Annotated in this window: 62 protein-coding genes, 1 tRNA gene and 1 pseudogene (1 of these 64 running past the window's edge); 24 read left to right on the forward strand and 40 right to left on the reverse strand. The window is 72.8% G+C overall.

Going from position 1 to position 55454, the window contains the following annotated elements:
* Positions 1–90: pseudogene (locus IF06_RS33660) on the forward strand (IS5/IS1182 family transposase); the annotation flags it as partial.
* A 954-nt stretch (positions 91–1044) separates the two neighbouring features.
* On the opposite strand, the gene IF06_RS0123570 reads toward IF06_RS33660, so the two are convergent.
* The 6 genes from IF06_RS0123570 to IF06_RS0123595 form a co-directional block, all read right to left on the reverse strand.
* Positions 1045–1118: transfer RNA gene (locus IF06_RS0123570), tRNA-Ala, on the reverse strand.
* A 180-nt stretch (positions 1119–1298) separates the two neighbouring features.
* Complete coding sequence (locus IF06_RS0123575) at positions 1299–2081, reverse strand: hypothetical protein (RefSeq protein ID WP_198039681.1); 783 nt, start codon at positions 2079–2081, stop codon at positions 1299–1301.
* Positions 2082–2249: 168 nt separating this feature from the next.
* The gene (locus IF06_RS0123580; RefSeq protein ID WP_030273608.1) at positions 2250–2891 is read right to left on the reverse strand and encodes a GNAT family N-acetyltransferase; all 642 of its coding nucleotides are present in this window, start codon (positions 2889–2891) and stop codon (positions 2250–2252) included.
* Between the two features lie 52 nt (positions 2892–2943).
* The gene (gene glp, locus IF06_RS0123585; RefSeq protein ID WP_013473918.1) at positions 2944–4257 is read right to left on the reverse strand and encodes a gephyrin-like molybdotransferase Glp; all 1314 of its coding nucleotides are present in this window, start codon (positions 4255–4257) and stop codon (positions 2944–2946) included.
* Positions 4254–5243 carry a UTP--glucose-1-phosphate uridylyltransferase gene (locus IF06_RS0123590; RefSeq protein ID WP_013283914.1) on the reverse strand — a complete coding sequence of 330 codons (990 nt, stop codon included), beginning with the start codon at positions 5241–5243 and terminating at the stop codon, positions 4254–4256. The genes glp and IF06_RS0123590 overlap by 4 nt, the downstream gene beginning before the upstream one ends.
* A gap of 9 nt (positions 5244–5252) precedes the next feature.
* The gene (locus IF06_RS0123595; protein WP_030273610.1) at positions 5253–7442 is read right to left on the reverse strand and encodes a sensor domain-containing diguanylate cyclase; all 2190 of its coding nucleotides are present in this window, start codon (positions 7440–7442) and stop codon (positions 5253–5255) included.
* An 82-nt stretch (positions 7443–7524) separates the two neighbouring features.
* On the opposite strand from IF06_RS0123595, the gene IF06_RS0123600 reads away from it, so the two are divergent.
* Positions 7525–8172, forward strand: coding sequence for a 5-formyltetrahydrofolate cyclo-ligase (locus tag IF06_RS0123600; RefSeq protein ID WP_030273613.1), 648 nt, complete (start codon positions 7525–7527; stop codon positions 8170–8172).
* 218 nt (positions 8173–8390) lie between these two features.
* Here IF06_RS0123600 and IF06_RS34450 read toward each other — a convergent pair whose 3' ends face one another.
* Positions 8391–8615, reverse strand: coding sequence for a hypothetical protein (locus IF06_RS34450; RefSeq protein ID WP_030273614.1), 225 nt, complete (start codon positions 8613–8615; stop codon positions 8391–8393).
* A 365-nt stretch (positions 8616–8980) separates the two neighbouring features.
* Between IF06_RS34450 and IF06_RS0123610 the strand changes: the two genes are divergently transcribed.
* A complete protein-coding gene (locus IF06_RS0123610) occupies positions 8981–9457 on the forward strand; it encodes a hypothetical protein (RefSeq protein WP_013283910.1) in 477 nt (158 codons plus the stop codon).
* A 5-nt stretch (positions 9458–9462) separates the two neighbouring features.
* Here the strand turns inward: IF06_RS0123610 and IF06_RS34000 are convergent, their stop codons facing one another.
* Positions 9463–9639 (reverse strand): hypothetical protein, encoded by a 177-nt coding sequence (locus IF06_RS34000; RefSeq protein WP_174361685.1) that lies wholly within the window; start codon positions 9637–9639, stop codon positions 9463–9465.
* A 186-nt stretch (positions 9640–9825) separates the two neighbouring features.
* Here IF06_RS34000 and IF06_RS32875 point away from each other — a divergent pair, with 186 nt between their 5' ends.
* Positions 9826–10380 (forward strand): hypothetical protein, encoded by a 555-nt coding sequence (locus tag IF06_RS32875; protein ID WP_030273616.1) that lies wholly within the window; start codon positions 9826–9828, stop codon positions 10378–10380.
* A 10-nt stretch (positions 10381–10390) separates the two neighbouring features.
* Here IF06_RS32875 and IF06_RS0123625 read toward each other — a convergent pair whose 3' ends face one another.
* Complete coding sequence (locus tag IF06_RS0123625) at positions 10391–10873, reverse strand: DUF2231 domain-containing protein (protein ID WP_030273618.1); 483 nt, start codon at positions 10871–10873, stop codon at positions 10391–10393.
* A 161-nt stretch (positions 10874–11034) separates the two neighbouring features.
* Here IF06_RS0123625 and IF06_RS0123630 point away from each other — a divergent pair, with 161 nt between their 5' ends.
* Positions 11035–11463, forward strand: a complete 429-nt coding sequence (locus IF06_RS0123630) for a Fur family transcriptional regulator (RefSeq protein WP_013473912.1) — start codon at positions 11035–11037, stop codon at positions 11461–11463.
* An 80-nt stretch (positions 11464–11543) separates the two neighbouring features.
* Positions 11544–12395: an oxygenase MpaB family protein gene (locus IF06_RS0123635; protein ID WP_030273620.1), complete on the forward strand. Its 852-nt coding sequence runs from the start codon at positions 11544–11546 to the stop codon at positions 12393–12395.
* Positions 12396–12408: 13 nt separating this feature from the next.
* On the opposite strand, the gene IF06_RS0123640 is transcribed toward IF06_RS0123635, so the two are convergent.
* From IF06_RS0123640 to IF06_RS0123690, 11 genes are all read right to left on the reverse strand, one after another.
* The gene (locus tag IF06_RS0123640) at positions 12409–13242 is read right to left on the reverse strand and encodes a RecB family exonuclease (protein ID WP_232236761.1); all 834 of its coding nucleotides are present in this window, start codon (positions 13240–13242) and stop codon (positions 12409–12411) included.
* Positions 13243–13366: 124 nt separating this feature from the next.
* A complete protein-coding gene (locus tag IF06_RS0123645; RefSeq protein ID WP_013283903.1) occupies positions 13367–13981 on the reverse strand; it encodes a MarC family protein in 615 nt (204 codons plus the stop codon).
* Positions 13982–14012: 31 nt separating this feature from the next.
* Complete coding sequence (locus IF06_RS0123650) at positions 14013–14879, reverse strand: PHP domain-containing protein (protein ID WP_030273624.1); 867 nt, start codon at positions 14877–14879, stop codon at positions 14013–14015.
* Positions 14880–14889: 10 nt separating this feature from the next.
* Positions 14890–16107: a hypothetical protein gene (locus IF06_RS0123655; protein WP_232236754.1), complete on the reverse strand. Its 1218-nt coding sequence runs from the start codon at positions 16105–16107 to the stop codon at positions 14890–14892.
* A 56-nt stretch (positions 16108–16163) separates the two neighbouring features.
* Positions 16164–16859 carry a SigE family RNA polymerase sigma factor gene (locus IF06_RS0123660; protein ID WP_232236755.1) on the reverse strand — a complete coding sequence of 232 codons (696 nt, stop codon included), beginning with the start codon at positions 16857–16859 and terminating at the stop codon, positions 16164–16166.
* Positions 16860–16964: 105 nt separating this feature from the next.
* Positions 16965–17816, reverse strand: a complete 852-nt coding sequence (locus IF06_RS0123665) for a PH domain-containing protein (RefSeq protein WP_030273630.1) — start codon at positions 17814–17816, stop codon at positions 16965–16967.
* A 6-nt stretch (positions 17817–17822) separates the two neighbouring features.
* The gene (locus IF06_RS34005; RefSeq protein ID WP_013283898.1) at positions 17823–17981 is read right to left on the reverse strand and encodes a hypothetical protein; all 159 of its coding nucleotides are present in this window, start codon (positions 17979–17981) and stop codon (positions 17823–17825) included.
* A 118-nt stretch (positions 17982–18099) separates the two neighbouring features.
* Positions 18100–18798, reverse strand: coding sequence for a DUF6758 family protein (locus tag IF06_RS0123675; RefSeq protein ID WP_316250298.1), 699 nt, complete (start codon positions 18796–18798; stop codon positions 18100–18102).
* A gap of 90 nt (positions 18799–18888) precedes the next feature.
* Complete coding sequence (locus tag IF06_RS0123680; protein ID WP_030273632.1) at positions 18889–19512, reverse strand: TrmH family RNA methyltransferase; 624 nt, start codon at positions 19510–19512, stop codon at positions 18889–18891.
* Positions 19513–19546: 34 nt separating this feature from the next.
* Positions 19547–20038 (reverse strand): hypothetical protein, encoded by a 492-nt coding sequence (locus IF06_RS0123685; protein ID WP_030273634.1) that lies wholly within the window; start codon positions 20036–20038, stop codon positions 19547–19549.
* 95 nt (positions 20039–20133) lie between these two features.
* Positions 20134–20649, reverse strand: coding sequence for a MaoC family dehydratase (locus IF06_RS0123690; protein WP_013283894.1), 516 nt, complete (start codon positions 20647–20649; stop codon positions 20134–20136).
* A gap of 547 nt (positions 20650–21196) precedes the next feature.
* Here IF06_RS0123690 and trxA point away from each other — a divergent pair.
* The gene (trxA, locus tag IF06_RS0123695; RefSeq protein ID WP_013283893.1) at positions 21197–21559 is read left to right on the forward strand and encodes a thioredoxin; all 363 of its coding nucleotides are present in this window, start codon (positions 21197–21199) and stop codon (positions 21557–21559) included.
* Positions 21560–21645: 86 nt separating this feature from the next.
* Here trxA and IF06_RS33665 read toward each other — a convergent pair whose 3' ends face one another.
* Positions 21646–22182, reverse strand: coding sequence for a hypothetical protein (locus IF06_RS33665; RefSeq protein WP_157547396.1), 537 nt, complete (start codon positions 22180–22182; stop codon positions 21646–21648).
* A 796-nt stretch (positions 22183–22978) separates the two neighbouring features.
* Between IF06_RS33665 and IF06_RS0123710 the strand changes: the two genes are divergently transcribed.
* Positions 22979–25024 (forward strand): intein-containing Rv2578c family radical SAM protein, encoded by a 2046-nt coding sequence (locus IF06_RS0123710; RefSeq protein ID WP_030273635.1) that lies wholly within the window; start codon positions 22979–22981, stop codon positions 25022–25024.
* 166 nt (positions 25025–25190) lie between these two features.
* Here IF06_RS0123710 and IF06_RS33670 read toward each other — a convergent pair whose 3' ends face one another.
* Complete coding sequence (locus IF06_RS33670; protein WP_151012777.1) at positions 25191–25805, reverse strand: hypothetical protein; 615 nt, start codon at positions 25803–25805, stop codon at positions 25191–25193.
* Positions 25806–25808: 3 nt separating this feature from the next.
* The gene (locus IF06_RS0123720; protein ID WP_157551525.1) at positions 25809–26174 is read right to left on the reverse strand and encodes a hypothetical protein; all 366 of its coding nucleotides are present in this window, start codon (positions 26172–26174) and stop codon (positions 25809–25811) included.
* A 320-nt stretch (positions 26175–26494) separates the two neighbouring features.
* Between IF06_RS0123720 and IF06_RS0123725 the strand changes: the two genes are divergently transcribed.
* Positions 26495–26902 carry a CoA-binding protein gene (locus IF06_RS0123725; RefSeq protein ID WP_013283888.1) on the forward strand — a complete coding sequence of 136 codons (408 nt, stop codon included), beginning with the start codon at positions 26495–26497 and terminating at the stop codon, positions 26900–26902.
* Here IF06_RS0123725 and IF06_RS0123730 read toward each other — a convergent pair.
* Positions 26859–27515: a TetR/AcrR family transcriptional regulator gene (locus tag IF06_RS0123730; protein ID WP_030273638.1), complete on the reverse strand. Its 657-nt coding sequence runs from the start codon at positions 27513–27515 to the stop codon at positions 26859–26861. The two genes, IF06_RS0123725 and IF06_RS0123730, sit on opposite strands and share 44 nt — an antisense overlap.
* 89 nt (positions 27516–27604) lie before the next feature.
* On the opposite strand from IF06_RS0123730, the gene IF06_RS0123735 reads away from it, so the two are divergent.
* The gene (locus IF06_RS0123735) at positions 27605–28258 is read left to right on the forward strand and encodes a PH domain-containing protein (RefSeq protein ID WP_030273640.1); all 654 of its coding nucleotides are present in this window, start codon (positions 27605–27607) and stop codon (positions 28256–28258) included.
* A gap of 9 nt (positions 28259–28267) precedes the next feature.
* Here IF06_RS0123735 and IF06_RS0123740 read toward each other — a convergent pair whose 3' ends face one another.
* Positions 28268–29464, reverse strand: a complete 1197-nt coding sequence (locus tag IF06_RS0123740) for an acyl-CoA dehydrogenase family protein (protein WP_013283885.1) — start codon at positions 29462–29464, stop codon at positions 28268–28270.
* Between the two features lie 172 nt (positions 29465–29636).
* On the opposite strand from IF06_RS0123740, the gene IF06_RS0123745 reads away from it, so the two are divergent.
* Entirely contained in the window at positions 29637–30044 is a 408-nt protein-coding gene (locus IF06_RS0123745) for a DUF4190 domain-containing protein (RefSeq protein WP_013283884.1), read from the forward strand.
* Positions 30045–30047: 3 nt separating this feature from the next.
* Here the strand turns inward: IF06_RS0123745 and IF06_RS0123750 are convergent, their stop codons facing one another.
* On the reverse strand, positions 30048–30938 hold the full coding sequence (locus tag IF06_RS0123750) for an SDR family NAD(P)-dependent oxidoreductase (RefSeq protein WP_036311415.1): 891 nt from the start codon (positions 30936–30938) through the stop codon (positions 30048–30050).
* Positions 30939–31054: 116 nt separating this feature from the next.
* Here IF06_RS0123750 and IF06_RS0123755 point away from each other — a divergent pair, with 116 nt between their 5' ends.
* Positions 31055–31609, forward strand: coding sequence for a DUF4190 domain-containing protein (locus IF06_RS0123755; protein ID WP_013283882.1), 555 nt, complete (start codon positions 31055–31057; stop codon positions 31607–31609).
* A gap of 42 nt (positions 31610–31651) precedes the next feature.
* Here the strand turns inward: IF06_RS0123755 and IF06_RS0123760 are convergent, their stop codons facing one another.
* A complete protein-coding gene (locus IF06_RS0123760) occupies positions 31652–32608 on the reverse strand; it encodes an HpcH/HpaI aldolase/citrate lyase family protein (RefSeq protein ID WP_013283881.1) in 957 nt (318 codons plus the stop codon).
* A gap of 124 nt (positions 32609–32732) precedes the next feature.
* Here IF06_RS0123760 and IF06_RS0123765 point away from each other — a divergent pair, with 124 nt between their 5' ends.
* Both IF06_RS0123765 and IF06_RS0123770 read left to right on the forward strand, forming a co-directional pair.
* A complete protein-coding gene (locus tag IF06_RS0123765) occupies positions 32733–33557 on the forward strand; it encodes an SDR family NAD(P)-dependent oxidoreductase (protein WP_030273644.1) in 825 nt (274 codons plus the stop codon).
* Positions 33558–33575: 18 nt separating this feature from the next.
* Positions 33576–33863: a hypothetical protein gene (locus IF06_RS0123770; protein ID WP_030273645.1), complete on the forward strand. Its 288-nt coding sequence runs from the start codon at positions 33576–33578 to the stop codon at positions 33861–33863.
* A gap of 2 nt (positions 33864–33865) precedes the next feature.
* On the opposite strand, the gene IF06_RS0123775 is transcribed toward IF06_RS0123770, so the two are convergent.
* Together IF06_RS0123775 and IF06_RS0123780 are read right to left on the reverse strand one after the other, a co-directional pair.
* A complete protein-coding gene (locus tag IF06_RS0123775) occupies positions 33866–35998 on the reverse strand; it encodes an APC family permease (RefSeq protein WP_232236756.1) in 2133 nt (710 codons plus the stop codon).
* A gap of 66 nt (positions 35999–36064) precedes the next feature.
* A complete protein-coding gene (locus IF06_RS0123780; protein ID WP_030273649.1) occupies positions 36065–37021 on the reverse strand; it encodes a DMT family transporter in 957 nt (318 codons plus the stop codon).
* Between the two features lie 106 nt (positions 37022–37127).
* Between IF06_RS0123780 and IF06_RS0123785 the strand changes: the two genes are divergently transcribed.
* Positions 37128–37823, forward strand: a complete 696-nt coding sequence (locus IF06_RS0123785; RefSeq protein WP_030273651.1) for an HAD family hydrolase — start codon at positions 37128–37130, stop codon at positions 37821–37823.
* Between the two features lie 25 nt (positions 37824–37848).
* Here IF06_RS0123785 and IF06_RS0123790 read toward each other — a convergent pair whose 3' ends face one another.
* Both IF06_RS0123790 and IF06_RS0123795 read right to left on the reverse strand, forming a co-directional pair.
* Positions 37849–38382 (reverse strand): hypothetical protein, encoded by a 534-nt coding sequence (locus tag IF06_RS0123790; RefSeq protein ID WP_174361691.1) that lies wholly within the window; start codon positions 38380–38382, stop codon positions 37849–37851.
* Between the two features lie 41 nt (positions 38383–38423).
* Positions 38424–39293 (reverse strand): PhzF family phenazine biosynthesis protein, encoded by an 870-nt coding sequence (locus IF06_RS0123795; RefSeq protein WP_013283874.1) that lies wholly within the window; start codon positions 39291–39293, stop codon positions 38424–38426.
* A 33-nt stretch (positions 39294–39326) separates the two neighbouring features.
* On the opposite strand from IF06_RS0123795, the gene IF06_RS0123800 reads away from it, so the two are divergent.
* From IF06_RS0123800 to IF06_RS0123810, 3 genes are all read left to right on the forward strand, one after another.
* Positions 39327–40613, forward strand: coding sequence for a magnesium transporter MgtE N-terminal domain-containing protein (locus IF06_RS0123800; RefSeq protein WP_013283873.1), 1287 nt, complete (start codon positions 39327–39329; stop codon positions 40611–40613).
* Positions 40606–41214, forward strand: a complete 609-nt coding sequence (locus tag IF06_RS0123805; protein WP_013283872.1) for a DUF1003 domain-containing protein — start codon at positions 40606–40608, stop codon at positions 41212–41214. The genes IF06_RS0123800 and IF06_RS0123805 overlap by 8 nt, the downstream gene beginning before the upstream one ends.
* Before the next feature lie 72 nt (positions 41215–41286).
* A complete protein-coding gene (locus IF06_RS0123810; RefSeq protein WP_030273653.1) occupies positions 41287–42435 on the forward strand; it encodes an Mrp/NBP35 family ATP-binding protein in 1149 nt (382 codons plus the stop codon).
* A 59-nt stretch (positions 42436–42494) separates the two neighbouring features.
* On the opposite strand, the gene IF06_RS0123815 is transcribed toward IF06_RS0123810, so the two are convergent.
* Both IF06_RS0123815 and IF06_RS0123820 read right to left on the reverse strand, forming a co-directional pair.
* A complete protein-coding gene (locus tag IF06_RS0123815) occupies positions 42495–42911 on the reverse strand; it encodes a Sec-independent protein translocase TatB (RefSeq protein ID WP_013283870.1) in 417 nt (138 codons plus the stop codon).
* Between the two features lie 72 nt (positions 42912–42983).
* Complete coding sequence (locus IF06_RS0123820) at positions 42984–44288, reverse strand: S1C family serine protease (RefSeq protein WP_030273655.1); 1305 nt, start codon at positions 44286–44288, stop codon at positions 42984–42986.
* Positions 44289–44500: 212 nt separating this feature from the next.
* Between IF06_RS0123820 and IF06_RS0123825 the strand changes: the two genes are divergently transcribed.
* The gene (locus tag IF06_RS0123825; protein WP_082171245.1) at positions 44501–45151 is read left to right on the forward strand and encodes an O-methyltransferase; all 651 of its coding nucleotides are present in this window, start codon (positions 44501–44503) and stop codon (positions 45149–45151) included.
* Positions 45152–45183: 32 nt separating this feature from the next.
* Here the strand turns inward: IF06_RS0123825 and IF06_RS0123830 are convergent, their stop codons facing one another.
* Both IF06_RS0123830 and IF06_RS33205 read right to left on the reverse strand, forming a co-directional pair.
* Positions 45184–46689: a leucyl aminopeptidase family protein gene (locus IF06_RS0123830; protein ID WP_030273657.1), complete on the reverse strand. Its 1506-nt coding sequence runs from the start codon at positions 46687–46689 to the stop codon at positions 45184–45186.
* A gap of 145 nt (positions 46690–46834) precedes the next feature.
* Complete coding sequence (locus IF06_RS33205; RefSeq protein WP_013283866.1) at positions 46835–47002, reverse strand: DUF3117 domain-containing protein; 168 nt, start codon at positions 47000–47002, stop codon at positions 46835–46837.
* A 190-nt stretch (positions 47003–47192) separates the two neighbouring features.
* Here IF06_RS33205 and IF06_RS0123840 point away from each other — a divergent pair, with 190 nt between their 5' ends.
* Both IF06_RS0123840 and IF06_RS0123845 read left to right on the forward strand, forming a co-directional pair.
* Positions 47193–48011 carry a PaaX family transcriptional regulator C-terminal domain-containing protein gene (locus IF06_RS0123840; protein ID WP_013283865.1) on the forward strand — a complete coding sequence of 273 codons (819 nt, stop codon included), beginning with the start codon at positions 47193–47195 and terminating at the stop codon, positions 48009–48011.
* A gap of 3 nt (positions 48012–48014) precedes the next feature.
* Complete coding sequence (locus tag IF06_RS0123845; RefSeq protein ID WP_013283864.1) at positions 48015–48806, forward strand: enoyl-CoA hydratase/isomerase family protein; 792 nt, start codon at positions 48015–48017, stop codon at positions 48804–48806.
* A 22-nt stretch (positions 48807–48828) separates the two neighbouring features.
* Here IF06_RS0123845 and IF06_RS0123850 read toward each other — a convergent pair whose 3' ends face one another.
* The 4 genes from IF06_RS0123850 to IF06_RS0123865 are packed head-to-tail and all read right to left on the reverse strand — an operon-like array spanning position 48829 to position 51266.
* Entirely contained in the window at positions 48829–49452 is a 624-nt protein-coding gene (locus IF06_RS0123850; protein WP_013283863.1) for a hypothetical protein, read from the reverse strand.
* 36 nt (positions 49453–49488) lie between these two features.
* Positions 49489–50073: a DNA-3-methyladenine glycosylase I gene (locus IF06_RS0123855; protein WP_030273659.1), complete on the reverse strand. Its 585-nt coding sequence runs from the start codon at positions 50071–50073 to the stop codon at positions 49489–49491.
* 54 nt (positions 50074–50127) lie between these two features.
* Entirely contained in the window at positions 50128–50628 is a 501-nt protein-coding gene (locus IF06_RS0123860) for an SRPBCC family protein (protein ID WP_030273661.1), read from the reverse strand.
* Entirely contained in the window at positions 50625–51266 is a 642-nt protein-coding gene (locus IF06_RS0123865; protein ID WP_013283860.1) for a DivIVA domain-containing protein, read from the reverse strand. The genes IF06_RS0123860 and IF06_RS0123865 overlap by 4 nt, the downstream gene beginning before the upstream one ends.
* Positions 51267–51418: 152 nt before the next feature.
* Here IF06_RS0123865 and folP point away from each other — a divergent pair, with 152 nt between their 5' ends.
* Positions 51419–52288 (forward strand): dihydropteroate synthase, encoded by an 870-nt coding sequence (gene folP / locus IF06_RS0123870; RefSeq protein ID WP_030273663.1) that lies wholly within the window; start codon positions 51419–51421, stop codon positions 52286–52288.
* A gap of 17 nt (positions 52289–52305) precedes the next feature.
* Here the strand turns inward: folP and IF06_RS0123875 are convergent, their stop codons facing one another.
* Positions 52306–52683 (reverse strand): NADH-quinone oxidoreductase subunit A, encoded by a 378-nt coding sequence (locus IF06_RS0123875; RefSeq protein ID WP_030273665.1) that lies wholly within the window; start codon positions 52681–52683, stop codon positions 52306–52308.
* Between the two features lie 125 nt (positions 52684–52808).
* Here IF06_RS0123875 and IF06_RS0123880 point away from each other — a divergent pair, with 125 nt between their 5' ends.
* Both IF06_RS0123880 and IF06_RS0123885 read left to right on the forward strand, forming a co-directional pair.
* Positions 52809–54242 (forward strand): hypothetical protein, encoded by a 1434-nt coding sequence (locus IF06_RS0123880; protein WP_030273667.1) that lies wholly within the window; start codon positions 52809–52811, stop codon positions 54240–54242.
* Between the two features lie 196 nt (positions 54243–54438).
* On the forward strand, positions 54439–55454 hold the 5' portion of the coding sequence (locus tag IF06_RS0123885; RefSeq protein ID WP_013283856.1) for a 2-oxoacid:acceptor oxidoreductase subunit alpha. The gene runs 832 nt beyond the window's last position; 1016 of the gene's 1848 nt are visible here — the first part of the coding sequence; it begins with the start codon at positions 54439–54441; the stop codon falls past the right edge of the window.

The following is a 55454-nucleotide window of genomic DNA, read 5'->3' on the forward strand; positions in this document are numbered from 1 at the left end:
AAGCTGCGCTGCTGCCCACGCCGAGCGACCGCGATCGTGCAGGCCATCCTCGTCCTGCACCGCGTCGAAGCCGACCGCTACGCAGGATGAAAATGGCTCCATCAAAGACGATTTTCGATACAATCAGCACGCCTGCAATTGCCGCAATTCATCTGGCCAATCACACGGAACGCTGGTGCCGCAACGGTACGGGCGCTCCTGGCAGCCACAACAGGTCGAGCGGGTGGCAAAATCGCGCCTGTTCGGGGCGGCCCGACTGGTTTGTCGGCTCATTGTGGGGCGCTGGCCGACGACGCCCGGATCCCCCGGTCGGCCGGAACTCTAAACGCGATTAACAATAAGGAAGTCAGGAGTGCCGATCGAATCCCGGGGGCCATTGCCGACAAACTGGATATCCCAAGCATCGGCAACAAGTCACAACATTTTCTTGAATAGCGAAGACTTCCGGTTGTCGCCGTCTCGGACGCTAATGCTCGGCAACAAACGCCCTCATAAACACCGCAAAGGGCGAGCGGCGACGCCGCCGAGCAGGTGGCCCAACCGGCCTGGAAGACGGCTCGAGACGGCGCCAGGCACCCGACTTTCGGCGCGCTGTTCGCCTGCTGGTCGGTGGCGCGACACAGCAGATTTCGGATCCTTCACCCTCGCGGTCGCCCTTGACCCGCCCGACTACTGTCGCAGCGGCTGTTCCTGTCGTGTCGGCGTTGACCACTCGGACGTCTATCTCAACAGCTTCATGAGTGTGTCAGGGACTCGTGACGGGTCTTCTCGTAGGCGTCGGGGCTGACGTTACCCAGACGGCCGTGCCGGCGCCGTGGGCCGCAGAAGCCTTCGATGGAAGAGAAGACGACCGTTTCCAGTTCGTGCCGTCACGGCCAGGCGCGGGTGTAGACCAGTTCGGTCGTGAGGGTGGCGAAGACCGTCTCGGCCATGGCGTGTCGCACCGCCGCGGGTGAGCGCCCACCTCACGATGCGCCCAAGCCACTTGCTGCAGAAGATCAGAAAAGGCCGTCCCCCACCACGGGAGACGGCCTTTGAACTGGGTGGAGCTGAGGGGATTTGAACCCCTGACCCCCTCGATGCGAACGAGGTGCGCTACCGGTCTGCGCCACAGCCCCTCCGCCGGCGAACCAGCGTCGGTCCCACCCGGCTTTCACCGGGCGGGCCGACGACAAGGCTAACAGGTCGCGCCCCCACGACGCGAACCGCCCCGCCGCCCCGTAGATCTTGGAAGGAAAAGGCCCCCGGAGGGGCCCAAACCTTCCAAGATCGCCACCAGCAAGGCGCCGGCACGGCGGTCAGGCGCCTCGGCCGGACTGGTAGGGGCGTCCGCGCAGGCCGCCCGCCCGCCGGTAGGACACCGAGCCGCCACTCGCCGCCGGTGGCAGGTCCGCGGGACGGTCCAGCCCCATCGCCGTACGCCGGACCGCCTCGCGCTGGGCGGCCAGCCGGCGCTGCGCCTCCCGTCGGGCCGCCGCGCGCCGGGCCTGCTCGCGGCGCACCTCGGCCTGGCGGGCGGCCAGCCAGGCCGCCTCCCGGGCGTCCGCGCGCCGCCGTCGGCGTTCGGCCAGGGCGCGCTGCCGCAGGTGTACGACGTACGCGACGAGCAGCGCGCCGGTGACCGAGACGCTGATCCAGAACCCGGGTCCGACGAGCACCACGCCGCCCAATTCGACCAGGTTGAGCAGCAGCAGCGCGGCCAGCACCCGGCGCCGGCGGTAGATCGCCGGGGTGTGCCGTCGCCGGGGCGGGTGCCGTCGGCGGGACTGGGCCGGCACCGCGGAGACGGGCCGGAGTCGCCCGGAGCGTCGGCGCAGTGGCGGTGCGGAGACCGGACGGGCAAGACGGCCCGTGTCGGAGTCTTCACTGAGGGTCACGACGAGGGAGCGCGGCGGGTGCAGCGGTCGCCGCCCGGGCACGGTGCGCCGTCGACGCCGGCGCTGGAGCACCCGCGCCGTCGACTGCGCCCGCTCCGCCACCAGCCGCTCGGTGGCGTCGTACCGGCGGACCAGCGCCGGAGCGAGGGCGAGCAGACCGGCGGCGGCGAGGACGGCGAGGAGCACCGACGTGGGCACCCTCACCCCTCCCGTCACCAAAGTTCTCCGGCGAGCACCGCCGCCGCAACTTCTTCCGTCTACCGTCGTTTACGGCGCACTTCGTGCGGGCGGGCAGCGCTTGCCACAGCTTGCAGTTACTTGAGGTTACGGGCCGCCGACCCGGTTCACAGTGCGCCGCGCCGGGCGTTCGCCTCAGCGGCGGTTGTCACGTACGCGGTGCCACCGCGCCAGCAAGCCGCCCTCGGCTACTACTTCCTCGCCCGTCATCGCGTATCCGATGTGGTCCCGCCACGCGCCGTCGATGTGCATGTAGCGCACGTGATAGGCCTCCTCGCGGAAGCCGAGTTTCTCCACCACCCGCCGGGAGGGCATGTTCTCCGGCCGGATGTTCACCTCGATCCGGTGCAGACCGCCCGGTCCGAACGCGTGGTCCACGGCGAGCGCCACAGCGGTCGGGATCACGCCGCGACCGGCCACCCTGGAGTCCACCCAGTAGCCCACGTACCCGGAGCAGAACGCCCGCCGCACGATGCTGCCCACGTTCACGTGGCCGACCAGCCGCTCCTGCCCGTTCTCGCGGAGGCAGACGGCGAACGGCATGCCCTCACCGGTACGCGAGGACTTGCGCTGGTCGGCGTGCACCAGGCGGAACGCGGCGGGCGAGTTCGTCTCGTACCAGCCGCCGGGCACATGGGACTCCCACGGCGCCAGCCACTCGCGGTTCGCGCGCCGGATCTCCGACCAGGCGGCGGCGTCCGAACGCCGGTACGGCCGCAGCACCACCGGGCCGTCCACCAGCACCGCCGGCCACCCCGGCGCCCGCCGGAACCTCACCGAGCTTGCCTTTCGCTCGCGACTGCGGGGCTCGCAAGCTCACTCCTCGCGCTCACCGGCGCCGGTCCAGCAGGAGCACGTCCACCGTAGACCCGGCAGCCGCAGTGGTGACCCGCTCGCCGAGAACCAGCAGGCCGTTGGCCTCGGCCAGGCCGGAGAGCGTGTACGGGCCACCGGCGAGCGGCTGCACGGTGTACCCGCCGCCGCGCCGCTCGGCCACGTGCGCGGGCCGGAACTCGCGCAGCCCCACCGGGGACGAGACCGTCTCCAGCAGGTGCGCGCGGACGCTCGGCCGGAACACCGGCTCGGCCCCGGCCAGCAGCTGGATGGCCGGGCGGGCCAGCACCTCGAAGCCGATCAGCGCCGCGCCGGGCTCACCGGGAAGACACACCACCGGCACCTCCTCGGCGCCGACCGTACCGAACCCGAGAGCCGTTCCGGGATAGAGGGCCACCTCTGTGAAGGCGACCGGCCCGGCGCGCCCGCCGTCGCGGCGGGACAGGATGCGGCGGACCATGTCGCCGGGACCGGTGCCGGTGCCGCCGGTGGTGATGATCAGGTCGGCGCGCAGCGTCTGGTCCTCCAGCAGGCCGCGCAGCGCCTCCGGGTCGTCGTCGCAGATCCCCACCCGGTACGCGAGCGCGCCCGCCTCCGCCGCTGCCGCGGTCAGCGCGTGCGAGTTGGTGTCCACCACCTGGCCGGGCTGGCTGCCCCGGCCCACGTCCACCAGCTCGTCGCCGGTGGCCACGATGACCACGCGCGGGCTCGGCCGCACCACCACGTGCCCGATGCCGGTGGCGGCGAACACCGCGACGAGGGCCGGTGAGACGTACGCCCCGGCGCGGGCGAGCAGCGTGCCGGCGACGAGTTCATCCCCGGCGCGGCGCAGGCCGTACCCCCGTTTGGGGGCGCGGAAGATCTCGACGGCGGCCATGCCCTGGTCGGTCCACTCCACCGGGACGACCACGTCCGCGCCGATCGGCAGCGGCGCGCCCGCCGCGACCGAGAAGCAGGCGCCGGGGGTGAGCCGCACCGGTCGCCAGCTCGCCGCGCCCAGGTCACCCACCACGTTGAGGCGGATGCTGCGGCCGCCGGGCATACCGGAGGGGGCCGGGACGTAGCCCGGCCCCCGACTCCCACCGGAGATGTCCTCCCAGCGCGCGGCGTACCCGTCCACCGCCGCCTGGTCGAAGGCGGGGTACGAGTGCGGGGCGACCACGTCCTCGGCGAGCACGTTGCCGTACGCCTGGGTCAGGTCGAGGTCGAGTGGAGGCAGCGCGCGTAACCTGCGCAGCACACTGCCCAGGTAGTCGGCGAGCGGCGTCAACTCGTTCGCGGCCGCCTCGGCGTCGGCCGTCGCTGTCATGTATCGGCACCGCCGGACGCGTCGCGGATGCCGTTGAGGACCGCGGCGGTGACCGTCTCGTCACCGTTGTTGACGAACTCGGTCAGCCACTTGCGGAACTCGGCGCCCAGGTCCTCCCGCTCGGCGGCGATCTGCACCACGGTCTGGAGGTAGCCGAGCGGCATGCCGGTGTCGTAGCGGGTGCCCCGGTAGACGATGGCGTGCACCGGCACCCCCTCGGTACGCAGCAGCTCCATCGCGTCGGTCAGCTGGATCTCGCCGCCGCTGCCCGGTCGGGTACGCCGGATCGCGTCGAAGATCTTCCCGGGGAGCACGTACCGGCCGAGGACGGCGAGGTTGCTGGGGGCGTCCTCCGGGCTGGGCTTCTCCACCATGCCGGTGACCTTGACGACCTCGGCGATGTCGGAGTATTCCGACTCGGCCGGCTCGACCGACGCGATGCCGTAGCGGCTGGTCTCGGCCGGGTCGACCTCGAAGAACGCGAGCACCACGCCGCCGGTGCGGGCCTGGAGTTCCAGCATGGCCGGCAGCAGCGGCTCGGAGGGCTTGACGAACTCGTCGCCGAGCAGCACCGCGAAGGGCGCGTCGCCGACGTGCGACTCGGCGTACCCGACGGCGTGACCGAGGCCGAGCTGTTCCGGCTGGCGGACCGTGTAGATCGCGGCGAGTTCCTCGGTGCGCTTGACCTCGGCCAGCAGCTCGGGCTTCTTGGCGAGCCGTTCCTCCAGGTCCGGCCGGCGGTCGAAGTGGTCCACCATCGAGGTCTTGCCGCGACCGGTGATCAGCAGGATGTCGTCGATGCCGGCCTGGGCGGCCTCCTCGACGATGTACTGCAGCACCGGCCGGTCGACGACCGGCAGCAGTTCCTTGGGAACCGCCTTGGTGGCCGGCAGGAACCGGGTGGCCAGGCCGGCGGCCGGGATCACGGCCTTGACCGCGCGGGAGCGACCGGGGGCCGCTGAGGGGTTCGCTGAGTGCTCCGACATGTCGCGAGACTATCGGCCACGGCTCTGCCGCGGCGGGTGAGGACCGGAAGACGCGCCGCCCTGGACGGTGCCCGCCGGGTCCGCCGTGCCGGCCCGGGGCAGCCCGTCCGGCGGGCTGACGCCGGCGGCCACCACCGGGATCTCCTGGGTGGGGACCGGATCGGGCACCGGGGCGAGCCGGTAGCCGTCGCGTCCGGCGGCCTTCGCCGCGTACAACGCGTCGTCGGCGGCGTCGAGCACCTGCTGGCCGCCGGCCGCGTGGTCCGGGTAGACGGCGATGCCGATGGAGACGGTCACCGGCACCCGCACCGGCTCGTCACCGCTCCCCTCGACCGCCACCGGCTGGTCGCGTACCACCGCGCCGAGCCGCTCGGCGACGATCGTGGCGCCCCGGGCGTCGGTCTCCGGCAGCAGCACCACGAACTCCTCGCCGCCCTGCCGGAACGCCAGGTCCACCTCGCGGATCACGCCGCGTACCCGGCGGGCGAACTCGACCAGCACGGCGTCCCCGGCGGCGTGCCCCCAGGTGTCGTTGACGTTCTTGAAGCGGTCCAGGTCGAGCGCGAGGACGCTGAGCATCCGGCCGAACCGGTTCGCCCGCTCCACCTCGCGGCGGATCGACTCGCGCAGGTAGCGGTAGTTCCACAGCCCGGTCAGCGGGTCGGTGAGGGAGAGCCGTTGCGCCTCCTCGTGCACCCGGACGTTCTCCACGGCGACCGCGGCGTGCCCGGCGAACGTCCGCAGCGTCACCACGTCGTCGTCGTGGAACTCGTGCCCGCCGAGCCGGTCGTAGAGCACGAGCACGCCGAGCGCCGCGCAGGCCGAGCCGGGCGGGTCGCCGTCGGCGGGCGGATGGCCGGGCCGGTCCGGGCCGCGCGGTTCGGCGCCGCCGGGGGTGGCGAACGGCACCGCCACGTACGTCTCGCAGGACGGCTCCCCGGTCGGCGTGTCCGGCGGCGCCCACCGTCCGCGCAGCGGTTCGCCGGTGGCAGCCACCGCGCCGAGCACCCCGGCGCCGACCGGCACCCGCAGCGTCGCCGGGTCGGCCGGGTCGCCCGTCGGCCGGCGTCCGGTCAGACCTTCCACGCACCGGCCGACGAGTACGCCGTCGCCGTCGACCAGCAGCACCGCGCCGGCCCGGGCACCGGTGGCGGCGATCGCGCTGTCCAGGATCACCCGCAGGATGCGTTGCAGGTCGTGCGTGCTGGCGAGCGTGTCGCCGAGCACTGCGAGGTGGTTGCGGAGCTGGTCGCGGCTGCTGGTCAGCGCCGTCACGTAGGTGCCGGTCTCCCGGGTCATCCGGTTGAACGCGCTGGCCAGCCGTCCGATCTCGTCGCGGCTGCGCACCGGCACCCGGGCGCTCAGGTCGCCGCGCGCCACCCGGTCCACCGCGCCGGCCAGCTCACCGAGCGGCCGGGTGGTCACCCGGGCCAGTCGCCAGGCCGCGAGCACTGCGAGCAGGGCGGCGAGCGCGACCGCGGCGATCAGCGCCCCGTACAGGCCGGGCGCACGTTCCCCCGGCACCGACAGCACCAGCGGCAGCGGCTGACCGGGAGACGGGCCGACCCGGCGCACGTACCGGCCGTCGCCGGTCCCGGTCACCCGGTTCCCGTCCGCCTTGCCGGCGGCGGCCAGCACCGCTGCGCGTACCCCCTGGTCCTCGGTCGTGTGGGTGATGCCACCGGGATCGTCGAGGAGGGTGACCCCGACGCCGGTCACGGCGGCGAGCCGCGCCACGAAGGCCCGGTCGACGGGCTGGGCGGCGGCGACCGCGCCCAGGTCGGTGCCGGCCGGGTCGCGGAGCCGGACCTGGGCGGCCAGCGCGGCGACACCGGTGGCGGGCGCGCCGGCGCAGTCCTGCCAGCGCCCGGCCGGCCCGCCGGGCGTGGTGTAGGTGGTGCGGCCGGCGGCGTCGGCGATCAGCACGGCGGCGGCCAGGCCCCGGGCGACCACCTGGTCGGCCGCGCGCGACCGGACGACCGGGTCGCCGACCAGCGCGACCGCGTCGGCCGCCGCGCGGAGTTGCTGGCAGAGTGCGTCGATCGAGGTACGGACACCGGCCGCGGCCAGGCCCAGCCGCTCGGTGGCGCGGCTGTGGTCGACGGCGCTGAGCGTGGCCCCGACGAAGAACGCGCCGAGCAGGACGGGGCCGAGGACCACCGCGAGGAAAGCCGCCGTCAACCGCCCGCGTAGCGTCAATCTTCCCCCCGGAAGTTCCGCTCCCTTGGTGCGATGCTGACACAGAGCGACCATTAGGCAAGCGTTGCGTCAGGAGTGTTGCGTGCCGGAATTTTCGGATGAAGCGCACGATGCGAAGCGGGAGATGCGCATCGCGCTACTCGCCGCGCGCCGGTCGCTGTCCGCGGCCGACCGCGCGGTGGCGGCGACCGCCGTCCAGGCCGAGCTGGTGACGTTGGTACGCCGGCTGCGCCCGGCCAGGATGAGCGCGTACGTGCCGGTCGCCTCGGAGCCCGGCGGGGACGACCTGCCGGACGTGCTGCGCGCCGCGCTGCCGCCCGACGCCGAGTTGCTGCTGCCGGTGCTGCGCGAGGACCTGGACCTGGACTGGGCCCCGTACACCGGCCCGGAGTCGTTGCGCGCCGCCGGCCGGGGCCTGCGCGAGCCGACCGCACCGCCCCGGGGGCGTGCCGCGGTGGCCGGAGCCTCCCTGGTCGTGGTGCCGGCGGTCGCGGTGGACCGCCGCGGCATCCGGCTGGGCCGGGGCGGCGGCTCGTACGACCGCGCGCTGGCCCGGGTGCCCGCCACCGTGCCGACAGTGGCGCTGCTGCACGACGGCGAGCTGGTCCCGGCGGTGCCCGCCCTGCCGCACGACCGCCCGGTGCACTGTGTGATCACTCCGGCGGACGGGCTGGTGGCGGTCCCGGGTGTGGGCCCGGGCGCTTCCGCTGGACGAACCCGGGGGTCATGACGCACCATTGGCACTCGAAGTCCACGAGTGCCAGAAGGCCGTGCCGAAGATCCGGAGGAGAACGTGCCCACGTACCAGTACGCCTGCACCGCGTGCGGCCACCAGCTCGAGGCGGTGCAGTCCTTCTCGGACGAGCCGCTGACCGAGTGCCCGGCGTGTGAGGGGCGGCTGCGAAAGCTCTTCAACTCGGTAGGCATCGTGTTCAAGGGCTCCGGCTTTTACCGCACGGACTCCCGTCCGTCCGGCTCCGACAACGGCGCCTCGACGAGCAAGCCGGCCAAGTCCGAGTCGTCCTCGTCCTCGTCGTCGTCGGACTCCTCGTCCTCGTCGTCCTCCTCGTCCGGGTCGTCTTCCTCATCCGGTTCGTCTTCTTCGTCCGGATCCGGGTCGACGGCGAGCAAGGCGCCGGCGGCGTCCAGCTCGTCCTGACCCGCCGCTCGCACGCGACACGTGGCCGTTCCCGCTCGGGGGCGGCCACGTTCCGTTTGCGGCGGATGCTCGCCGGCTCGGGCAGGCTGCTGCTCGGCCGGTGGCGGATGCTCGCCACCTCGGGGAAGTTGCTGCTCGGCCGGTGGCGGATGCTCGCCACCTCGGCGAGGTTGCTGCATCCGCCAGCCCGGAAGCAGCAACCTCCCCGAGCTGGCGGTCCCAGCCGTACCGGACGTCCGCTGGTGACGGCGGGCCTCCCCGGGGAACGGTTTTCCACTAGCCGGCGGGTTATCCACAGGGGCGGGCGATGGGGCGGCGCGCGTCGGGAGGCCGGGCCTAGCCTGCGGGTCGGACGGTTGACCGGCGGCGGGAGGCAGCGGTGGCGGATGGCGAGGCGACGTTGCGTCCGGTCCGCTGGCGCGGGCTGCCCCGGCGCCGGACGCTGCTGCGGGTGACGCTCGTCGCGGTGCTGCTCGGCCTGGCCGCTGCGGTGCTCCGGACGCCGCCGTCCTGCCCACCACCCCGCGTCCTGCCGGCCGCCTCGGCGACGGCGTCGCCGTCCGGCGGCACCCCCGCCCTGCCGGCCGGTGCGGTCGGCGTGCCGATCCGGCTGGCCGAGCCGGCCGCGCTCGCGGTGCTGCGCCCGGGTGCCCGCGTCGACCTGCTCGTCGTGCCGGCCGGCGGTTCGCCCGACCCGACGCTGCTAGCTCCGCGCGCGCTGGTGCTCGACGTGGTCGGCGCCACCGGCGCGGTCGACGGCTCCTCTGCGCTCTACCTGGCGCTGCCGCCGGAGCAGGCCAGGCGGGCGGTCGGGTTGCCGGAGGGCAGTCGATTCGCCGTGGTGGTACGCGGCTGACGCGATCAGCCCCAGTGCGGGGGGCGTTCGGCGAGCAGCCAGTCGTCGTTGCCGCCGGGGCGCTCGCCCCAGCCGCGGTCGGTGTCGTCGCTGGTCTGCTCGGGCAGCACCACGAAGTCGTCGCTGAGGTCGACCACGCGGTCGTCGTCGTCGCGCGGTGTCCGGATGGCGGGGTCGGTCACGAGCAGCAACGATACCGCCGAACGGGGCGCCGGCTCGATCCCCGGGACCGGCCGGATCGTCCCGAGCCCGGCCGTACCGGGCCGGGAGCCGTCGGAACGCCACACACCGGGCGCGACGGGCCGGGGTGGCGGTGATCGACGCGTCGGGCGGCCGACCGGCCCGGGGCGTTGGTAGCGTCGGACGGCGTGACGACGCCGAGCGGTGGCAGCCCCGACGACGAGACCTGGCGACGCCCGGACCAACCGGCACCCGCCGGGGAGAACGCCCCCGGGGCGGTCCCCCGGGACAGCGCGGACAGCGCGGACGCCCACCCGGCCGGTCCCGGATCTCGGCCGGGTGACGCCAATAACGCCGGCGGAGACCGTGAACCGGACCGCACCGCCGAACCGGCCGGGACCGCCAGCCCGTGGTCACGCGAGGCGGCCACCGACAGCCCGTGGGCCCGGCCGGAGGCGGCGGGCGGCTGGACGGTGGCCGGCGGCGCGTGGCCGGGGTCGCCCGGTGGTGGCCCACCGCCCTCGGGGTACGCGGGACCGCCGCCGAGCACGCCTCCGCCGCCCGGCTGGCGGCCACCGGTACACGTGCAGCCGTCACCGCCCCGACGGCTCCCGCCGCAGGACATGGCCGCGATGGACCAGGCGGAGCAGCGCGCGCAGCGGCTCACCTACGGCATCGGGGCCGCCGTCGCAGTGGTGCTGGTGCTGCTCACCTGCCTGCTCTGCTCGCGGGTGCTGTTCTGAGCCGTACCGGTCAGACGACGCCGTCCCAGACCATCTTGGCGCCGCTGTCCCCGGTCAGGTAGACGTACACGATCGCGAAGACCGCGAGCACCGCCACCACGACGGTGAGCACGATCGGGAGCCAGCGGGGCAGGTTCCGGCCCGCGACGAGGCGGCTCGTCGACAGCACGAGCAGCAGCGCCACGACGCCGAGCCCGAGCGCGAACCAGAACAGCGTGTCGCCGTACTCGGCGTGCTCGTGGATCTGCTGGAGCCGGTCCGGCGGGTAGCCCTTCGCGCGCAGGGCCTCCTCCAGCTCCTCGCCGGACTCGGTCGCCACCCAGGCGACGATCGGGGTGACCACGGCGAGCGCCGCGACCGCCCAGCCGAGGCGGGGCCGCCAGCGGGGCAGCACCCCGTACGCGACGGCGAGCAGTGCCAGCAGCGGCACCAGCACCACCGCCGCGTGGATGACGAGCACGTGGACGGGCAGACCGTTGATTTCCCTGAACACCGACACCTCCGGCGAGTGGGTGGTTTGGCGCGCTCAGCGTACGGCGTCACGCCGTCTTCTTCGATACACGCGGGCACGGCGGTGCCGGTTCACCTGTGGCCCCGGCCACGGGTGAACAACGCTCGCTTGTCGGCCCGCCTGAGCCGTGCTGTCATGGATCCATGTCCACAGGTGAGGAGCTGCTCCGGTCGAGGGGCCTACGGGTCACCCGGCCGCGTCTCGCCGTGCTGGACGTGCTCTCCGCCGGCGGTCACCTGGAGGTCGACGAGATCACCCGGCGGGTCCGCCGGCGGATCGACTCGGTCTCCACCCAGGCCGTCTACGACGTCCTCGGCGCCCTGTCCCGGGCCGGGCTGTCCCGCCGGATCGAGCCGGCCGGCAGTCCCGCGCGGTACGAGGCCCGGGTCGGCGACAACCACCATCACGTGGTGTGCCGGGGCTGCGGGGAGATCGCCGACGTGGACTGCGCGGTCGGCAGCGCCCCCTGCCTGGACCCGAACGTGGCGCACGGCTTCGAGCTGGACGAGGCGGAAGTGACCTTCTGGGGCCTCTGCCCTACCTGCCAGTCCCGCCGCTCCGCCGACGACTGACCGCCGCACCGACGACCGCCGCACGTCGACTGGCCGCCGCACCGAGGACGGCCGACGACGGCGCGTGGCACTCTTGATCGGTGGACACCGAAGACCTCGGCCTCTTCGGTCCGGGATCGGTCACGTGGAAGGTGCACGAGGAACCGATCCTGATCGTCGCCGGCCTGCGCTCGCTCTACCTCCAGGCGCTGCACCCCCGCGCGATGGCCGGCGTCGCCCAGAACAGCAGCTACCGAACCGACGCCTGGGGGCGGCTCGTCCGCACGGCGACGTACGTGGGAACGACGATCTACGGCACCACGACCGAGGCGGAGGCGGCCGGGCGACGGCTGCGCGTGCGGCACGCCCGGATGCGCGCCACCGACCCGTTCACCGGTGAGGAGTTCCGCGTCGACGATCCGGAGCTGCTGCGCTGGGTGCACGTCACCGAGGTCGAGTCGTTCGTGAGCACCGCCCGGCGGTCCGGGCTGGCGCTCACCGACGACGAGGTGGACGGCTACTACACCGAGCAGCGCCGGTCGGCGGCCCTGGTCGGGCTGGACCCGGACGACGTGCCGGGTACCGCCGCCGAGGTGGCCGACTACTACCGGGACGTACGCCCGCAGTTGCGGATGACCCGGGAGGCGGCCGAGACCGCGTTGTTCCTGACCGCGCCGCCGATCCCGTGGAAGCTCAGCCTGCCGGCGCGGGTCGGCCTGAACCTGGGTCCGCCGCGCTGGGCGTACTTCGGGATCGCCGCCACCGCGCTGGGGATGCTGCCGCCGTGGGCGTTGCGGCTCTACGGCGGGCTGGGCCTGCCCACCACCGCTTTGTCGGCGGACCTGAGCGCGCGGGCGCTGCGGCTGGCGCTGGCCGCGGTGCCCCGGCGCTACCGGGAGGGCCCGTTGCAGCAGGCCGCCAAGGAACGCGCCGCCCGCCTGACCGCGGCCTGACGGCGTCGCGCACTCACTCCGGGTCGGCGAAACGCTCGACTGCGGACCAGGGCTCCTTGCCCGGGGTCTGCACGCCGGTCGGGCACGTACGCCGGTAGTCGCACCAGCCGCACCGCGGGCCCGGCTCAGTGGGGAACGCCGCGTCGGGGTCGGCGCCGTCGGCCACCGCGCGCTCGGCGGCCATGATGTCGCGGGCGGTGTCCTCGGCGCGGGTGAGCTGCCGGTTCAGGGACTCCGGCGTGTGCTCGTGCGCGGCGACGGTGCCGGTCGGCAGGTGGTGCAGCTCGACCCGGCGGCACGGCTTGCGGAACACCCGCTCGGCCGCGTACGCGTAGAGCGCGAGCGCCTGCGAGCCGCGCGCGTCGTCGGCGTCGAGCCCGGTGCGGCCGGTCTTGTAGTCGACGATGACCAGCTCGGGCCGCCCGTCCGGGCCGGGACGCGAGTCGATCCGGTCGGTGCGGCCGTTGAACGCGAGCACCGCGGTCTTGACCGCGACCACCCGTTCCACGCCGAGCGGCTCGTCGGCCGGGTCGAGGCCCGCCACGTAGCTCTCCAGCCAGGTCAGCGCCCGCCGGAAGGCGTCGCGCTCCTGCTCGTCGTCGCGATAGCCCTCGCGGACCCAGGTGCCCTTGAGCAGCGTGCCGAGCACCTCGGGGCGGCGGCGGTCGGGGGCCAGCGCGTACCAGTTCTTCAGCGCGGTGTGGACGCTCGCGCCGAGCGAGTTGTGCGCCCACGGCGGGCCCTTGGGCGGCGCGGGCCGGTCCACGTAGGCGTAGCGGTAGCGGCGGGGACAGTCCGCGTACGCGCCGAGCTTGCTCGGTGTGCAGACGAACAGGCGTTCCGGCATGCCCTCGAAGCCGAGCTGCTCGGACTGCTCGGCGCGGGGTCGGGGAGCCTTGGAGCCGCTGGCTGCTGACTGTCGTCGCACCCGAAGAATCCTGCCATCCGGGTACGACAGCGGACGGACCCGCTCAGGCGTTGTTGAGGTACTGGGTCACGAACGCGGCGATCGCGTCGGCGATGAGCTGCACCGCGATGGCGGCCAGCAGCAGACCGGCGATCCGGGTCAGCACCTCGATGCCGCCGGGGCGCAGCACCTTGACGATCCCGCCGGAGAAGCGCAGCACCACCCAGACCGTCACCATCACCGCGACGATGGCGAGCCCGATGGCGAGGTAGTCGACGGCGCCGCCGGCCTGCTGCACGAACAGCATGGTCGCCACGATGGCGCCCGGCCCGGCCAGCAGCGGGGTGCCGAGCGGCACCAGCGCGATGTTGGAGGTGACCTGGTTGCTCGGGTCGTCCGCCTTGCCGGTCAGCAACTCCAGCGCGACCAGGATCAGCAGCAGGCCGCCCGCCGCCTGGAGGGCGGGCAGGTCGACGTGCAGGTACGCCAGGATCGTCTGCCCCGCCACCGCGAAGATCACGATGACCCCGAGCGCCAGCGCCACGGCCTGCCAGGCGGCCCGGTTCCGGTCGCGTGCGGGCAGCGGCCCGGTCAGCGCGAGGAAGATGGGCATCATTCCGGGCGGGTCGACGATCACCAGCAGGGTCACGAAGACCTCGCCGAAGAGCTTGAGATCCACGCGGACACGGTAGCCGTGCCGTCGGATCGCTTCAGCTCGAAGCGACAGGGGTCACCCCGCGGGCCTGCGCGACGATCCGCTCGTACGCCTCGGGGTCGGTGGTGTGCGCGCCGAGCCGGACCGTCTTGTGCGTGCCGTGGAAGTCGGACGAGCCGGTGACCAGCAGTCCCAGGTCGGCGGCGAGCCCGCGGACGTGCTCCCGCTCGGCCGGGTCGTGGTCCTCGTGGTCGGCCTCCAGCCCGGCCAGGCCGGCCGCCGCCAGGTCCGCGATCAGCTCGTCCGGCACGATCCGGCCGCGCCTGCTGGCCCTCGGGTGGGCGAAGACGGGCACGCCACCGGCCGCCCGCACCAGCGCCACCGCCTGGAACACCTCGATGTCGTCCTTCGGCAGCCGGTACCGCTCGCCGAGCCAGTCCGGCCCGAACGCCTCGGTGGTCGTGGTGACCAGACCGGCCCGGATCAGCGCCTGCGCGATGTGCGGGCGGCCGACGGTGCCGCCGCCCGCGCCGGCCAGGATCTCCGTCCAGCTCACCGGGATGCCGTCGGCCTGGAGCAGCCGGACGATGCGCTCGCCGCGTTCCTCGCGGGCCCGGCGGACCCGGGCCAGTTCCGCGGCCAGGTGCGGCTCGGCCGGGTCGAACAGGTACGCGAGCAGGTGCAGCGGGATCGCCGGTTCGGCGCCGAACCACCGGCAGGAGATCTCCGCGCCGCGGATCAGGGTGAGGCCGGGCGGCAGGGCGGCGACGGCGGGCGCCCAGCCCGCGGTGGTGTCGTGGTCGGTGAGTGCCACCACGTCGAGCCCGGCCTCGGCGGCGGCCCGGACCAGTTCGGCGGGCGTCAGGGTGCCGTCGCTGGCGGTGGAGTGGGTATGCAGGTCGATGCGGGCGGGGACGCTCACCCGCCCGACGCTACGCCCCGTCCGGCACCGTGGGGACGTCGGCCACCACCACCGGGCGGTCCTCCGGCGCCAGCCCTTCGACCTTCGAGGCCGTGGGCCGGTCACCGGCCAGCACCCGCTCGGGCTTGACCCGGACCAGCCCGCCGCTCGCGTCCACGTGCAGCGCCACGCCGCCCCGGGTCCAGGCCACGCCGCCGGCCAGCACCGGGCCGGCCGGGTGGGTGACCGGGCTGGCCGGGTCGGCCAGGTCCACCAGGAGGGCGGTGCGCGACGTGCCGTTGGCGAGCAGCCACCGGCCGTCGAAGGAGACGGCGCCGAGTCCGTCGGTGGCCAGCTTCAGGCCGCATCCGGTACGCACCGGGGCGAGGTCCCGGGCCGGGTCGAGCAGGGCCAGGCAGAGCTGCTGGTCCCGGCCGGCGGCGACCAGGCCGACCACCCGCCCGTCGGGCCGGGTGCCGTAGACGGTGCGGACGGCCGGGTTCACCGGGCCCGGCTGCCCGCCCAGCGCGCGGTTCCAGACGCTCATCCCGCCGTCGCCGGGCTGCCGGATCAGCACCGCGTCGCCGCTGAAGCCGACCGGCACGGCGCCCTCCGGCGCGGCGATCCGGACCGGCGCGATGAGCTGGCCGGCGACCACACCGGCGGCGATCACGTCCGTGCCGTCCCGCCAGGCGACCTGGCGGCCGTCCGGGGAGATCGCCACCGCGTCCGCGGCGGCGAGCATGACCTGCGGCGCGGCGCCACCGACCGGCACCCACCAGAGGGTACGGCCGGCGACGGTGGCCGCCGAGGTGAGCAGCCAGCCCTCCTGCTCGTGGATCCGCTGCGCCCGTTCGACGCCGCTCACCCCGGTCAGCTGCCGCCGTTCACCGCCGCTGGTGTCCAGCCGGTCACCGACGAGCAGGTCGAGTTCGGCGCGGACCGGCCCGAAGCGGGTGACCGAGGACGGCCCGGAGGGCGACGGGGACGGGAAGAGGACGGGCGGGTCGCCGAGCACCACTGTGGGCGTGCCGCCGTCGCCGCCGGGCGCGCTGAACTGGGCCACCCCGGTGGTGACGACAACGGTGGCGACCCCGGCCAGGGCCAGGCCGGTGAGCGTGCGCCGCCGGCCCGTGCGCCGCGCCCGGCGCAGGATCTCCCCGGCCGGGTCGGCGGGCAGCGGGCGGGACGTCTCGACGCGGCGGGACAGGGTCTCCCGCAGCGCCCGCTCCAGCTCGTCGTCGCTCACGGGGAATGGACGCTCCGGGCTGCCCGTTCGGTTGTCACCGTGCTGCCGGGTGCCGCTCATCGGCTCTTCGCCGCGATCGGGACGGCGGGGCGGACCGGAGCCGCGGGTGGGGCCGGTCGCGGCACCCGGGCGGCGGGCTGCCGCGCCGGGATACGGGTCGGCTCGGCGCCCCGGGCCGGCGGGACGGACCGGCCGGCTGCGGCGGGCGAGGCAGGCGGGGTCGCGGCGGGCGCGTCGGCCGGCGTGGGCAGGCTCAGGGCCGCCTCGGAGCCGAGCCGGCGGCGCAACGTGTTCAGCGCACGGGAGGTCTGGCTCTTGACCGTGCCCGGGGAGATCTCCAGCAGCGCGGCTGTCTGCGCCTCGGACATGTCCTCGTAGAAGCGCAGCACCAGCACGGCGCGCTGCCGGGCCGGCAGCGCCTGGAGGTGCCGCCAGAGCGCGTCCCGGTCGAGTTGCTGCTCGATCTCGTCGACGCCGGCGCGCTCCGGCAGCACCTCGGTGGGGCGCTCGCCGTGCCAGCGGCGCCGCCACCAGCTGGTGGACGTGTTGACCATGACCCGGCGGGCGTACGGCTCGATGGCGTCGATCCCGCCGAGCCGCTTCCAGGCGAGGTAGGTCTTGGTCAGCGCGGTCTGGAGCAGATCCTCGGCGGTGGCCCAGTCACCGGCGAGCAGGTACGCGGTGCGCAGCAGTGCGCCGGACCGGGCCGCGACGAACTCGCGGAACTCCTCCTCCAGCGGATCTCTGCTCACCACCACACTCATCTCCCCCCGTCCTGCCTGGCAGAATGCCACGGCCTGCCCGGTCGGGTCGATGGCGGAAGGTGTGCAGTTCATCCGATGTTCGGACGAAAAGTTTCAGGCTCCGTCGTCGGCCTTGGCCTCGTCGGCTTCCTTGCCCAGCCGCGCCTCGACCGCCTGCGGCTCGTACATCTCCTCGACCACGCGCAGGTAGAGCTCGTTCGGGTTGGGCAGGTTCTTGATCACTCGGAGTGCCTGTTCCTGACCGGCGGACTCCAGCACGAACGTGCCGTAGTTGAGGGCGCGGCCGGTCGGGCTCTGCTCGTACTTCATGTCGGTGACCCGGGTGAGCGGCATCATCGCGACCTGCCGGGTGATGATCCCGTTGACCACCATCACCCGCTTGTTGGTCAGGATGAACCGGTCGTACCACCAGTCGGCGACCTTCCAGGCCACCCAGCCCATCACGGCGAACCAGAGCAGCACGGCGACGGTGGTCAACGCGCCGACGTCCCGCCCGGCGAGGAAGCCGGAGAGGTAGCCGAGCACGAACGTGGCCGCCACGCCGACGATGATCGGGGTGGTGAGGTGGATCCAGTGCCGCTTCCACTCGCCCCGGTAGCGCTCGGTGGGGAAGAGGTAACGCGCCACGAGCGAGCTGGGCTCGTCCTCCAGCGGTAGCACCCGGCGGGGTGCCATGCCGGAGGCGTCGGACCGCAGCCCGGCCAGCTCGTCCTCGGAGATCGGCTGGTCCGGGAAGCCGTCCGGGTCACGCGTCCAGGCCCGGCCGGACCGCCCCTCACCGGTGTAGGCGCTGCCGTAACCGGCGTCGTCCGCGTCCGTGTACGGGCCGGGGCCGTAACCGGCCGGGTCGTCCGGGTCGATCCGGGGGATCGGCTCGGTGTCGCGCTCCCGGCGTGCCCGGTCGGGGTCGTCCGGGTCGAAGGGTGGACCGGAGGGGCTTCCCATGGGCGGCTAGGCGACGAGGTTGGTGAAGAAGTCGCCAAAGCCCTGCGCGATGTCCATGATGCCGCCGCCGAGAGACTTGAAGACGTCGGCGGCGGAGTTGGGCCGGTACGCAACAAAGAAGATCAAGAATGCGATGCCGGCCCAGGTGAGGACCTTCTTGACCATAGCGGGCCATCCTCTCGCGCGGCGCCGGGTCCGTTTACCGCAGCGGCACCCAGAGTATCAGCATGGTGTCTTACCGTGAATATCTGCGTCCGCTCTCCGACTAGCCGTGGCGGGCCGGTCAGGCCCGCCCGTGCAGGTACGGAGATGGTGCGCCGTACACGAGTTCGGGCGGTGTCCACTCGGTGAGGTCGTGCAGCACGACTTCTTCCGCGAGGAGGTGACCCGCACTCGCCGGCCAGGCTATCGCATGGAGCCACATTCCCCGAGCCTCGCCGGCGTACGCGCTTCGATCCGTTTCGGAGCGAACGAGCCACAGTGGAGTCGGATGGCCGCCCACCCGGATCTTCGCGTGCGGCAGGCGCTCGGGATGACCAGGGCCGGGATCGGTGAGCGCCTCCTCCACCTGTGGGCCGGGGTCGGGTCCGGGCAGTCCCGCGAAGCGGGAACCGAGACCGACGCCGGGTTCCTCGGCGACGAAGATCAGGTCGGCCGGGCCACCGTCCAGGGGGGCCGGACCGGCGCAGGCGACGAGCGTGGCCCGTACGCCCGCGCGGTCGTCGCCCGCCCACGCCACGCCGGTGAGCGTCCAGCCCGGCGGGAGCGGCCACGGGCACCACAGCGGCATCCGGAGCCGGCCTGCCGGGTCGGGGTCGGCGGCCATCCGCTCCACCACGCTGGCCATGATCTCGGCACTGATGTGCTCCGGCACGTGCAGCGGCGCGACCGGGCCGCAGCGCACGCACCGGTGCTCGGCGTGCATCAGATCCGGCTCGCGCACCGGGCCCGCGCACTTCGGACAACTCACCGCGACAGTCACACCCTCACCGTCACCCCGGACCCGCGAGGCGTCAAGCGGGGCGGGCCGACGAACGTGGGATTTCCGTCCGGCGGTGGACCCACGCGGCGTTCAGTCCGGCGGCGGCCCGGCGTACGACCGGATCCAGGCGTGCATGGCGATGCCGCTGGCCACACCCGCGTTGATGGACCGGGTCGAGCCGTACTGGGCGATCGAGAACAGCGCGTCGCACGCCGACCGGGCCACCGCCGACAGACCCGGCCCCTCCTGGCCGAACAGGAGCACGCAGCGGCGCGGCAGCACCGCGGTCTCCATCGGCCGGGAGCCGGGCAGGTTGTCGATCCCGACCACCGGCAACCGCTCGTCGCGCGCCCACGCGACGAACTCCTCGATCGTCGGGTGGTGCCGGACGTGCTGGTAGCGGTCGGTCACCATGGCGCCCCGCCGGTTCCACCGCCGCCGCCCGACGATGTGCACCTCGGCAGCGAGGAAGGCGTTGGCGTTGCGGACCACGGTGCCGATGTTGAAGTCGTGCTGCCAGTTCTCGATCGCCACGTGGAAGTCGTGCCGGCGCCGGTCCAGGTCGGCCACCACCGCCTCGCGCCGCCAGTAGCGGTAGCGGTCCACCACGTTGCGCCGGTCCCCGGCGGTGAGCAGCTCCGGGTCGTAGCGCGGGTCGTCCGGCGGGTCACCGGGCCACGGCCCCACACCCACGTCGAGCTGGTCGTCGGTCACGGTTGCCGAGGGTACGGCCCGGCGGCGTCCCCGGTCAGCGCAGGTCGAGCGCGCCGCCCAGCCGGTCGAGGAAGCGTGTGTCGGCGGGGCTCGGCGCGGTCTGCCCGGCCCGGCACACCCGGGCGGCGACCGACTCCACCCACTGCCGGTACGCCGCCGAGTCGGCCGGGTCGGCACGGCGGCGCAGCACCCGTACCGCGGCCCGGGCGGCGGCCAGCAGGTCGACCAGGTCGGTGAGGCGCTCGTCCCGCTCGGTGGTCCCGTCGTGGCGGGCGTAGATGGCGGCCACCACGGCGCGGACGAGATCGCTGTCGAAGGCCCGGCCGGCGGCCACCGCGTCCAGGCCGGCCAGACCGGCGGCGACGCCGCGCGGCGGGCGCCCGGGTCCGGGTGAGGCGGCGGCGACGAGGACGCGGCCCGGCAGGTCGGTCAGCAGGTCCCACTCCGCCGCCGAGTAGGCGGCGGTGGTGAGCGGTGCGGCACGGCGACCGGCGGAAGGCGGCTCTCCGGCTACGGAGTGGCTCATGGGAACCTCCAGCCCGAGCATATGCCCCCGGACGAGGTCCGGGCCCCGTCCCCGCCGAACGGAGAACGAGGCCCGGTGGCCGGACGGACGCGAGGTCAGCGCGGCTCGGGGAAGCTGGGACGCTCCGGGTCGACGCCGTCCGGGACGGCGGCGGCCGCGTACTCCTTCTTGGGGACCATGACCTTGCGGCGGAACACACAGACGAGCGTGCCGTCCTGGTTGTAGCCGCGGGTCTCGACCGCGACCACGCCGCGGTCGGGCTTCGAGGCCGACTCCCGCTTGTCCAGCACCGTCGTCTCGCCGTAGATGGTGTCGCCGTGGAACGTCGGTGCGACGTGCCGCAGCGACTCGATCTCCAGGTTGGCGATCGCCTTGCCGCTGACGTCCGGCACGGACATGCCCAGCAGCAGCGAGTAGATGTAGTTGCCGACCACCACGTTGCGCTTGAACTGCGAGGCGGACTCGGCGTAGTGCGCGTCCATGTGCAGCGGGTGGTGGTTCATGGTGAGCAGGCAGAAGAGGTGGTCGTCGTACTCGGTGACCGTCTTGCCCGGCCAGTGCCGGTAGACCGCGCCGACCTCGAACTCCTCGTAGTAGCGGCCGAACTGCATCCTTGTCCCCTTCACGGGCGGCGATGGAGTTCGGCACAGCATGCCTTATCGCTTGTTAAGGCGAGGGGCGGGGCGCTCGCCCGGCGGAAATGTCACACCGGGGGCCACCGAGGTCCGGACGCAATGAGCGGCGGGGCCCTCCCCGGCACCCGCCGCCCACGCTCTGATGCGAAGAATTCTGCCGTACGACCACCCGTCGCCGACAGAGACGGAGGTCACATTTACCTTTTCGTAACACTACTCAAAGTAACCGACACGAGGTCGATAAGCGATCTCCGCAGGCCGGATAGATGCTCGTCAAGCCCGAAGTTACCGAGACGTAGCAGAAACTGAGAGTGATCTCCTTGGAAACGCTCCCATCACGTCCCGTCACGCAAGTGCGGCGTGCATTTGCGTTCCGCACGAACGGAGCGAACAGATGGTGTTCGATGTGCTCAGGGTCACCGTCCCGGCGCTCAGCGTTTCGTCACCCCCGCGGCGGGAATTCGGACGGACTGACCCTGGTTCCACCGGACGTACGACAATCCGCGGTGATCGGAGAGAGCAAATGGCAACGGTTGAGCTGACCACGGCCAACTTTGACGAGGTGACCGGGCGCGACGGGATCGTCCTGCTCGACTTCTGGGCGGACTGGTGCGGCCCGTGCAAGCGCTTCGCCCCGGTCTACGAGCGCTCCTCGGAGAAGCACCCGGACATCGCCTTCGGCAAGGTCGACACCGAGGCGCAGCAGGAGCTGGCGGCGAAGTTCAACATCAGCTCCATCCCGACGATCATGGCGATCCGTGACGGTGTGATCGTCTTCGCCCAGCCGGGCGCGCTGCCGGAGTCGGCGCTGGAGAACCTCATCGAGCAGGTCCAGGCGCTGGACATGGACGACGTCCGCAAGAAGCTGGCCGAGCACAACCACTGACGTTCCACGACAGCACGAGAAAGGCCGGACCGATTGGGCCCGGCCTTTCTCGTGCCCCGAGCGGCACCGTCTTCCAGTCGCGCCCTTTACGGGAACTGGATGGGTACGGACGGGAAGAGCTTTGAGGCCTGACTGTGCACGCACTCCACAAGCACTGTGAACCTCTTCTGCGGCACAGACTCAATCAGGTCGTTCGGGCCCTTCTCCAACCCGGTAACAGGGACGTCCCTTTCTTTGAGGCACGTCCGCACCGCCTTCATCAGCTCTGGCGCCATATATTGGGGATTACTTTTCTGGTAGCCGATGCGCACTGCGTCAAGATGATCCGCCTGGCATTTCTGCGCAAACTCAAGGGCCTTCACAGTCGGCATTACTGGCGACTTGTACAAGAGGATCATCTCGTCGTTTCCGACCGGGTCCCAACCGTAGTTCTTTTGTTTGACGTTGGACTTCGCGACGCAGGCTTCCGTTCTACGGACCGCCGCCTCGTAATCCTGCCTTGTAACCGGCGCAGGAGTCGTTCCCGCGCTTGGCGGGGCCGATGACGCCCTGGATGCGGTCGGCGCTCTGCGCTGCTCCTCGGCCCCTGTCGTGGAGCAGCCCGTCAGCACGAACAACAGCACGCAGACGGCGACTCTGGCCAACTTTCCCAAGATTCAGGCTCCACCTTCCCGAAGAAGCAACGGCCCAGGTCAGTCCAGAGCCCCATCCCTGTCGCGCCGATCGATCCAGGCCCGAGAGGAAGCCTGGGCCTGGATCGATCGATGGAAGAGCCCTAGCCCAGGCCACCACGCAGCGAAACCAGCAACTCGACTTGGCGTCCCAGGAAGAAGATCAACAGTACGTGAGGTGACTCAGCTCCCAGGACTCATTCTCCTGCGTCTTGTGATACACCTGGTACATCTTCGTCCCGCTCAACGAAGTGTAGCCATTCGAGGAATGGACGATCTGGCCCCCGTCATCACACGAGATGACCCAAAGCCAGGGGTGGCCGCTGCACCCTCCGGAGTCCCTCTGCGTCCACGCGTAGGTGTGGTTGCTGACGACTCCTCCGGAATACTTGCAGCCATTTCGGGTCTTCGACCACTTGGCATCGTGGGCTTGCGCGGGTGCCGCGGCGAAGGTGCCGGCCAGGCCCGCGAGCGCCAAGGCAAGAATGCCACTCCGAATAATCAGCTTTGCCTTTGCCATATTTACCCCCGCCTTGTCAAGGCGTATAGCCGCATGCAATACGCCAATGGTGGTCGAAACTTCCGACGACCCCAATCGTCGCGCACATCACATAGAAGGGCAAGAGTTTAACGATGGATTGGGCGCTGACTCCGGGAGTGCGAGCGAAACCACGCGCCCCATGTCCGGTGGGCACCCGAGCCTGGGGCCCCACTTGCCATCAAGTCGTACACGTGTTCGAATACCTCCATGCGCTGGGACAACCTCTCCGCTCCCCCGGACGAGGGGACTCCCGATCGGGCGGCGCCGGCGGCTCCACCCCTGCCGCTGGCGCTGCCCGGCGCCGTCGCCCGCACGTTCGACACCCCGGGCTTCGCCGGCATGACCTTCTACGAGGTCCACGCCAAGTCGATCATCAACCGGGTGCCCGGCCAGTCACGCGTGCCATTCGAGTGGACCATCAACCCCTACCGGGGCTGCTCACACGCCTGCGTCTACTGCCTGGGCGGCGACACTCCGATCCTGATGGCCGACGGCCGCACCAGGGCGATCAGCGAGCTGGAGCCCGGCGACCGGATCTACGGCACCCGGCGCAGCGGCGCCTACCGCCACTACGTCGTCACCACGGTGCTCGACAAGTGGTCAACGGTGAAGCGGGCCCACCGGATCACACTGGCCGACGGCACCACGCTCGTCGCCAGCGGCGACCACCGGTTCCTCACCGAACGCGGCTGGAAGCACGTCACCGGGACCATGCGCGGCGGCGGACGCCGTCCGCACCTGACCACCCGTAACCGCCTGCTCGGCACCGGCGGGTTCGTGGTGGCGCCGAAGCGCTCGGCCGACTACCGCCGGGGCTACCTGCACGCCCTGGTCCGCGACGACCACCCCGCCGGCCACCGGCGCGACACCCGGTTCCGGCTGGCCACCGCCGAGGCGGAGGCGCTCGACCGGGCCGAGCGCTACCTGACCGACGCGGGCGTCACCGTCGAGCGGGCCACGACCGCCCGGGTGGGCCGCCGGGCGACGACCACAGTGGTACGCACAGCCGGCCCGGCCGACGTCGTCACCGGGCTGTTCACGCCACCCGACGAGGCGACGGACGACTGGGCGCTGGGCTACCTGGCCGGGATGTTCGACGCCGTGGGCACCTGCCACCGGGGCGTGTTCCGGATCAGCGTCGCCGACGACGAGAGCCAGGCCCGCGCGGCCGGCGCGCTGGACCGGTTCGGCTTCCGGTGGGCGCTCGACGTGCCCGGCGCACCGGGAGCGGCGCGTCAGCTCCGGCTGACCGGCGGGCTGCCGGAGCGGCTGCGCTTCTTCCACCTCACCGACCCGGCCGTCACGGCCCGGCGCTCGATCGAGGGCATGGCGCTCAAGTGCGCGGCGCGACTCCAGGTGACAGCCGTCGAGGATCTCGGCCTGGAGCTTCCCCTGTGGGACATCACCACCGGCACCGGCGACTTCATCGCCAACGGCGTGGTCAGCCACAACTGCTTCGCCCGCAACACCCACACCTACCTCGACCTGGACCCGGGCGCCGACTTCGACCGCAAGGTGATCGTCAAGGTCAACGCCGGTGAGCTGGTCCGCCGCGAACTGGCCGCGCCTCGCTGGCGCGGCGCGCACGTCGCCATGGGCACCAACGTGGACTGTTACCAGCGGGCCGAGGGCCGCTACGGCCTGATGCCGCCGATCATCGAGGCGCTGCGGGACTTCGCGAACCCGTTCTCCATCCTGACCAAGGGCACGCTGCTGCTGCGCGACCTGCCCCTGTTGCGCCAGGCGGCCGAGGTGACACGGGTCGGGCTGTCGTACTCGGTGGGGTTCGTCGACGAGGCGCTCTGGCGGGCAGCCGAGCCTGGTACGCCGAGCCCGCGCCGCCGCCTCGACGCGGTCCGCACCCTCACCGACGCCGGTTTCTCCGTCGGCGTGCTGATGGCGCCGATCCTGCCCGGTCTCAGCGACGACGAGGAGTCGATCGACGCCACTGTCGCGGCAGTCGCCGCCTCCGGGGCGGCGAGCGTGACGCCGCTGCCGCTGCACCTGCGGCCCGGTGCCCGGGAGTGGTACGCCCGCTGGCTGGCCCGGGAGTTCCCCCACCTGGTGCCCCGTTATCGGCAGCTCTACCAGGCCGGCTCGTACGCGCCGCAGGCGTACCAGCGGGAGGTGACAGCGCGGGTGCGGATGGCGGCACGCCGACACGGGCTGAACCGCGGCGAGACCGGCGACAATCGCCGGCTGCCCAAGACCCCGCCGCCCGCACCGGCCGCCGAACAGCTCTCCCTGCTCTAGCCCTGGGCGCGCTGCCCATTCGGTTCGATCGGCCGACCCGGGTACGGGTGGAACGCCTTGATCGCCCTCCGGATCGGGCCATGCCTTGCCGCCCCCCGGTGCGGGTGCGCCTCGGGGGACGGCAGGCCGGTCGACGTGCCACCGCAAGCGCGATGTGACGCCGTCGCTAGTAGATGGCCACCGGCGAGTCGGGGTAAAGCTGAGAAACCGCCTGCCTGACGCAAGCGCGAATGTCCTGGCGCCGATCTTCGCCGAGTTCAGCGTCGAGGTCCGGGATGCCCACCGCTCGATCACTGACTGCCAGATTCTTGTTCCTCAGGCACTCCTTGACGACAAGCATGAGTTCGGGCTTCATGCGGGGGGGATTACTCTTGGCGAACTGGTCCTCAACTCGCCCGAGCCAGGCCCCATGACATTCGTCACCAATGGCCCCAACCTCATCGTCAGACAGTTCTGGGTTCCGGTACCACATGGTCATCACTTGTTGATTCACCGGGTTCCAGCCCTTGTTGACGAGCTGCACATCATGCGCTTGAAGACATTTACCCAAAAACTCGGTTGCTTTTTCGTAGTCCGCTCGGCTTATCACTCCATCGCCAAGCAGAGCTTCCTGGGCAGCGGCACCGTCCGCCCGCTCCTTCTCGGTGAGGTGTTGATCGGAACTGCCGGCTGCAGTGCCTCCGCCTCGGTCAGCGGGCGGAGAAGCACTGCAGCCGAACAGCCCACCGATCAGCAACGCAGCGATTGAGACGCGCAGCTGTCCGGCATGGGACATCCGCATGAGCTAGTGGTTGATCTTCTTCGAGCCGCAGGTCTCGCAGCTCTTGTGCTCACTCCACACGATGCCGTTGTTGCCGGGGGCGTAGAACTCGACCTTGGACGCATCGTGCGACCAGCTGCTGACGTTGCCGGCCCAGTTGACACGAAGCCAGGCGTGTCCGCTGCAGCTCCCGCCGCCCTTCCAGGTCTTCGCGTAGCCATGGCTGCTCTGCCCGGCGTAGCTGCATCCCGAGCGGCTGAGGTCGACAGTGGACGTGTGCGCCTGAGCGGCCGAAGGGACCATCAGGGCACCCGCCGCCGTCGCCAGGGCGACGGCCGACAGCCCACCGAGCAGGCCGCGACGCTTACTGGTTGCGAGGTTACTACTCATCTGCACTCTCCCCGTGTTGAGAACACCTGCATAGAACCAGACAGCAATCATCGACATATCCAATGATCGAACGATTGGATATCCCGGCCAGGTGATCAATGAAAGCTGAAATCGACAATACCCTAAGCCACTCCCATCTATTTGTGATCCACATCACATCAGTCGGGGGCATGGTGACTACAGAAAGCCCTTACCATGCCGTTCGCCATTGTCAGAAAAATCGTTATCGGCCGCATCTGCACTGCGGGGAAAGCTGATTGTCAATCGCCTACCGGACAGAAATACCTGTCATCGCCGCGCCGGGCGGATAGTCTCGTGTGATGCGTTCCCCCATGCAGATCCTCGCCGACTCCGCCGTGATCGCCGTCGTGGGCGCCTCCCGTGATCCGGGCAAGGCCGCGCACCGCGTACCGCTGGAGATGCAGCGGCACGGGTGGCGGATCATCCCGGTCAACCCGACTGTGGACGAGCTGTTCGGCGAGAAGGCGTACCCGGCGCTCGCCGACATCCCGCACCCGGTCGACCTGGTCGACGTGTTCCGCCCGGCCCGCGACGCGGTCGACGTGGTGCGGCAGGCGGTGGCGATCGGCGCCCCGGCGGTGTGGTTGCAGCTCGGGATCTTCTCGGACGAGGCGCGCCGGATCGCCGAGGAGGCCGGCCTCGACTACGTCGAGGACAAGTGCCTCATCGTCGAGCGGGCCGCCGCCGGCCTGACCCGTCGCGGCTGACGGCGCCGGGCGGGGGTTCGGGCCCGAAGATCAGGTCGAGCTGGGCGTCGAGCGCGGCCAACGCGGTCTCCGGGGGGTAGTGGCCGCCGAGCACGTAGATGCCGAGACCCTCCATCACCGCGAGCAGCCCGACCGCGGCCCGTTCCGGGTCCACCCGGCCGTCCGCGACGAGCGGTGAGCCGGCGGCGATCTGCCCGGCCACGAACGCCAGCAGCGCGGCCGTCTCGTCGTGCAGCGCGGCGGCCACGGCCGGCCGGACGGCGGTGTACGCGAGGAACGCCAGGGCCACCCGTCCGTCCGCCCGCCGGTCCTCGTCCAGCGGCAGCAGCTCGGCCAGCATGGCCCGCAGCAGCGCCCGGGGCGCCGGAGTCGCGCCGAGCGGCTCGACCGCCCTCCGGACCCGGGCCTCGTTGCGCTCGCGCACCACGGCGAGCGCGAAGACCATCATCTCGTCCCGGGTGCGGAAGTAGTGCTGCACCATCCCGGGGCTGACCTCGGCGGCCGCGGCCACGTGGCGCAGGCTGACCGCCTCCAGGCCCTGTTCGGCCGCGACCCGCATCAGCGCGTCGGCGATCAGCGCGCGACGCTCCCGGTGGTCGACCCGCTTCGGCATGTCCCCATGGTTTCACAATACGACTGCATTGACACCTCGCCGACACGCGTTTTACATTGCAGTTGTATTGAAAAAGAGGGGGTGCGGTCATGGGACGGGCGATCCGGCTGGCGCGGCGTGCGGTGGCGTACGAGTGGGGCATGTGGCGCAGCCTCACCCGGTGGATCCTGCGCCGCCCGTATCCGGTCGCCCCGGGCGCGGGGACGTACGCCTACGTCGGCGGCGTGCAGCCGATCCTGCTGGCCTTCATCGCCCTGTCCACGATCGAGATCCCGATCCTCGACGTGATCCTGCGGCACACGGTCGACCAGCCGACAGTGCGGCACGCGGCGATCGCGCTCGGCGTCTGGGGTGTGCTGTGGATGATCGGGCTGCTGGCCGCCCTCCGGATCCATCCGCACGTCGTCGACGACGCCGGCCTGCGGGTGCGCAACGGCACCTCGGTCGACGTCACGATCCCGTGGAGCGCGGTCGCCCGGGTGGCGGTCCGCCGCCGGTCGCTGCCGTCCAGCCGGGCCGTCCAGTACGACGCGGACGACCCGGCGGTGCTCAACCTCGGCGTCGGCAGCCAGACGGCGGTCGACGTGGTGCTGCGCGAGTCGCTGTCGGTACGGCTGCCGAACGGGCCGAGCAAGCCGGTGCGGGAGATCCGGCTGTACGCCGACGACCCGACGGCGCTGGCCGAGCACGCGCGGCGGCACCTGCCCGCCGCCGAGCAGGCAGCGCGCCGGCTCGAGCGGTGAGCCGGGCCCCTACTGCTTGTACTGCTTGAGCAGACCGCGCGAGATGATCGTCTTCTGGATCTCCGAGGTGCCCTCGCCGATCAGCAGGAACGGTGCCTCGCGCATCAGGCGCTCGATCTCGTACTCCTTGGAGTAGCCGTAGCCGCCGTGGATCCGGAACGCCTCCTGGACCACCTCGGCGCAGTACTCGGACGCGAGCAGCTTCGCCATGCCCGCCTCGACGTCGTTGCGCTGGCCGGCGTCCTTGAGCCGGGCCGCGTTGACCATGAGCGCGTGCGCGGCCTCGATCTTCGTACCCATCTCGGCGAGCTTGAACGCGACGGCCTGGTGCCTGGCGAGCGGCTGGCCGAAGGTGTGGCGCTGCTGGGCGTACGCGACCGCCAGCTCGAACGCCCGGATCGAGATGCCGCAGGCGCGGGCCGCGACGTTGACGCGGCCGACCTCGATGCCGTCCATCATCTGGTAGAAGCCGCGGCCGACCTTCTCCTCGCCGCCGAGCACGGCGGAGGCGGGCACCGTGACGCCGTCGAGCACCATCTCGGTGGTCTCGACGCCCTTGTAGCCCATCTTGTCGATCTTGCCGGGGATGGTGAGGCCGGGCGCGGTCTCGCCGAAGCCGGGCTCCTTCTCCAGCAGGAAGGTGCTCATGTTGCCGTAGACCGAGTCGGCCCCGGTGTCGGTCTTGACCAGGGTGGCCACCACCGACGAGTACGCCCCGTTGGTCAGCCACATCTTCTGGCCGTTGAGGACGTAGTTGTCGCCGTCGCGGACGGCCTTCGACTTGATCGCCGAGACGTCCGAGCCGCACTCGGGCTCCGACATCGAGAACGCGCCCCGCACCTCGCCGGTGGCCATCCGGGGCAGCAGCCGGGCCTTCTGGTCGGCCGAGCCGTGCTGCGAGATCAGGTACGCCACGATGAAGTGGGTGTTGACGATGCCGGAGATCGACATCCAGCCCCGGGACAGCTCCTCGACCACGAGCGCGTAGGTCAGCAGGGACTCGCCCAGGCCGCCGTACTCCTCGTCGATGGTGAGGCCGAACAGCCCCATCTCGCGCATCCCGTCGAGGATGTCGCTCGGGTACTCGTCGGCGTGCTCCAGCCGCTGCGCGTGCGGGATGATCTCCTTGTCGGCGAACTCCCGGACGGTTTCCAGGATCGACCGCTGCACGTCGGTCAGTCCGGGTGTCTGGGCGAGTCGGGCCATCTCAGCCTCCGGGGTCGGCGCCTTACTCATGGGTAACTGAACGCTCGGTCAGTATCGGTCCCGCGACCGGCCGCGCCAAGGTGACCAGTCCACACAACCGCTGTGAAAAGGTTCACCGCTGCGGGTAGCGTCCGCAAGAGAAAGGGCCGTCGACCTGGGGAAAGGGGCGCCCGTGACCGACGAGCAGCCACCGTCGCCGTACGAGCCGCCGTCGCACGGCCAGCCGTACGGGCAGCCGCAGTACGGCCAGCAGCACCCGCAGTGGGGCCAGCAACCCCCGTACGCACCGCAGCCGCCCTACGGCCAGTACGGCCCGCCCGGCCAGGGGCCGGGACCAGGCCCCCGTGGCACGAACGTGCTCGCCATCCTGTCGCTCGTCTTCGCGTTCGTCTTCGCGCCCGCCGGCATCGTCTGCGGCCACCTGGCCAAGCGGCAGATCCGGCAGACCGGCGAGGACGGCGACCAGCTCGCCAACTGGGGACTGATCCTCAGCTACATCTTCACCGCGATCGGCCTGCTGGTCTGCTGCGGCTGGATCGGGCTGGCGATCTGGGCCAACTCCGACAACGGCACCTACTGACAGTCAGCGGAACTGCGCCTCCCGGACGCTGTTGCCGCCGTCGACCACGAGCATCTGCCCGGTGATGTACGACGCGGCCGGCGAGCAGAGGAACGCGATGGCCGCGGCCACCTCGTCCGGCGTGCCGGGACGCCCGACCGGCGTACCCAGGCCCTGCTTGATCTCGGCCATGGTGGACGCCGCGGTGTGGATGATTCCGGGCGCCACCGCGTTCACCGTCACCCCGTCGGCGATCATCTCCATCGCCAGCGCCCGGGTCAGCCCGACCACACCGGCCTTGGCCGCCGCGTAGGCCGCCTCGGTGGGCAGCGCGTTGACCGGCCCGGCGGTGGCGGCCAGGTTGACGATCCGGCCCCAGCCCCGCTCGGCCATGCCGCCGATGAACGCGCGGCTGCACAGGAATGCGGTGGTCAGGTTGCGGTCGATCTCGCCGCGCCACTCGTCGTACGTCAGCTGGGCCACCGGTCGCAGCACCTCCGGGCTGGCCCGGCTGGCCAGGCCCGCGTTGTTCACCAGCACCTCGACGTCGCCGAGCTGCTCGGCCACCGCGTCGGCGAGCGCGCCCACCTCCGACTCGTCGGTGAGGTCGGCGACGAAACCGGTGACGCCCAGCTCGCCCGCGCGTTCGTGGATGCGCCTCGTGGTGGACACGATCGCCACCCGGGCGCCCAGGTCGGACAGCCGGCGCGCGGTCGCGTACCCGATGCCGTCCGGGCTGCCCGCGCCGGTCACCAGCGCGACCCGGCCGTCCAGGCGCATGGTGGCCGGTTCCGGCAGCGGCGCCGGCCGTTCGGAGTCGGCGGCGCCGACCGGCTCGCCGCCGCGCGGGCGCCGCACCGACCCCGGCCGGCTCATGTCCCGTCGCGACCGACCCCCACGCGCGTCAAGTGCCATGCCGAGGATCCTGCCCCGTGCCGACCCCACGGGCAACGCGGTGGCCGGAAAGGGGACGTCCGTGTCGCGCGCAAGGTGGCTACCCTGAGCGCGACCACGTACCTGGAGATGATCAGATGACCTATCCCCCACCGTCCGGTGGCTGGCAGGACCCCTCGGCGGCCGGGCCGCAGTCGAGCCCCCCGGCCGATCCGATGGCCGGCAACCCCATCCCGGCCCAGCCCACCTCGGCGGACCCGTACGCGTCCGCCGACCCGTACGCCGGCATGAAGTCCGCCGACCCGTACGCGGCGGCCGGTTACCCGCCGGGCGCCTATCCGCAGCCGGGCGCGTACCCGCCCCCGGGTGGTTATCCCGGATACGGGTACCCCTCCGGACCGAAGCAGAACGGCCTGGCCATCGCCGCGATGGTCATTTCGATCGTCGGCGCGCTCGGCCTCTGCGGTTACGGCCTCGGCGGCTACATCGGCGTGGTGGGCGCGATCCTCGGCCACGTGTCCCGTAAGCAGATCAGGGAGCGCGGCGAGGGCGGCGAGGGCTTCGCCACCGCAGGCATCATCGTCGGCTGGATCGCCACCGTGCTGGCCGTGCTGGCCACCGCCGCCATCGTGATCTTCATTGTCTGGGCGGCCAACCAGGACTCGTCCGGCTACGACAGCACGACCTACTGAACTCGGCGGGCCGCCCCGCGAACTCGGGGCGGCCCGGGCCGGTCACTCCGAGGGCGGGGTGAACGAGGAGGTACGGGACATGCCGGCGGCGCGTCCCTTGGCGGCGATCACCAGCGCCATCTTGCGGGACGCCTCGTCGATCATCTCGTCGCCGAGCATCACCGCGCCGAGCTTCCCGCCCGCCTCCGAGGTGTAGTAGTCGTACGCGTCGAGGATCAGCTCGGCGTGGTCGTAGTCGGCCTGCGCCGGGGAGTAGACCTCGTTCGCGGCGTCGATCTGGCCGGGGTGCAGCACCCACTTGCCGTCGAAGCCCAGCGCCGCCGAGCGCTTCGCCACCTCGCGGAACGCGTCCACGTCCCGGATCTGCAGGAACGGGCCGTCGATGGCCTGCTTGTCGTGCATCCGCGCGGCCATCAGGATGCGCATGAGGATGTAGTGGTACGGGTCGCCCGGGTAGTCCGGGATCAGCGCGCCGACCACCAGCGACTTCATGTTGATCGAGGCCATGAAGTCGGCCGGGCCGAAGATGATCGTCTCGACCCGGGGCGAGGCGCCGGCGATGGCGTCCACGTTCACCAGCCCGGCCGCGTTCTCGATCTGCGCCTCGATGCCGATCCGGCCCACCTCCAGGCCGAGCGTCTTCTCGATCTGGGTGAGCAGCAGGTCCAGCCAGTGCACCTGCTCGGCGTTCTGCACCTTCGGCAGCATGATGCAGTCCAGGTTCGCCCCGGCGCCCTCGACCACCTCGATGACGTCCCGGTAGGTCCACGGCGTGGTCAGGTCGTTGACCCGGACCACGCGGGTCTTGCCCGCCCAGTCGCCCTCGTTCAGCGCGGCCACGATGTTCTTGCGCGCGTCCGGCTTGGCCAGCGGGGCGACCGCGTCCTCCAGGTCCAGGAAGACCTGGTCGGCGGGGAGGCCCTGGGCCTTGCCGAGCATTTTGACGCTGGAGCCGGGTACCGCCAGGCAGGATCGGCGGGGACGACCGACAGCGGTCATGGATGCGCTCCTTCCAGCGTCCGGCGCGAGTGCCGGCGCAGCGGTGGATTTCGAGAACTTAACGATCCCAAAGGGCGTGGTGACGCCACGGTAACCTCGTGCCGTGACCGGGGTGAATGGACCTGTGGAAGATCTCACTGAGCGTCGGATCGTGGTGCTGACCGGGGCCAGCTCCGGCATCGGGCTGGCCGCCGCGGAGGAACTGGCGCGCCGCGGTGACCAGGTGGTGCTGGTCGGCCGCGACCCGGCCCGGCTGCGCGCCGCGGGCGAACGGGTCCGCGAGTGCTGCGGCGAGCAGCCGGAGCTGTTCCGCGCCGACTTCGCGGTGCTCGACGACGTACGCGGGCTCGCCGAGCGGTTACGCGAGCGGTACGACCGGATCGACGTGCTCGCCAACAACGCCGGCGCGATCGTGCTGGAACCGATCAGCACGGTCGACGGGTTCGAGCTGAGCATGCAGGCCAACCACCTCGCCCCGTTCCTGCTCAGCAACCTGCTGCGGGACCGGATCGGGCGGATGGTGGTCACCGGATCGGACGCGCACCGCAGCGGTGTGCTGGACCCGGACGACCTCAACTCCGCGTTGCGCTCCTACCGCCCGTTCCGCGCGTACGGCACCAGCAAGCAGGCGAACATCCTGTTCACCGCCGAGGCGGCGCGACGCTGGCCGGAGGTGCCGGCGCACGTGTTCCACCCCGGCGTGGTGCGTACCCGCTTCGGCAACGAGAGCCGGATCGTGGCGCTCGGCATGCGGCTGCTGCCGTTCCGCAGCCCGGAGAAGGGCGCGGAGACGCTCGTCTGGCTCGCCTGCCAGGATCCGGCCCGGCTGATCGACGGCGGCTACTACGCCGACCGCAAGCCGCACCGGCCCCGGCCCAAGGCCGCCGACCCGGCGCTGGCCGCCCGGCTCTGGACGGCCAGCGCGAAGGCGCTCGGGCTGGACGCCTGACGGAACCGAGAGGAACACATGACCACGGAGCAAGCGGTCCTGCTGGTCGCGCTCGTCGACCTGAGCGCCGACGTGGACGCCGGGCGGCGGTACGAGGACGCGGTGCTGGCGCTGCTCGGCCGGCACGGCGGCGAGTTGGAACGTCGGCTGCGCACCGGGGACGGGGAGACCGAGGTGCACGTGATCCGGTTCGCCGTCCGCGCCGGGCTCGACGCGTTCCTGGTCGACCCGGAGCGCGTCGCGCTGCGCGCCGAGCTGGGCGACGCGGCCCCCGCCACCCGGGTGCTGGAGGTACGCGACGTCTGAGGTCACGACACGTGCACCGGGACGCTCGTGACCACCACGCCGGGCAGCGCGCGCAACGCGACCCGTAGCCGCTGCTCGGCGCGGCTGTGCAGCAGCCGGTACCGCCGCCGGCGCAGCACCACCTCCGGCACGATCACGGTGAGCGTCAGGTCCGGGCTCGCCGCGTGCAGCGCCTCCAGGTAGTGCGCCAGCGGCCCGATCACCGACCGGTACGGCGACACGATCGTCTCCAGCCGCAGGTGGTCGCCCCAGGCCCGCCACTGCTCCCGGAACCGGTCCGCCTCGGCCTCCTCGGGAGCGAGGTGCACGGCGAGCGTCGGCCGCCCGAGTGACGTCGCGTACGCCAGCGCGCGCAGCGACGCCCGGTTCAGCCGGGCCACCGGCACGACCACCAGGTGGCGTACCTGCTGGGGCAGTTCGTCGCCCTCGGCGGGCGGCGCGGACGGCGGCGGATGCAGAGCCAGCGCGTGGTGCAGCCGGTCGTAGTGCCTGTGGATCCGGCGGAACAGCAGCACGAGCAGCGGCACGGCGAGCACCACCACCCAGGCGCCCTCGGTGAACTTGGCGACCGCCGCGGTCAGCAGCACCAGCCCGGACAGCGCCGCCCCGGCCGCGTTGACGGCGAGCCGGCGGCGCCATCCCGGCCCCCGGTGGCGCCGCCAGTGCACCACCATCCCGGTCTGGGACAGCGTGAAGGCGAGGAACACGCCCACCGCGTACAGCGGGATCAGCCGCTCGGTGTGCCCGCCGAACGCGACGAACACCGCCGCTGCGGTCAGCGCCAGCGCCACCAGCCCGTTGCTGAACGCCAGCCGGTCACCCATGTGCAGGAACCGGCGCGGCGCGTGCCCGTCGCGGGCCATGAAGAACAGCAGCCGGGGGAAGTCGTTGAACGCCGTGTTCGCGGCGAGCAGCAGGATCAGCGCGGTGGTGGCCTGGAGGATCGCGTACCCGGGCCCGCTCGGGAACGTCACCCGGCCGAGTTGGGACAGCAGCGTCTCGTCCGCCCGGGGCACCAGGCCGTCGAGGTGGATCAGCCCGACCAGGCCGGCGAACAGCGTGACGAGCATGGCGACCATCCAGCCGAGCGTGGTGCGGGCGTTGCGCCACTCGGTCGGGCGGAACGCGGGCACCGCGTTGGAGACCGCCTCGATGCCGGTCATCGACACCGCGCCGGAGGAGAACGCCCGCAGCACCAGCAGCAGGCCCAGGCCCTCGGCGGCGGGCACCGACGGCGGCGGCACCGGTGCGAAACCCCGCGCCGCGGCCTTCGCGTAACCCACAGCCAGCACCGCGAGCAGCACTACCACGAACGCGTACGTGGGCAGCACGAAGATGTTCCCCGCGGTGCGTACGCCGCGCAGGTTGCCGGCGAGCAGCACCGCGATCACCAGCACCCCGAGCGGCACCGCCCACGAGCTGAGCCCGGGTAGCGCCGAGGTGACCGCGTGCACCCCGGCCGCCACCGACACGGACACGGTCAGCACGTAGTCGAGCATCAGCCCGGCCGCGGCGGCGAGTCCCGGCGTACGCCCGAGGTTGTCCCCCGCGACGATGTAGGAGCCGGCGCCGTGCGGATAGGCCGGGATGGTCTGCTGGTAGGAGAGGCCGACGGCGACCATCAGCACCACGAGCACGGCGGCGAGCGGCAGGGCCAGTCCGAGCGCGGCGCTCCCGGCCAGCACCAGCACGGCGAGCATCGCCTCCGGCCCGTACGCCACGGAGCTGAGCAGGTCGGAGGAGAGCACCGGCAGCGCGACGAGTTTGCGCATCCGCTCGTAAAGCACCGACGCGCTGGACAGCGGCGGCCCGAGCAGAGCCCGGCGGACCCGGGCGGCGGTCCGGCCGGCCCGGTCGCCGGGCAGGTCGGCCGCACCGGTGGCGACCAGTTCGTCCGGCTGCGCCACGGTGAACATGTCGATCGGCGCCAGCCGGCCGAACCGGGTGGGCGCCGGGTGCCGGTCGTGCCGCCCGAGCGTCGGGTCGACCGGCAGGTCGTCGGCGCGGCGCGGGCCACGCCAGCGCTCGCCGATCCGGCCGAGCGCCGCCCGTTCCTCGTCGCCGAGCGGCGGGAACTCGGCCGAGGGCGTGACGACGGTGCCCGCCTCCGCCGCGTCGTCCCGGTCCGCCCCCACCCTGAGCACTTTCGTGCAAACCGGACGGCCCGGTGGCCGGAACGGCGCGACTTCGCCCCGACCGGCTCAGTCGCCGAGCGGCGTCGGGTCGGCGGGGGCCGCGACCGGCGTGGCGCGACGGCCGGCCCGCGCGCCGCCGAGCACCACCACCGCAACGCCGGCCAGCAGCAGCGCCAGGCCCGGCAGGGCCAGCGGCCGGGGCAACTGCCCCAGCCACGCCCAGCCGATCAGCGCCGCGCCCGGCGCCTCCAGCAGGATCAGCACGCTGACTGTGGTCGCGGAGACCCGGTGCAGGGCGTAGTTGAACATCGAGTGGCCGAGCAGCTGGGCGCCCGCCACCAGGCCGAGGATCGCCAGCCAGGTCGCGCCGTCGAAGCCGTGCAGGCGTACGCCGCCGACCAGGCACACCACGAGCAGGATCGCCGCGCAGACGCCGTAGCAGACGGTGGTGTAGGTGGTGGTGCTGATGCTGGCCCGGGCCCGCTCGCCGAACGCGGTGTAGACGGCCGCGAACAGTCCGCCGACCACCGCGAGCAGGTCGCCGGCGAACGCCCGGCCGGAGACGCCGAAGTCGGCGCCGGTGGCGAGCACCGCGCCGAGCACCGCCACCGCGATTCCGGCCCACACCGCCGTCGGCAGCCGCCGCCCCTGCCCGCGGGCGATCAGCCCCTGCCACACCGGCTGCGTCGCCCCGAGTGCGGTCGCGGCCGCCACCGAGGTGAGCTGCGCGCTCGGCATCCAGGTGGCGAAGTGGGCGGCCAGGGCGACCCCGGAGAGTACGCAGTAGAGCCCCTCGCGCCGGCCCGGCCCGACTGTCAGCGCCCGGAGTTCGGCGCGCCTCCTGGTCAACGCGACAGGGCCCAGGACCGCCACCGACAACGCGGTACGCCAGAACGCCACTGCCAGCGCCGACGCGGCGGCGAACGCCACGAGCGGCGCCGAGGACGAGACCGAGGCGACGGCCAGGGCGAGCGCGCCCACCGTCAGCGCGTCGAGCGGCGGGCGATGCGGAACGGTCGGCACGAACGGTAATCCTCACACGGACACCCGACCGACACGGAAAGTCAGCACTCCGTTACGATCATGCGCGTCCCGGCGATCCCCCCTCGACGTCCGGAGGCGTTCCCTCATGCCCGGATTCCAGGCGGTGCTGTTCGACTTCTTCGGCACCCTGACCCATGGTGTGCGGCGCGGAGCCGCCCACCGCGCCACCGCCGACATGCTCGGCTGCTCCACCGAGGCCCTGGTGGAGGTGCTGGACAGCAGCTTCTACGAACGGGCCAGCGGCTCCTTCGGGAACGCCGAGTCGACGATGCGCTGGGTGTGCGCCCGGCTCGGCGTCCACCCGTCCGACGCGACCGTGCGCGCCGCCGTCGCCACCCGGCACCGGGCAGTACGCGCGGACACCCGGCTACGCGCCGAGGCGGTGCCGGTGCTGGCCGCGTTGCGCCACCGGGGCGTCCGTACCGGGCTGGTCAGCGACTGCACGCACGAACTACCGGCGTTCCTGCCGCAGCTCGCCGTCGCGCCGCTGCTCGACGCCCAGGTCTTCTCGGTACGCCTCGGACGCTGCAAGCCGGACCCGGCGCTCTACCTGGCCGCGTGTTACCGGCTCGGCCAGGCCCCGGCCGACTGCCTCTACGTCGGGGACGGCGACAGCCAGGAGCTGACCGGTGCGGAGCGGGCGGGGCTGAGCGCCGCCCGGTTGGCGGCACCGGATCTCGCCGACCACGTGGTTCTCAACGCCGACCACGGTTTCGACGGGCCGTCGCTGACCTCACTGAGGGGCGTGCTCGACCTGCTCGACCCGGTCCCCGTCGCCTGACCCGGCCCGCCGACGGTTCGCGCGGTCAGCGGCGGCGGACGCGGTGCAGGCGGAACGGCTTGCGGACGGCCCGTACCACAGGGGTCGGTCGGGGCTGCTCGCTCAGCGAGCCGTCCGGCAGGTCGGCGCCGGACACCGCGGTGCCGGCGGGCGCGAGCCGGTTCAGCGCGCACCCCTGTGCCGCCCACCGCTCCACCAGCTCGGCGGCGGAGCCGGAGGCGTTGAGCCGCTTCGCCGCGACCAGCGGCGCGACGGTGTCCCACTCCTCGGTGCCCGGTTGCAGCCGGGTCACCCGCGCCGGCCAGCTGACGATCCGCCCGCCGTGGTCGCCGCGCAGCGTCACGTCGGCCGTGTCGCTGTCGGCCAGCCCGGGTGCGGCCTGCTCGCCGGGACCGGTGACCACCAGCAGGGTGCCCTCCAGCGGCAGGCACCACAGCGCGTACGCCGGGCCGCCGGCGGTGCTCACCCAGCAGACCGCGGCCTTCTTCACCGCCTCGTCCACGAGCGGCGGCGTCATCCGCTCGTCCACCTCGTCACTCACCCCGCCATCCTGCCCCATCCCCCGCCCACCCCACCCCGGAGAGGGCCACGGGCGGGCGATCAGCCGATGAACGGGGGGACGGTGATCTCGCCTCGGGCCACCGGCATGACCTGGCCGGAGACGGTGGCGCCCACCGCCAGCCCGCCGGACGCGGTCACCGTGCAGGCGAGCGTCGACGGACGGTTGATCTCGATGCCCTGCCGGACGGTGTACTCCGCGCGGCCCTCGCCGGGCAGCAGGCCGCTGGCGACCAGCCACACGCCCAGTCCCAGGGCGGCCGAGCCGGTCGCCGGGTCCTCCGGTACGCCGAGCCCCGGCACGAAGACCCGGGCGTGTGCGGTTTGCGAACCGGGCTCCCAGGAGAAGAGGCTGACGTGCTCCACTCCGTACCGCTGCGCCGCCGTCGTGTTCAACCGTGCCCGGGCCACCGCGTCCGGGCGTACCGGAAGATAGGGGAATTCGAGGCCGCACCCGGCGACCCGCGGTGGCGGGCCGACATGGTCGGGGCCGGTGAGGCCGACCATCTCCAGCAGCGGCTCCGGGTCGAGTTCCGGGCCGAGCGTGGGCGTGCCGCCGGTGAGCGTCGCGCCGGTGGCGGTCACCTCGATCGGCAGGACGCCGGCGCCGCACTCCTGGGTGACCCGGCCCGCGCCGATGACGCCACGCCGGCTCGCGGTAACCGCGGCGCCGACGCTCGGGTGCCCGGCGAAGGGCAGCTCGTCGGCCGGGGTGAAGATCCGGGCCCGGTAGGTGGCGCCCACCTGCGTCGGCGGCAGCACGAAGACCGTCTCGGACAGGTTGAACTCCAGCGCGAGCGCCTGCATCTGCTCGGTGGCCAGCCCTTCCGCGCCGAACACCACGGCCAGCGGGTTGCCGGCGAACGGGCGGTCGGTGAAGACGTCCACGATCTCGTAGCCCAAGGTCGACATGTTGTTAGAGAGTAGGCCCTTAGGCTGGTGCCCGTGAGCACGCCGAACCGGGTCTACCTCGCTCGACTCGCCGGAGTCGCCGTTTTCGACCCGAACGGCGACCAGGTCGGCCGCGTCCGCGACGCGGTGGCCCGGATGCGGGCGACCCAGCGACCGCCGGAGGTCGTCGGTCTGGTCGCCGAGATGCCGATGCGGCGGCGCATCTTCCTGTCCATCAACCGGATCACCTCCATCGACACGGACGCGGTGGTGCTCGGCAGCGGCACGCTCAACCTGCGCCGGTTCGAGAAGCGCCCGAACGAACTGCTGGTGCTCCAGGAGCTGCTGGACCGCCGGGTCCAGCTCGACAGCGGGCAGGCCGGCTCGGTGGTGGACGTGGCGATGGAGTCCAGCCGCGGCGGCGAGTGGGCGCTGAGCCGCGTCGCCGTGCGCGAGCACACCGGCCGGCTCACCCGCCGCGGCCACCTCCACCAGGTCGACTGGGACCGGGTCCGCGGGCTGGGCGCGGTCGGCGACAACCGGGGTACGGCGAACCTGCTCGCCGTCCTGGAGGACATGCGCCCGGCCGACCTGGCGAACGCCCTCCAGGATCTGCCCGACGCCCGGCGCAACGAGGTGGCCGCCGCGCTCGACGACGAACGCCTGGCCGACGTGCTGAGCGAGCTGCCCGAGCGCGACCAGGTGGAGATCCTGGCCGCGCTGGACCGCCAGCGCGCCGCCGACGTGCTGGAGGAGATGGAGCCGGACGACGCGGCCGACCTGCTCAACGAGCTGCCCCCGCCGGAGCAGGACGTGCTGCTGGACCTCATGGAGCCGGACGAGGCCGACCCGGTACGCCAGCTGCTGCGCTACGCCTCCGGCACTGCCGGCAGCGTGATGACCTCGGAGCCGGTGATCCTGCCGCCGGACGCCACGGTGGCCGAGGCGCTGGCCCGGATCAGGGAGGCGCAGCTGTCCCCCGCGGTGGCGGCCCAGGTCTTCGTGGCCCGTGCCCCGCTGACCACGCCGACCGGCCGCTACCTGGGTATGGTGCACTTCCAGCGGTTGCTCCGCGAACCGCCGGCCGACCTGCTCGGCGGCATCGTGGTGAACGACATCGACCCGCTGCGCACGTCGACCCCGCTGCCCGAGATCACCCGGCGGATGGCCACGTACGACATGGTCGGCATGCCGGTGGTGGACCGGAACAACCGGCTGGTCGGCGCGGTGACAGTGGACGATGTGCTGGACCACTCCCTGCCGCGGGACTGGCGGGACCGGGACGCGGCCCCCACCTCGTCCGCCACCGACGACGGCACCCTGGACGGCGACGATGAGTGACCAGCGACGCGGCGACCGGCTCGACCAGCCGCGCGCCCCGCGGAGCCTGCACCTGCCGCGGATCGACGCGGAGACGTTCGGCCGCTGGGCCGAGGGCATCGCCCGGGGCATGGGTACGGCGAACTTCCTCGTCTACATGACGCTGATCCTGGTGGCCTGGTTCCTGTGGAACACGCTGGCGCCGGCGAGTCTGCGCTTCGACCCGTACACCTTCACGTTCTTGACCTTGATCCTCTCCCTGCAGGCGTCGTACGCGGCGCCGTTGATCCTGCTCGCGCAGAACCGGCAGGCGGACCGGGACCGGATCGCGATGGACGAGGACCGGCGGCGGGCCACGCTCCAGAAGGCCGACACGGAGTACCTGGCCCGGGAGATCGCCGCGCTGCGGATCGCGATGGGTGACGTGGCGACCCGGGACTTCCTGCGCTCGGAGCTGACCCGGCTGGGTGAGGAGCTGGACGAGGCGGCCGAGCGGCGGCGCAGGCGGGAGCGGCGGCAGCAGGAGCGGGAGGGCCGGCGGACGGGCGGCGGCGAGCCGCTGGACGAGCCCCGGGACGAGCTGGACAGCGACTACGCGCGGGACGGCCGGCGCGACGGCTGAGCGGTCATCGAATCGCTCACACCGCCCCCGCCAGCGGCGGTGGCCGATGACCCGCGACGTAGCATTGCGGGCATGTCAGCACCCGTCAGCACCGTCTCCGACGCGATCCAGGCCGCCCTGGCCACCGTCAACGACCCGGAGATCCGCCGGCCGATCACCGAACTCGGCATGGTCCAGTCCGCCGAGCGTGGTGAGGACGGCGTGGTCCGGGTGGAGCTGCTGCTCACCGTGGCCGGCTGCCCGCTGAAGGACAAGCTGCGCAGTGACATCACCGCCGCCGTCGGCGCGGTACCGGGCGTGAGCGGTGTCGAGATCATCTTCGGTGTGATGAGCCCGGAGCAGCGTCAGGAGCTCCAGTCGAAGCTGCGCGGTGGTGGTGCCACCGCCGAGCCGGTGATCCCGTTCGCCCAGCCGGGCTCGCGGACCCGCGTCTACGCGGTCGCCAGCGGCAAGGGCGGTGTCGGCAAGTCCAGCGTCACAGTCAACCTGGCCGCCGCGCTGGCCTCGCGGGGCCTGTCGGTGGGCGTGGTGGACGCGGACATCTACGGCCACTCGGTGCCCCGGATGCTCGGCGCCGACGGCGCGCCGACCCGCGTCGAGGACATGATCATGCCGCCGCAGTCGCACGGCGTGAAGGTCATCTCGATCGGCATGTTCACCCCCGGCAACGCCGCTGTGGTCTGGCGCGGGCCGATGCTGCACCGGGCGCTTCAGCAGTTCCTCGCCGACGTCTACTGGGGTGACCTGGACGTCCTCCTGCTCGACCTGCCGCCGGGCACCGGCGACATCGCGATCTCGGTGGCCCAGCTGCTGCCGAACGCGGAGATCCTTGTGGTCACCACCCCGCAGGCTGCGGCCGCCGAGGTGGCCGAGCGGGCCGGTGCGATCTCGCTGCAGACCCACCAGCGGGTGGTCGGCGTGATCGAGAACATGTCCTGGCTGGAGATGCCGGACGGCTCCCGGATGGAGGTCTTCGGGGCCGGTGGCGGCGCGGCGGTGGCCGAGTCGCTGACCCGCACGATCGGCGCGCAGGTGCCGGTGCTGGGGCAGATCCCGCTGGACACCCGGGTACGTGAGGGCGGCGACGCCGGTCAGCCGATCGTGCTGGCGCAGCCGGACGCCCCTGCCGCGAAGGCGCTGTTCAAGGTCGCCGACCGCCTGGCCGTCCGCCGCGAGTCCCTGCTCGGCAAGCCCTTGGGCCTCAAGCCGGCCGGCCGCTGACCCTCACCCACCGCTCCCTTCCCACCGCCCCTTCCCGCCGCACGCGGGAGGGGGCGCGGTCAGGTGGCGTCGTCGTAGGACGGGCGGGGGGCCGGGGGCGCGGGGGTCGGGGTGCTGGTCGCGACCCTCGGGGTACGCAGGTCGGCGGCCTTTGCCACGTCCTTCAGCTCGTCGTGCACGCCTGTGACGTCCGAGCGCAGGTTGTCGTACATGCTCTGGAGCGGCTTGCGGATCGCCTGCTCGTCGTCCTCGCTGAGCAGGTGCTTGCGGATGAACGCCTTGGGGTGCAGATCCTCCAGCTGGATGTCCGTACCCAGCTCGCGGCTCAGGTCACCGGTCGCGTTGCGCGCCATGTTGCGCAGGTTGCGGACCATCCGGAGGCCGTCGTTGATCACGTTGGGCAGCCGATCGCCGAAGATCAACAGCGCCAGGAGCAGCAGGACGCCGATCTCCCACCAGTTCAGGTTCTCGAACACCGCGGCCTCCTCGTCCGTGTGAGGGCAAGACTACGCACGTCAGGTGACCATCGGGGAGGGGGTGACTGGTCCTCACTTCGCATCCGCGGCGAGCGTCACCGACGCGTTCTGCCGCGCCGACCCGCGCCGGTACTCGACTGTCACCACGGAACCGGGCGCGTACTTGCGCACCAGGGCCACCAGGTCGGTCGGATCGGTCATCGGATGGCCGTCCAGCCGGAGCACCACGTCCCCGGTACGCAGTCCGGCCGCCGCCGCCGGGCCGGCCGGCTCGACCGCGTTGAGGCGTACGCCGCCGCCGGTGGCGCCGGTGCCGCCGACCTGGGCGCCGATCACCGTACGCCGGGCCTTGCCGGTGCCGATGATGTCCTCGGTGATCCGCTTCGCCTGGTTGATCGGGATGGCGAAGGCGAGGCCGATGTTGCCGGCCTCCTGCCCGTCGGCCACCAGCGACTTGATCGTCGAGTTCACCCCGACCACCCGCCCGGCGCCGTCCACCAGCGGGCCGCCGGAGTTGCCGTGGTTGACGGCGGCGTCGGTCTGGATCGCCGCGTAGTAGCGGGTCGGCCCGCCCGGCTCGCCGGCCTGCATCGTCCGGTCCAGCGCGCTCACGATGCCGGCGGTGACGGTGTTGGCGAGCGACAACGGCGACCCGATGGCGAGCACCGGGTCACCGACGGCGAGCGCGTCGGAGTCGCCGAACTGCACCGGGGTCAGCCCGCTGCGCGAGACCTTGATCACGGCGAGGTCCGACTCCGGATCCTGCCCGACCACGGTGCCTGCGGCGGTGCTGCCGTCGTTGAACACGACAGTGGCCTTGCCGGGGCCGTCGGCGACCACGTGGTCGTTGGTGACGATGTGACCCTCGCTGGTCACCACGAAGCCGGAGCCCTCGCTGGTGCCGCCGAGGCTGACCACCCGGATCGTGACCACGCTGGGCAGGACCCGCTCGGCCACCCCGGCCAGCGACTCGGGCTTGCGCTGGGCCAGCGCCGGGGCCTGCCCGGTCTGCGCACCGATCGTCGGCACGTCACCGCCGCGCAGGAAGGCGTACGTCAGGGCGCTGCCGAGAGAACCGGCCAGCAGCGCCGTGACCAGGGAGATCAGCACCACCTGGCGCAGCCCCGGCCGGGTCGGCAGGTCCGGGTCGGTGACCGGCTCCGGCTCCCCCGCACCGGACGCCGGCGCCGCCGGGATCACCACGGCGGCGGGCGCGTACGGATCCCGCCACGGGTCGGCCAGCGCGTCGGACCACCACGGCGACGTCGCCTGACCCGGGGCGTCCTGCGGCGGTCGTCCGGACGCCGGCCCACCCGGTGCCGGCGATCCGCCGGGCCGCCGCCAGTCCCAGCCGTCGGTCACGTCGGTGCCTCCCACTCCGTCCCGCTGGCCCCGCGCCGACGGCCGGCGGAGCCGGACGACAGTGACGCGCGGGACGCATCCAGGATTACACGGATGACGCGAACGGAGTCAGGGGTTGCCGTCCGTGAGCACTCCGCGGCGGACTCGCGGCTGCGCCGGTACCGGCCCGCCTCTACGCTCACAGTGCATACCGCCCCTCGCACCAGTCCGCCCCTCGGAGGTGTCCCATCGCCACGGTCGCCGGTCACGGCAGTTCGACGGCCCAGGCGCTCCACTTCGCCGAGTCTTTCGTCACCGAGGATCTCGTGCTGCGCACGGCCCGCGCCCTCGCCCACGAGGTGGGGGTGGAGGCGGTCACGCCCGGGTCGGGTGCCGCCCTGCGGCTGCTCGCCGCCGCCGGCAACGCCCGGGCCGTGGTGGAGATCGGCACCGGCACCGGGGTGAGCGGCGTGTGGCTGCTGCGCGGCATGCGCCCCGACGGCGTGCTCACCACGATCGACGTCGAGGTCGAATACCAGCGCATCGCCCGGCGGCTGTTCCAGGAGGCGGGCTTCCCGTCGGGGCGTACCCGGATCATCACCGGCCGGGCGCTCGACGTGCTGCCGCGGCTCGCGGACGGCGCCTACGACCTGGTCTTCGTGGACGCGGTGGCGACCGGCTTCGCCGCGTACGTGGACGCGGCGCTGCGGCTGCTGCGCCCCGGCGGCGTGCTCGCGCTCAACGGCGCGCTGGCGGCCGGCCGGATCGGCGACCCGGCCGCGCGGGACGCCGAGACGGTCACCGTACGGGAGACGATCAAGGCGATCCGCGAGTCGGAGCACTGGGTGCCCGCGCTGCTGCCGGTCGGCCACGGTCTGCTCGCCGCCGTCAAGGCCTGACCAGGCTGATCAGGCATGCCCTGCACGCCTGGTCAGCCCAGCGTCGCCAGCCAGCGCAGCAGCCCGCGCACTCCCCAGCCGGTGGCGCCCTTGACCAGTTCGCCGTGCGTGTCGTCGGACCACGACGGCGCGGACATGTCCAGGTGCGCCCACCGGTCCCGCAGGTCGCCGGTGAACTCCCGCAGGAACAGCGCGGCGACCACCGAACCGGCGCCCTGCGCCGGGGAGCTGTGCAGGTCGGCGATCTCGCTGGCCAGGTACTCCACGTAGTCGTCGGCCAGCGGCATCCGCCAGGCCCGCTCGCCGGCCGCGGTGATCGCGTCGAGCAGGCCGGCCGCGAGCGCGTCGTTCTCGCTGTAGAGCGCGGCGTGCCGCTTGCCCAGGGCGACGGCGTTCGCGCCGGTCAGCGTCGCCAGATCGATCAGCAGGTCGGGCTTCAGCTCGCGGGCCGCGTACGCCAGCGCGTCGGCGAGCACCAGCCGGCCCTCGGCGTCGGAGTTGGTGCTCTCGCTCGTCAGCCCGCCGTAGTGCCGGATCACGTCGCCGGGGCGGAACGCCGAGCCGCTGACCATGTTCTCGGCGAGCGGGGCGAGCGTGGTGACCCGGACCGGCAGGCGCAGTTCGGCGGCGCCGAGCGTCGCGGCGATCACGGCGGCGGCACCGGCCATGTCCTTGCGCATGAGCTTCATGGCCGGCACCGGCTTGATCGAGATGCCGCCGGTGTCGAACGTGATGCCCTTGCCGACGAGCACCACGTGGGTACGCGCGCCGTCGGGCCGCCAGTCCAGCTCCACCAGGCGCGGGCCGCTCGCGGAGCCGCCGCCGACGGCGAGGAGACCGCCGAAGCCCTCGGCCGCCAGCTCCTCCGGGCCGCGTACCCGCAGGTGCAGGCCGGGGTGCCCGGACGCGGCCTCGGCCACCTGCGCGGCGAACCACTCCGGGTTCTTGGTGGACGAGGGCATGTTGGTCAGGTCCCGGGCGAGCCGGGTCGTCTCGGCGGTGGCCCGGGCGGCGTCGAGCGTGCCGGCGAGAGCGTCCGGGTCATCGACGAGCACCGACACCTCGGCCAGGGCGGGACGCTTGCCGGCCTCGGTGAGACGGAATCGGTACGAGCCGAGCAGCAGCCCTTCGGCGAGGCCACGCAGCGCCGCCGTCGCCTCGCCGGGAAGTGCGATGGTGATCTGCGTCTCATCCTTCGCCGCGCGGGCCAGCGCCGCTCCGGCGGTGCGCCAGTCGCGCTCGTCGCCCTCGCCGACGCCCAGAAGCCACAGCCGCGCCGGGGAGCCACCGGGACGCAGGTGCTCGCGTACCTCGCCGGCCGCGCCGGTGAGCCGGGTGGCGGGCAGGACGGCTGCGGCCTCGGCAGGGACGTCGTCGCCGAGCGGCACGGCGGTCGGGACCAGGCGGGCCGTGGAGGCCGGCGAGACCGTGGGGTCCGGCGAGGCCAGGGAGTCCGGGGAGTCCGGCCCTCCGGGACGGACGGGCAGGACGAGAGCGTCGGGCCCTGCGGGCCCACTCACCAGACGAATGACCAGCACGCTGGACCGTACCTCCGAAATGGGTTGAACGGGCACATTCCCCCACGCAGCCGTCGAGGAAAGACCCTGAGCCACCGGGCATGCCGGTGGCTCAGGGTAGGACGAACCGCCCGCACGGCGGACGCCGTGCGGGACACTCCTCGAATCAGCCCGCGGCCGCCTTCAGCGCGTCACCGAGCGCGGTGGCCTCGTCGGGAGTCATCTCGACGACGAGCCGGCCACCACCCTCCAGCGGGACTCGCATGACGATGCCCCGGCCCTCCTTGGTGACTTCCAGCGGACCGTCGCCCGTCCGCGGCTTCATCGCCGCCATGTTGTCTCCCCTCAGACCTACACCAGGGTCGGTGAGTTGCCCCACAGCCACTTCGCCATCGCCATCCGCAACCATCGCGGAAGGCTCGACCAACGATTTTCCCTGATGAACACCGCCGGACCCAAACCGAAGCAGCATTGATGTAACAGCATCTAGCTTATCTTGGATAGGCCTGTCACAATGTGCGGTCATGCAGGCACGGTCGGCACTCTTCGACCTGTACGGCGACCACCTCCGGGCCCGGGGTGGCCGCGCACCGGTTGCCGCCCTGGTCAAGCTGCTCGCCCCGCTCGGGATCGCCCCACCGGCGGTACGCACCGCGGTCTCCCGGATGGTCCGTCAGGGCTGGCTGGAACCGCTCCGTCTGGCGTCCGGACCGGGATATTCGATCACCCCGAAGGCGGCACGTCGACTCGACGAGGCGGCGTCCCGGATCTACCGGACCGGGCGGCACAGCTGGGACGGACGGTTCGATCTCCTGGTGCTCACCGCGCCCTCGTCCCGCCGGGACCGGCAGCGGCTCGCCGCGAACCTCGCCTTCCTCGGCTACGGCACGCTCGACGACTGCACCTGGGTGGCCACCCGCCCGGGTGAGGACGTCGACCTGCTGCTCGACGAGGCGGGCGTGCGCTACGAGCGGTTCACCGCAGCGCACGCGGCCGGCACCCCCGGCGCGATGGGCGTGGTCCGCCGCGCCTGGGACCTGGCCGAGATCGGGCGGGCGTACGAGCGGTTCGTCGCCGAGCAGAAGCCGCTGCTCTCCGGCGTCACTGTGCGCAGCAGCGACGAGGACGCGTACGCGGCCCGATTCCGGCTCGTGCACGCATGGCGTACGTTCCTGTTCCGGGATCCGCAACTGCCCCCAGCACTGCTGCCCGAGCGCTGGCCGGGCACCAGCGCGGCCAGCTTCTTCGACCGGCACGCGGCCCGGCTCCGGCCGGCCGCCGACCGGTACGTCGAGCAGTGCCTCGACACCGGCAACCGCCTCGCCCGACAGAAGGGTCGTTAGAACGTGACCGAGCCGCTGCTCGTCGACCGCACCGACGCCGTCGTCACCCTGACGCTGAACCGCCCGACGGCGATGAACTCGCTCGACGTGGCGCTCAAGGAGGCGCTCCGGGACACGCTGGCCGAGCTGGAGACCGACCGGTCCTGCCGGGCGGTCGTGCTCGCCGGCGCGGGCGGCTCGTTCAGCGCCGGGCAGGACCTGCGCGAGCACGTGCGGACGCTGGAGACCTCGGACGCCGACCCGCTGGCCACGGTCCGGGCGCACTACAACCCGATCGCCGCCCGGCTGGCCAACCTGCCCAAGCCGGTGGTCGCCGCGGTGCGCGGGATGGCCGCCGGGGCCGGCGCCTCGCTGGCGTTCCTGGCCGACTTCCGCATCGGCGGCCCGAAGACCCGGTTCCTGATGGCGTTCGCCGGGGTGGGCCTCGCCGCCGACACCGGCGCCTCCTGGACGCTGCCCCGCCTGGTCGGTCACGCCAAGGCCGTCGAGCTGCTGATGCTCGCCGAGCCGGTCGGCGCCGAGGAGGCCTGCCGGCTGGGCCTGCTGACCAAGCTGGTGGACGACGACGAGCAGGTGCTCCCGACCGCGCAGGAACTGGCCGCCCGGCTCGCCGCCGGCCCGACCGTCGCGTACGGGGCGATCAAGCGTCAGCTCTCCATCGCCGACGCGGGCACGCTCGCCGACGCGCTGGCCGCCGAGGCGCAGGCCCAGGCGATCTGCGGCGCCACCGCCGACCACCGGGCCGCCACGACGGCGTTCGTCGCCAAGCAGAAGCCGGTCTTCGAGGGACGCTGACCGCCCCGGCCGGCCCCGGAGGTCAGTCGTCCTCTTCCGGATCCTGGTTGGCCTCGACGCCGAGCACGAACGCCTGCATGGCCAGCTCGTCGCCGTACGGCGAGACGAACGCCGGCAGCTCCCGCGGGCCCAGCTCCTGCACGTAGGACCAGAAGATCCGGACCGCCTCGGCGCGCGACGCGGCCTCGATCGGCAGGTCCAGGCTGACCAGCCAGGTGCTGCGGGCGGGCGGCGGGCCGAGCCGGTCGGCCAGCGACCGCCAGCGGGCCGGGTCGAGCGCCACGACCGGTCCGTCCGGCGCCGGGCCGTCGACCGGCACCGGCTCGTCGAGCACCCGCCGGGTGTACGTGACCACGAGCGACCCGGCCACCGCGTCGGACTGCGGATCGTCCGGGTCCTCCCGGGTCTCGGACGACGCGAGCGCGACCCGGCCGAGCGCGACCAGGCGCAGCGGCTCGTCAACGAGCACTGCCACCCGGTCACCGGGCCGGGGGCGGGCCGCCTCGGACAGCCCGGTCAGTTCCAGCGCGTCGTGGTGCACGAGCCGCTCGGCCTCGAAGCGCTCGGCGGGCAGCAGCACCGCCCAGGCTCCGGTCGTGGTCGCACCGTCTGTCGTCCCGCTCGTACGCGGCTCGGTGTCGGTCATGCCCCAATCCCATCACGCCGGAGGTGGCGCGCTCCGTCACACCCCGGCCCGGTCACCGCTCACGTGGCAGTCGGCCAGATGGTCGTCGACCATGCCGGTGGCCTGCATCAGCGCGTAGGCGGTCGTGGGGCCGACGAACCGGAAGCCCCGCTTCTTGAGCGCCTTGGCCATCGCCACGGACTCCGGGCTGGTGGCCGGCACCTCGGCGAAGGACCGGGGACGCGCGGCCCGGGGCGGAGGCGCGAAGGACCAGAGCAGCGCGGAGAGGCCCTCGGGCAGCTCCGACGCGGCCCGGGCGTTCGCGATCGCCGCCTCGATCTTGGCCCGGTTGCGGACGATCCCCGCGTCGGCCATCAGCCGGGTCACGTCGGCCTCGCCGTAGCGGGCCACCGACTCGATCCGGAAGCCGGCGAAGGCGTCCCGGAACGCCTGCCGCTTGCGCAGGATGGTCAGCCAGGACAGGCCGGACTGGAACGCCTCCAGCGTCAGCCGCTCGTAGAGCGCGTCGTCGCCGCGCAGCGGCCGGCCCCACTCGTCGTCGTGGTAGACGGCGTAGTCGGGGGTGCTCGCCCCCCACGCGCAGCGCGGCAGCCCGTCGGCGCCGGTCACCAGGTCAGTCACGGCGTCCACGATAGGCCGGGCCACCGACAGCCCCGCCGCGCCAACGACCGCCCGTCAGGGCAGGCGGCCCTGCTCGACCAGCCGGGCGAACTTCTTCAGCGCCTGGGTGAGGCTGAACTTCGAGCCGGGCCAGAGCACCGGCCACGCCACCCGGCCGGCCGCCCCGCCCGGCAGGTGGAACCACTCGTGCCAGACCACCTGCGTGCGGTCGCGGTCCATCGGGGTGCAGCGCAGCACGCCGGGGCCGCGCAGCAGTTTGCCGCAGTGCACCACACCGACCTCGTACGGCGCGTCGACCCGGACCACACGCATCTCGTCGCGGAGCACGGCCGGGCCGAGCGCGGTGACCGCCTCGACCAGGCTCCCCTCGCCGCCGTCGCCCTCGACCACCCGGACCCGGGTCAGCGGGATCCAGTCCGACTGCCGCTCCCACGCGGTGAGCGCGGCGAACACCCGGTCGGCCGGGGCCTCGACGATCACCGTGGCGGTGACCTCGGCGGCACCCCGGCGGGACGCCTCGGTGAAGTCGTCGGCCGGCCGGCCGGCGCCGGTCACGCCGACTCCGAGCGGACCACCGAGCCGCGCTCCCGGTCGTCGTCGGCCGGACCGGCCGCGATCCCGTTCGCCGGGGAGACGGTGTCCTCGGTCGCCGCGGCGGCGGGGGCCTCCGCCACGCCCGCCTCGGCCGGGGCGCGTCCGGCCCGGCCGTCGGCGTCGGTGCGGCCCGGCTGCCCGTCGGTGTCGGTCCGGGCCGGCGGCTCGGGCGCGGACAGGTCGATCACCACCGGCTCGGGGGTGGACGGGTCGGGTGCCTGCTCGGTCTCGGGACGGGTCGCGGCGGCCTCCTCGCGCGCCCGGCGCAGCGCGTCGGCGTCCTCGGTCCGCCCGTCCCGCAGGGCCGCGTTCTCCGCCTCCAGGACGCCGATCAGCTCGGTCTTGTAGCCGATGTCGTACGCCGCCCGGCGCAGCGCCGCGTCGACCTGGCTCATCCGGTAGCCGCGCAGCGCCGTGTCGAACCGGACGTCGGACACGTCCGACTCGTCGAGCGGACGGCTGCCGGGCAGGGGCACGGCCCGCCCGTCCGGCTCGGCCGGCGTGAGGCCCGGATCCTTGCCGGAGACGAGCACCGTCACCCCGAACACCACAGCCGCGACGGTCAGCGCGACGACCAAGAGGAGCAGAACCTCACCCATGCACAGATCGTGGCATGCGGGCCGGGATCGGGCGAGCCCTCCGGGACGTCCGGTCGGTAAATGCGTCCGGCGCACGGGACCGGCACGGGCGGCGCGGGCGGGACCGGATAGCGTCGGACCGGCCGGTGCGGTCCGGCGGCGAGGAGGCGGGCATGACCGGGGCGTTGCGGCTGGGCGGACGGGCGTTCGGCCCCGGTGAGCTGGTGGTGATGGCGATCGTCAACCGCACCCCGGACTCGTTCTTCGACCGCGGCGCCACCTTCTCCCAGGACAGCGCGCTGCGCGCGGTGGAACGCGCGGTGGACGAGGGCGCCGAGATCATCGACATCGGCGGGGTGAAGGCCGGGCCGGGCGACGAGGTGGACGTGGCCGAGGAGATCCGCCGGACGGTGGACACCATCGCGGCGGTCCGGTCCGCCTTCCCCGACGTGGTCGTCTCCATCGACACCTGGCGTGCCGAGGTGGCCGTGGAGGCGGTCGCGGCCGGCGCGGACCTGCTCAACGACACCTGGTCGGGGGCGGACCCCGCGCTGGCCCGGGTCGCCGCGGCGACCGGCGCCGGGCTGGTCTGCTCGCACGCGGGAGGGCTCGCCCCGCGTACCCGGCCGCACCGGGCCGCCTTCGACGACGTGGTGGCCGACGTGGTCGGCACCGTGACCGGGCTGGCCGAGCGCGCGGTCGGGCTGGGTGTGCGCCGGGACGGCATCCTGATCGACCCGGCGCACGACTTCGGCAAGAACACCCGGCACTCGCTGGAGATCACCAGGCGGCTGGCGGAGCTGACCGACACCGGCTGGCCTCTGCTGGTGGCCCTGTCGAACAAGGACTTCATCGGCGAGACGCTCGACCTGCCGGTGCCCGAGCGGCTGGAGGGGACGCTCGCCGCCACGGCGGTCTCGGCCTGGCTCGGCGCCCGGGTGTTCCGCGCTCACCAGGTCCGCGAGACCCGCCGGGTGCTGGACATGGTGGCGTCGATCCGGGGCGACCGGCCGCCGGCGGTGACCCGCCGCGGGCTGGCCTGACGGGCCGGTCCGGCGCGTCAGGTCCAGCGCAGGACGCCGCGCCGCCAGGCGTAGAGGATGCCGAGCGCGACGATCGCCACGAAGACGCCCATCTCCACGACGGTGGTGGCGCCGAAGCCGGGCCGGTCGAAGACCAGCGCCCACGGGAACAGGAAGACCGCCTCGACCGCGAAGAGCACGTAGAGATACGCGTAGACGTAGTACCGGATCTGCATCTGGGCCCAGTCGCCGCCGACCGGGTCGAGACCGCACTCGTACGAGGCCCGCTTGCCCCACGGCTCGGCCGGACGGCTCGGACGTAACACCCGGTTCGCGGAGAACGCCGTCACGAAGAAGAGCACGGCGGCGAGCAGCAGCAGACCGAGCGTGGCGTACGAGCCGAGATATCCGGTCACGACCGGAGCGTACCGGTCCCGTCCAGATGTCCCGGACACGTTACGAATTCGTTTCCTCGCAGGACTAGTGCTTGATGGCAAGTATCACCGAATAATGGGATCTCATTGATCGTCCCGGAGGACAGATGGCCCGCCCCCGCGTTGCGCCCGTTCGGCGGGTCGCGCTCCGCCGTACCCTCGCGCTCCTGGCGCCCGCGCTCGTCGCGGCGCTGGTGGCGGTGGCGCCGGCCGGGGCCGACGCCCACCCGGGGCCGGCCGCCGCGCTCCGGCTGATCGAGCCGGTGGAGCCGGGCGGCGAGCCCGGCGGTGAGCCCGGCGGTGAGCCCGGCGGCGAGCCGACCGAGCCCGCGCCCACCGGCGAGCCGACGACCACCGCGACGGCCCCACCGCCCACCGAGCCGCCGCCGCCGGCCACCACGCCCCCGGCGCCGGTCACCACCTCGCCGGCCCCGCCGACGAGCGCGCCCGCCGAACCGGCGCCGACCACCGCCGCGCCGGCCACCACGGCACCGGCACCCCCGCCGGTCGTGCCGCCGGTCAAGACCCCGCCACCACCGCCGGCGCAGCCGGCCGGCGGGCCCCTGGGGGTACGCGTGAACACCGACGACGTGGTCCTCCCGCCGGCCTACTGGAACGCCGACGCCACGGTGGCCACGCTGCGGGTGACGGTGACCAACACCGGCGGGCGGGCGGAGCGGATCAGCCTGGGCTACACGCTGCCGCCCGGCCTGACCGACGCGGGCACCCCGGGCTGCGAGCCCTCCGGCGGCGGCAACCACCGCTGCGTCGGGTGGGACGCGGAGCCGGGCGCCCGGTTCAGCGCGACCATCCGGGTCCGGGTCGACGGCGACGCCTGGCGGACCATGCCGCTGGCCGGATCGGTCCAGGTCACCGCCGTCGCGCCCGGTGTGACCGGCGCGGCGTACGACGACGAGGGCTTCGCGGTGCTGTTCCCGCCCGGGCCGCCGGTGCCCGGCATCTCGCTGCGCGCCGACGAGGTGCTGTTCGACATCAGCGGCGCGCCCAGCACGCTCACCGTCCGGCTGGGCAACACCGGCAAGGTCGACGCGGCGGGCCGGATCGAGGTGCTCCTGCCCGAAGGGGTGACAGTGGCCGGCACCGAGAGCGGCTGCGCCCCGGTGTCGGCCGACCGGACCCGCTGCGAACTGGGCACGCTGGCGGCCGGGCGGACCGCGACCGTACGGCTGACGCTGGCGGCCTCAGCGGAGGCGCAGCGACGGGCGCCCCTGTCCGGCGCGGTGATCGGCCGGCTCGACCCGCGTAGCGGGCGCGACCGGCAGGTGCAGATGAGCTTCCGGATCAGCGCGGCGGCGGCGGACGCCGTCCCGCCCGGCGGGGCGCCGGCCCCGACCGGCTCGCAGGGCGTGCTCGTCGCCGCCGGCGAACGGGACGGCGACGACACCTCGGTCCGGGGGACCGCCGTCGCGTTGATCGCCGTGTCCGGTCTCCTGGTCGTGCTCGCACTGACTCTGGCGACCCGTTCGCTGCGCCGCCGCAGCGACATCACCGTGCCGGAGCGTCCGATCACCGACCGGTGATCATGGATATGTGGTGATCTGGGTTACGGGCCCAGGTACTAAACGCTGCAAAGCAGGGCATACAGCGGCCCGATCCAGTCCCATACGTCGGACCTCGACCAAGGTGGCCCTAACGTGGCGACGTAGGCTCTGACGTGAGAATCGGAGCGGGCCGGGCCGGCGAGGGCGACGGCGCTCAGTTAAGCGAGGTGCGGGTGTGACCAAGCAGATCCGTCAGCTGGACCGGGTGGTCATCCGGTTCGCCGGTGACTCCGGCGACGGCATGCAGCTCACCGGCGACCGGTTCACCTCGGAGACGGCGCAACTGGGCAACGACATCTCCACGTTGCCCAACTTCCCCGCCGAGATCCGCGCTCCCGCCGGGACTCTGCCCGGCGTGTCGAGCTTCCAGGTGCACTTCGCCGACTACGACATCCTGACCCCGGGTGACGCGCCGAACGTGCTGGTGGCGATGAACCCGGCCGCGCTGAAGGCCAACCTGGCCGACCTGCCGCGCGGGGCCGACATCATCGTCAACACCGACGAGTTCACCCGGCGCAACCTGGCGAAGGTCGGCTACGCGGCCAGCCCGCTCGACGACGACTCGCTCGCCGGGTACGCGGTGCACCCGGTGGCGCTCACCTCGATGACGATTGGCGCGCTGGCCGAGCACGACGTGTCCAAGAAGGACGCCGAGCGGGCCAAGAACATGTTCGCGCTCGGGCTGCTGAGCTGGATGTACTCCCGTCCGTACGAGTCCACGCTGCGCTTCCTGGAGCGCAAGTTCGCGGCCCGCCCCGAGCTGGTGGCGGCGAACGTGGCCGCGTTCCGGGCCGGCTGGAACTTCGGCGAGACCACCGAGGACTTCTCCGTCCGGTACGAGGTCAAGCCGGCCAAGATGCTGCCGGGCACGTACCGGAACATCACCGGCAACGCGGCGCTGTCGCTGGGCCTGGTGGCCGCCGGGGTGCGCTCCGGGCTGCCGGTGTTCCTCGGCGCGTACCCGATCACGCCGGCCTCGGACATCCTGCACGAGCTGAGCAAGCACAAGAAGTTCGGCGTGGTCACCATGCAGGCCGAGGACGAGATCGCCGCGGTCGGTGCGGCGCTCGGCGCGTCGTACGGCGGCTCGCTCGGCGTGACCACCACGAGCGGCCCGGGTGTGGCGCTCAAGAGCGAGACGATCTCCCTGGCGGTGGCGCTGGAACTGCCGCTGGTCATCGTCGACGTGCA

This window comes from Micromonospora globosa, from assembly GCF_000717585.1.
GTDB classification, from domain to species: Bacteria; Actinomycetota; Actinomycetes; order Mycobacteriales; family Micromonosporaceae; genus Micromonospora; species Micromonospora aurantiaca.

Coding starts and splice junctions, on each gene's coding strand:
- glp (WP_013473918.1), bottom strand. CDS start 4,257: ATGACAGCGACGGCCGACGCCGAGGCGGCCGCGAACGAGTTGACGCCG.
- IF06_RS0123590 (WP_013283914.1), bottom strand. CDS start 5,243: ATGTCGGAGCACTCAGCGAACCCCTCAGCGGCCCCCGGTCGCTCCCGC.
- IF06_RS0123630 (WP_013473912.1), top strand. CDS start 11,035: ATGTCCACAGGTGAGGAGCTGCTCCGGTCGAGGGGCCTACGGGTCACC.
- IF06_RS0123640 (WP_232236761.1), bottom strand. CDS start 13,242: ATGCCGGAACGCCTGTTCGTCTGCACACCGAGCAAGCTCGGCGCGTAC.
- IF06_RS0123665 (WP_030273630.1), bottom strand. CDS start 17,816: ATGGGAAGCCCCTCCGGTCCACCCTTCGACCCGGACGACCCCGACCGG.
- IF06_RS34005 (WP_013283898.1), bottom strand. CDS start 17,981: ATGGTCAAGAAGGTCCTCACCTGGGCCGGCATCGCATTCTTGATCTTC.
- IF06_RS0123685 (WP_030273634.1), bottom strand. CDS start 20,038: ATGAGCCACTCCGTAGCCGGAGAGCCGCCTTCCGCCGGTCGCCGTGCC.
- IF06_RS0123690 (WP_013283894.1), bottom strand. CDS start 20,649: ATGCAGTTCGGCCGCTACTACGAGGAGTTCGAGGTCGGCGCGGTCTAC.
- trxA (WP_013283893.1), top strand. CDS start 21,197: ATGGCAACGGTTGAGCTGACCACGGCCAACTTTGACGAGGTGACCGGG.
- IF06_RS0123710 (WP_030273635.1), top strand. CDS start 22,979: ATGCGCTGGGACAACCTCTCCGCTCCCCCGGACGAGGGGACTCCCGAT.
- IF06_RS33670 (WP_151012777.1), bottom strand. CDS start 25,805: ATGCGGATGTCCCATGCCGGACAGCTGCGCGTCTCAATCGCTGCGTTG.
- IF06_RS0123720 (WP_157551525.1), bottom strand. CDS start 26,174: ATGAGTAGTAACCTCGCAACCAGTAAGCGTCGCGGCCTGCTCGGTGGG.
- IF06_RS0123725 (WP_013283888.1), top strand. CDS start 26,495: ATGCGTTCCCCCATGCAGATCCTCGCCGACTCCGCCGTGATCGCCGTC.
- IF06_RS0123730 (WP_030273638.1), bottom strand. CDS start 27,515: ATGCCGAAGCGGGTCGACCACCGGGAGCGTCGCGCGCTGATCGCCGAC.
- IF06_RS0123735 (WP_030273640.1), top strand. CDS start 27,605: ATGGGACGGGCGATCCGGCTGGCGCGGCGTGCGGTGGCGTACGAGTGG.
- IF06_RS0123740 (WP_013283885.1), bottom strand. CDS start 29,464: ATGGCCCGACTCGCCCAGACACCCGGACTGACCGACGTGCAGCGGTCG.
- IF06_RS0123750 (WP_036311415.1), bottom strand. CDS start 30,938: ATGGCACTTGACGCGCGTGGGGGTCGGTCGCGACGGGACATGAGCCGG.
- IF06_RS0123755 (WP_013283882.1), top strand. CDS start 31,055: ATGACCTATCCCCCACCGTCCGGTGGCTGGCAGGACCCCTCGGCGGCC.
- IF06_RS0123760 (WP_013283881.1), bottom strand. CDS start 32,608: ATGACCGCTGTCGGTCGTCCCCGCCGATCCTGCCTGGCGGTACCCGGC.
- IF06_RS0123770 (WP_030273645.1), top strand. CDS start 33,576: ATGACCACGGAGCAAGCGGTCCTGCTGGTCGCGCTCGTCGACCTGAGC.
- IF06_RS0123785 (WP_030273651.1), top strand. CDS start 37,128: ATGCCCGGATTCCAGGCGGTGCTGTTCGACTTCTTCGGCACCCTGACC.
- IF06_RS0123790 (WP_174361691.1), bottom strand. CDS start 38,382: ATGGGGCAGGATGGCGGGGTGAGTGACGAGGTGGACGAGCGGATGACG.
- IF06_RS0123795 (WP_013283874.1), bottom strand. CDS start 39,293: ATGTCGACCTTGGGCTACGAGATCGTGGACGTCTTCACCGACCGCCCG.
- IF06_RS0123805 (WP_013283872.1), top strand. CDS start 40,606: ATGAGTGACCAGCGACGCGGCGACCGGCTCGACCAGCCGCGCGCCCCG.
- IF06_RS0123810 (WP_030273653.1), top strand. CDS start 41,287: ATGTCAGCACCCGTCAGCACCGTCTCCGACGCGATCCAGGCCGCCCTG.
- IF06_RS33205 (WP_013283866.1), bottom strand. CDS start 47,002: ATGGCGGCGATGAAGCCGCGGACGGGCGACGGTCCGCTGGAAGTCACC.
- IF06_RS0123840 (WP_013283865.1), top strand. CDS start 47,193: ATGCAGGCACGGTCGGCACTCTTCGACCTGTACGGCGACCACCTCCGG.
- IF06_RS0123850 (WP_013283863.1), bottom strand. CDS start 49,452: ATGACCGACACCGAGCCGCGTACGAGCGGGACGACAGACGGTGCGACC.
- IF06_RS0123865 (WP_013283860.1), bottom strand. CDS start 51,266: ATGGGTGAGGTTCTGCTCCTCTTGGTCGTCGCGCTGACCGTCGCGGCT.
- folP (WP_030273663.1), top strand. CDS start 51,419: ATGACCGGGGCGTTGCGGCTGGGCGGACGGGCGTTCGGCCCCGGTGAG.
- IF06_RS0123880 (WP_030273667.1), top strand. CDS start 52,809: ATGGCCCGCCCCCGCGTTGCGCCCGTTCGGCGGGTCGCGCTCCGCCGT.